General features: G+C 58.8%; 41 protein-coding genes. 19 read left to right on the top strand and 22 right to left on the bottom strand.

Going from position 1 to position 42,154, the window contains the following annotated elements:
* Positions 1 to 181: hypothetical protein (locus tag DT23_RS19875; RefSeq protein WP_205618233.1), on the top strand; the 181-nt coding region annotated here is incomplete at its 5' end.
* A 24-nt stretch (positions 182 to 205) separates the two neighbouring features.
* Here DT23_RS19875 and DT23_RS20185 read toward each other — a convergent pair.
* Genes DT23_RS20185 through DT23_RS09765 form a run of 4 tightly spaced genes read right to left on the bottom strand, consistent with a single transcriptional unit; the run spans position 206 to position 1,449 of the window.
* Positions 206 to 511, bottom strand: a complete 306-nt coding sequence (locus DT23_RS20185) for a substrate-binding domain-containing protein (RefSeq protein WP_162177213.1) — start codon at positions 509 to 511, stop codon at positions 206 to 208.
* Positions 474 to 749, bottom strand: a complete 276-nt coding sequence (locus DT23_RS20180; RefSeq protein WP_051697198.1) for a substrate-binding domain-containing protein — start codon at positions 747 to 749, stop codon at positions 474 to 476. Before DT23_RS20180 ends, DT23_RS20185 begins: the two co-directional genes overlap by 38 nt.
* A complete protein-coding gene (locus DT23_RS19705; RefSeq protein ID WP_051697197.1) occupies positions 746 to 988 on the bottom strand; it encodes a type 1 periplasmic-binding domain-containing protein in 243 nt (80 codons plus the stop codon). The genes DT23_RS20180 and DT23_RS19705 overlap by 4 nt, the downstream gene beginning before the upstream one ends.
* A 14-nt stretch (positions 989 to 1,002) precedes the next feature.
* Complete coding sequence (locus tag DT23_RS09765; RefSeq protein ID WP_038130811.1) at positions 1,003 to 1,449, bottom strand: MgtC/SapB family protein; 447 nt, start codon at positions 1,447 to 1,449, stop codon at positions 1,003 to 1,005.
* 172 nt (positions 1,450 to 1,621) lie between these two features.
* Between DT23_RS09765 and DT23_RS09760 the strand changes: the two genes are divergently transcribed.
* Entirely contained in the window at positions 1,622 to 2,137 is a 516-nt protein-coding gene (locus DT23_RS09760; protein WP_038130810.1) for a DUF421 domain-containing protein, read from the top strand.
* Positions 2,138 to 2,649: 512 nt separating this feature from the next.
* Here the strand turns inward: DT23_RS09760 and gndA are convergent.
* From gndA to DT23_RS19495, 7 genes are all read right to left on the bottom strand, one after another.
* Positions 2,650 to 4,059, bottom strand: coding sequence for an NADP-dependent phosphogluconate dehydrogenase (gndA, locus tag DT23_RS09755; protein ID WP_038130808.1), 1,410 nt, complete (start codon positions 4,057 to 4,059; stop codon positions 2,650 to 2,652).
* Between the two features lie 315 nt (positions 4,060 to 4,374).
* Positions 4,375 to 6,279, bottom strand: coding sequence for an ABC transporter ATP-binding protein (locus DT23_RS09750; protein WP_051697196.1), 1,905 nt, complete (start codon positions 6,277 to 6,279; stop codon positions 4,375 to 4,377).
* Positions 6,279 to 7,244, bottom strand: coding sequence for a phosphoenolpyruvate carboxykinase (ATP) (locus tag DT23_RS09745; RefSeq protein ID WP_051697195.1), 966 nt, complete (start codon positions 7,242 to 7,244; stop codon positions 6,279 to 6,281). The genes DT23_RS09750 and DT23_RS09745 overlap by 1 nt, the downstream gene beginning before the upstream one ends.
* Entirely contained in the window at positions 7,241 to 9,118 is a 1,878-nt protein-coding gene (locus tag DT23_RS09740; RefSeq protein WP_038130807.1) for an asparagine synthase-related protein, read from the bottom strand. The genes DT23_RS09745 and DT23_RS09740 overlap by 4 nt, the downstream gene beginning before the upstream one ends.
* Positions 9,115 to 9,585, bottom strand: coding sequence for a lasso peptide biosynthesis B2 protein (locus DT23_RS09735; protein ID WP_051697194.1), 471 nt, complete (start codon positions 9,583 to 9,585; stop codon positions 9,115 to 9,117). Before DT23_RS09735 ends, DT23_RS09740 begins: the two co-directional genes overlap by 4 nt.
* Entirely contained in the window at positions 9,582 to 9,845 is a 264-nt protein-coding gene (locus DT23_RS09730; protein WP_038130806.1) for a PqqD family protein, read from the bottom strand. Before DT23_RS09730 ends, DT23_RS09735 begins: the two co-directional genes overlap by 4 nt.
* 123 nt (positions 9,846 to 9,968) lie before the next feature.
* Positions 9,969 to 10,109, bottom strand: a complete 141-nt coding sequence (locus DT23_RS19495) for a putative RiPP precursor (protein ID WP_156023913.1) — start codon at positions 10,107 to 10,109, stop codon at positions 9,969 to 9,971.
* A 343-nt stretch (positions 10,110 to 10,452) separates the two neighbouring features.
* Between DT23_RS19495 and DT23_RS09725 the strand changes: the two genes are divergently transcribed.
* Complete coding sequence (locus DT23_RS09725) at positions 10,453 to 11,583, top strand: nucleotidyltransferase family protein (protein ID WP_051697193.1); 1,131 nt, start codon at positions 10,453 to 10,455, stop codon at positions 11,581 to 11,583.
* On the top strand, positions 11,580 to 12,575 hold the full coding sequence (locus DT23_RS09720) for a glycosyltransferase family 2 protein (protein WP_038130804.1): 996 nt from the start codon (positions 11,580 to 11,582) through the stop codon (positions 12,573 to 12,575). Before DT23_RS09725 ends, DT23_RS09720 begins: the two co-directional genes overlap by 4 nt.
* Positions 12,576 to 12,581: 6 nt before the next feature.
* On the opposite strand, the gene DT23_RS09715 is transcribed toward DT23_RS09720, so the two are convergent.
* The 3 genes from DT23_RS09715 to DT23_RS18575 form a co-directional block, all read right to left on the bottom strand.
* Positions 12,582 to 13,790 (bottom strand): polysaccharide biosynthesis/export family protein, encoded by a 1,209-nt coding sequence (locus tag DT23_RS09715; RefSeq protein ID WP_162177211.1) that lies wholly within the window; start codon positions 13,788 to 13,790, stop codon positions 12,582 to 12,584.
* Positions 13,777 to 14,490 carry a sugar transferase gene (locus DT23_RS09710; RefSeq protein WP_081847071.1) on the bottom strand — a complete coding sequence of 238 codons (714 nt, stop codon included), beginning with the start codon at positions 14,488 to 14,490 and terminating at the stop codon, positions 13,777 to 13,779. The genes DT23_RS09715 and DT23_RS09710 overlap by 14 nt, the downstream gene beginning before the upstream one ends.
* A gap of 409 nt (positions 14,491 to 14,899) precedes the next feature.
* The gene (locus tag DT23_RS18575; protein WP_051697192.1) at positions 14,900 to 16,033 is read right to left on the bottom strand and encodes a glycosyltransferase family 2 protein; all 1,134 of its coding nucleotides are present in this window, start codon (positions 16,031 to 16,033) and stop codon (positions 14,900 to 14,902) included.
* A 149-nt stretch (positions 16,034 to 16,182) separates the two neighbouring features.
* Between DT23_RS18575 and DT23_RS09700 the strand changes: the two genes are divergently transcribed.
* The 4 genes from DT23_RS09700 to DT23_RS09685 are packed head-to-tail and all read left to right on the top strand — an operon-like array spanning position 16,183 to position 20,361.
* The gene (locus DT23_RS09700; RefSeq protein ID WP_162177209.1) at positions 16,183 to 17,649 is read left to right on the top strand and encodes a lipopolysaccharide biosynthesis protein; all 1,467 of its coding nucleotides are present in this window, start codon (positions 16,183 to 16,185) and stop codon (positions 17,647 to 17,649) included.
* Positions 17,650 to 17,688: 39 nt separating this feature from the next.
* The gene (locus DT23_RS09695; RefSeq protein ID WP_081847067.1) at positions 17,689 to 18,333 is read left to right on the top strand and encodes a sulfotransferase family 2 domain-containing protein; all 645 of its coding nucleotides are present in this window, start codon (positions 17,689 to 17,691) and stop codon (positions 18,331 to 18,333) included.
* Positions 18,334 to 18,367: 34 nt separating this feature from the next.
* A complete protein-coding gene (locus DT23_RS09690; RefSeq protein ID WP_038130797.1) occupies positions 18,368 to 19,537 on the top strand; it encodes a glycosyltransferase in 1,170 nt (389 codons plus the stop codon).
* Positions 19,534 to 20,361 (top strand): sulfotransferase family protein, encoded by an 828-nt coding sequence (locus DT23_RS09685; RefSeq protein ID WP_051697190.1) that lies wholly within the window; start codon positions 19,534 to 19,536, stop codon positions 20,359 to 20,361. Before DT23_RS09690 ends, DT23_RS09685 begins: the two co-directional genes overlap by 4 nt.
* A 3-nt stretch (positions 20,362 to 20,364) precedes the next feature.
* Here the strand turns inward: DT23_RS09685 and DT23_RS09680 are convergent, their stop codons facing one another.
* Positions 20,365 to 21,594, bottom strand: coding sequence for a glycosyltransferase family 2 protein (locus DT23_RS09680; RefSeq protein WP_162177207.1), 1,230 nt, complete (start codon positions 21,592 to 21,594; stop codon positions 20,365 to 20,367).
* Between the two features lie 254 nt (positions 21,595 to 21,848).
* Between DT23_RS09680 and DT23_RS09675 the strand changes: the two genes are divergently transcribed.
* The 8 genes from DT23_RS09675 (at position 21,849) to DT23_RS09640 (ending at position 30,046) form a co-directional block, all read left to right on the top strand.
* Entirely contained in the window at positions 21,849 to 22,622 is a 774-nt protein-coding gene (locus tag DT23_RS09675) for a family 16 glycosylhydrolase (protein ID WP_162177206.1), read from the top strand.
* On the top strand, positions 22,607 to 23,884 hold the full coding sequence (locus DT23_RS09670; RefSeq protein WP_162177204.1) for an O-antigen ligase family protein: 1,278 nt from the start codon (positions 22,607 to 22,609) through the stop codon (positions 23,882 to 23,884). The genes DT23_RS09675 and DT23_RS09670 overlap by 16 nt, the downstream gene beginning before the upstream one ends.
* The gene (locus DT23_RS09665; protein WP_051697187.1) at positions 23,877 to 25,079 is read left to right on the top strand and encodes a glycosyltransferase; all 1,203 of its coding nucleotides are present in this window, start codon (positions 23,877 to 23,879) and stop codon (positions 25,077 to 25,079) included. The genes DT23_RS09670 and DT23_RS09665 overlap by 8 nt, the downstream gene beginning before the upstream one ends.
* Positions 25,076 to 26,065, top strand: a complete 990-nt coding sequence (locus tag DT23_RS09660; RefSeq protein ID WP_038130793.1) for a glycosyltransferase family 2 protein — start codon at positions 25,076 to 25,078, stop codon at positions 26,063 to 26,065. Before DT23_RS09665 ends, DT23_RS09660 begins: the two co-directional genes overlap by 4 nt.
* The gene (locus tag DT23_RS09655; RefSeq protein WP_205618232.1) at positions 26,062 to 27,018 is read left to right on the top strand and encodes a glycosyltransferase family 2 protein; all 957 of its coding nucleotides are present in this window, start codon (positions 26,062 to 26,064) and stop codon (positions 27,016 to 27,018) included. The genes DT23_RS09660 and DT23_RS09655 overlap by 4 nt, the downstream gene beginning before the upstream one ends.
* Positions 27,019 to 27,023: 5 nt before the next feature.
* The gene (locus DT23_RS09650; RefSeq protein WP_051697186.1) at positions 27,024 to 29,435 is read left to right on the top strand and encodes an AAA family ATPase; all 2,412 of its coding nucleotides are present in this window, start codon (positions 27,024 to 27,026) and stop codon (positions 29,433 to 29,435) included.
* Positions 29,436 to 29,539: 104 nt separating this feature from the next.
* Positions 29,540 to 29,815: a hypothetical protein gene (locus DT23_RS09645; RefSeq protein WP_038130790.1), complete on the top strand. Its 276-nt coding sequence runs from the start codon at positions 29,540 to 29,542 to the stop codon at positions 29,813 to 29,815.
* Positions 29,816 to 29,863: 48 nt separating this feature from the next.
* Positions 29,864 to 30,046, top strand: coding sequence for a hypothetical protein (locus tag DT23_RS09640; RefSeq protein ID WP_038130788.1), 183 nt, complete (start codon positions 29,864 to 29,866; stop codon positions 30,044 to 30,046).
* 122 nt (positions 30,047 to 30,168) lie between these two features.
* Here DT23_RS09640 and dapA read toward each other — a convergent pair whose 3' ends face one another.
* Complete coding sequence (dapA, locus tag DT23_RS09635; RefSeq protein ID WP_038130786.1) at positions 30,169 to 31,041, bottom strand: 4-hydroxy-tetrahydrodipicolinate synthase; 873 nt, start codon at positions 31,039 to 31,041, stop codon at positions 30,169 to 30,171.
* A gap of 172 nt (positions 31,042 to 31,213) precedes the next feature.
* Here dapA and DT23_RS09630 point away from each other — a divergent pair, with 172 nt between their 5' ends.
* Entirely contained in the window at positions 31,214 to 33,154 is a 1,941-nt protein-coding gene (locus tag DT23_RS09630) for a lytic transglycosylase domain-containing protein (RefSeq protein ID WP_051697185.1), read from the top strand.
* Positions 33,155 to 33,161: 7 nt separating this feature from the next.
* Here the strand turns inward: DT23_RS09630 and DT23_RS09625 are convergent, their stop codons facing one another.
* Positions 33,162 to 34,031: a DMT family transporter gene (locus DT23_RS09625; protein WP_038130785.1), complete on the bottom strand. Its 870-nt coding sequence runs from the start codon at positions 34,029 to 34,031 to the stop codon at positions 33,162 to 33,164.
* On the bottom strand, positions 34,024 to 34,698 hold the full coding sequence (gene mnmC2 / locus DT23_RS09620) for a tRNA (5-methylaminomethyl-2-thiouridine)(34)-methyltransferase MnmC2 (protein ID WP_038130783.1): 675 nt from the start codon (positions 34,696 to 34,698) through the stop codon (positions 34,024 to 34,026). The genes DT23_RS09625 and mnmC2 overlap by 8 nt, the downstream gene beginning before the upstream one ends.
* 49 nt (positions 34,699 to 34,747) lie before the next feature.
* On the opposite strand from mnmC2, the gene DT23_RS09615 reads away from it, so the two are divergent.
* On the top strand, positions 34,748 to 35,797 hold the full coding sequence (locus DT23_RS09615; protein ID WP_038130780.1) for an NAD(P)/FAD-dependent oxidoreductase: 1,050 nt from the start codon (positions 34,748 to 34,750) through the stop codon (positions 35,795 to 35,797).
* Positions 35,798 to 35,870: 73 nt separating this feature from the next.
* On the opposite strand, the gene DT23_RS09610 is transcribed toward DT23_RS09615, so the two are convergent.
* From DT23_RS09610 to DT23_RS09595, 4 genes are all read right to left on the bottom strand, one after another.
* Entirely contained in the window at positions 35,871 to 37,442 is a 1,572-nt protein-coding gene (locus DT23_RS09610) for a GMC family oxidoreductase (RefSeq protein ID WP_038130778.1), read from the bottom strand.
* 10 nt (positions 37,443 to 37,452) lie between these two features.
* The gene (locus DT23_RS09605; RefSeq protein ID WP_038130777.1) at positions 37,453 to 37,977 is read right to left on the bottom strand and encodes a twin-arginine translocation pathway signal; all 525 of its coding nucleotides are present in this window, start codon (positions 37,975 to 37,977) and stop codon (positions 37,453 to 37,455) included.
* A gap of 36 nt (positions 37,978 to 38,013) precedes the next feature.
* Positions 38,014 to 38,409 carry a VOC family protein gene (locus tag DT23_RS09600; RefSeq protein ID WP_038130775.1) on the bottom strand — a complete coding sequence of 132 codons (396 nt, stop codon included), beginning with the start codon at positions 38,407 to 38,409 and terminating at the stop codon, positions 38,014 to 38,016.
* Between the two features lie 95 nt (positions 38,410 to 38,504).
* Positions 38,505 to 38,798: a ribbon-helix-helix domain-containing protein gene (locus tag DT23_RS09595; protein ID WP_038130773.1), complete on the bottom strand. Its 294-nt coding sequence runs from the start codon at positions 38,796 to 38,798 to the stop codon at positions 38,505 to 38,507.
* Positions 38,799 to 39,034: 236 nt separating this feature from the next.
* Between DT23_RS09595 and DT23_RS09590 the strand changes: the two genes are divergently transcribed.
* Positions 39,035 to 42,154, top strand: a 3,120-nt coding sequence (locus DT23_RS09590; protein WP_038130812.1) for a valine--tRNA ligase, incomplete at its 3' end; no start/stop codon positions are given.

Below are 42,154 nucleotides of genomic sequence, written 5' to 3'. Positions count from 1 at the left end.
GTTTCTGACGGTCGACGGCCCGGCCCGGCTTATCGGTCCGGAGTGTCCGGTTCTGGCAGACGGCGCGACGGGGTGCTGGCTGCGGCTAAGCGGTGATTGTGGCAGCGTACGTCTGACAGCGCGCCTGCGTGAGCACAGCGCGCAAACGCAAATAGAGATCGTTGCGTCAGTTCAGCAATAGGCGATCAGTGTCCCCAGCAAGGCCCTATCCATCACGCCGGGTCGAGCGTCGCGGCATGATTTCGAAACCGAGATCGACGATCTTGTCCTCTGGGCTCGCGCACCCCGACAATGCGTCAAGAATAAGCTGAACTGCGCCCTCCCCCATTTCGCGGCGAAACGTGCGCACCGATGTCAGCGACGGCTCGGCCGCGCCCATCATCTCCATATCGTTGAACCCGCAGATCCCAAGATCTTGCGGAATACGCAGATTGCGCCGCTGCGCTTCAAACATCGCACCCAGCGCAAGATCGTCATTGATGCAAAATATTGCGTCGGTTTGTGGGGGCAACCTCCAAAAACTCCGCCAGCAAATGCCCGCCCAGCGTGACCGATGAGGGCCGCGTGGTGGTGTGAATGCGCCGCTCCTCGCTTAGCCCGCGCGCGCGCAATTCATCGCGAAACCCCTGCAGGCGGCGTTGCGTGCGCGGATCCATACGCGCGCCGAGGAAACCGGGGTGACGATAGCCCTGAGCGATCAGATGCGCTGTTGCGGCCCGCGCGGCTTGATAGTGCGAAAATCCGATCATCCGATCATCCGGTCGTGGGGCGCGGGACCCGTCTCCATGATCTGGACAACGGGGCAATCGGCCTCTTGCAATGGCGCTTTTGCGGCGTCGGTCTGGTCGATCCCGGTCACAATCAATCCCGCCGGGCGCTGACGTAGAAACAACCGGATCAAATTCTCTTCCGAGAGCGGCGCGTAGCGCGAATAGCCAAGTTGAACCGAATGGCGCGTGCCCTCCACCGCCGAATAAATTCCATCCATCCATGACGGTCCTCCTACTTATTGCCCCGAATGTGAAGCCAGTCGAAAATATTCAAAACCACGAAAATCAGCACCGAAATGAAAGCCGCCTCTTTCAGGAAGCCCAGCCCGCAGGCGATGCCGATCGCCCCGACAGCCCAAATGGCCGCACCGCTGCGGATGCCCTTCAGCCGTCCGTCGTCCCGCGGGGACATGATCGCGCCAGCTCCGAGAAACCCGATACCGCCGACGATCCCTTGGATCAGGCGCGTGGGGTCGATCATTATCGCGTCATCCTCGACCGTGCCACTCAGCGCGAAGTTGAGCGTGACGGTCATCAGGGCGGCAGATCCGATGGCGACCAAGACAAACGCCCCGGCACCCAGAGGCTTTCCCTTGATTTCACGGTCGAGACCGACGACCAGTCCGCACCCGCCCGAGAACAGGACACGCAGGACAAACTCACTGAAATCGACCATCATCCGAAAACCTCATCCTTCAAAATGACTGGGTTAGACCTATCCTTTAGCAGATACTGGCCGATTCCGGTTTAATCTAAATTGAGACGCAGCGTGCCAAGGCCGCCTATGGTGACGCTTCGAACCTTGGAAATGCGGTGCCGTAGGTAAACCATTCGGACATAGGAGAGAGCGCATGTTTTTTGATGAACCTGTCATTGACGCCCTTGCCAAGGGCTCCATCCTGAGTGTGTTCGCACTCTTCTGGATCATATTGCTGGTTCGCATCGTCGGGTTGAGGTCGTTCTCGAAGATGACCAATTTCGATTTCGTGATGACCGTGGCCATGGGGTCGCTGCTGGCCGGGGCATCGCAGTCGCAGCAGTTGACCGGATTTCTTCAGGCGCTGGCAGCGATGGCCAGCCTTTTTGCCGCGCAGTATTGCGTCTCTCGGCTTCGGCAATGGTCGCGACGTCTGGATACGCTGGTTCAGAATACACCAACCCTGCTTATGAAGGATGGTGTCATCCTCCATGATGCCTTGCGCAGGACCCGCGTGGCCGAGGAGGATCTGATAGCGAAGCTGCGCGAAGCAAACGCGCTTGAAATTTCGTCCGTCCGTGCCGTGGTGCTGGAGACGACCGGCAATATTTCGGTTCTTCACGGCGATCATGTGAATGACGCCCTGTTTAAGGGCGTCGCTAAAATCTGATATGAAAACGACACCTGCTTTGCGTTCAGCAGCTTTCATCTGACATTGGCCGTAGTCGGGTGCATCGTGATCGTGTCCCGCTGGTTTGAGCGGCTCGCGCGTTCGTCTATCTTGATCTGATCATCATCGCGCAAGATTTGGCCGCCGGTGAATGGGACCTGCGATGGGCCTGTCGCTGCGGCGTGACGAGGAGAGTACCGTCGCGTAAAGGTTTACCGGTTTCAGGTAGTGCACGCCCCGGAAATCAATAGCCATCTGCGTCAACCCGCCTGCCCTTGTTTTGCCAAGCGTAGGGGGACCCTCTACCGGACTGAAAGGCCAGCCCTCGTTTGCGACAGAGCCCTCTGGGGCGACCATGTCGCCGAGATGGTGGCTTGAAATCCGCCGACATGATCTTGCAAAAATACGCCACAACACCTTGGCAATGCCGCACCGGCCACCTTCAAGTCGCGGACCGGTCAATCGGAAGCAGGTAATGTGACAACATCCTCGGGGGGAGGTAAAACGCGCGCTTACATCGCCCAGGGGCCGTGGAAATCCGTGCCATCGCGATCCGTCCGCTCGAAGCCGTGCGCGCCGAAGAAGTCGCGCTGACCCTGGATCATGTTGGCGGTGCCGCGTTCGGTGCGCATCGTGTCGAAATAGCTCAGCGCCATCGACAGGGCCGGAACGGCGAGGCCATAACGGGCCGCGACGCCCACCACCTTGCGCAGCGCCGCGTGATGGGTCTTGAGCAGGGCCGCGAAATAGGGCGCATACATCAGGTTGCGCTCGGGCGCGTCGGTCAGCGCGCGTGCCATATCATCGAGCATCGCAGAGCGGATGATACAGCCGTCACGCCAGATCAGTGCGATCTCGGGCAGTGGCAGATCCCAATCGAAGGGCGCATTGGCCGAACGCAGCATTTCGAACCCCTGCGCATAGCACAGGATCTTGCCCGCGATCAGTGCGTGTTCAAGGTCATCGGCGCTCAGCGTACCTTCGGGCAACGCTTCGGGGGCGGCCCCGAAAAGATCCTGCCCCTCCTTGCGCGCCTCGAGCCGAGCCGACAGGTTGCGCGCCATTACGGCGGCCTCGATCACCGGAACGGGGGCGGCGAGATGCTGCGCCTCGATCACGGTCCAGCGTCCGGTGCCCTTCTGGCCCGCGCGGTCAAGGATGATGTCGAGCATCGGCTTGCCGCTATCGGGATCGGCGGTGCGGGCGACCTTGCCGGAGATCTCGATCAGGTAGGATTTCAGGGGGCCGTCATCCCACTTGGCAAAGGCGTCGCCGCACGCCTGTGCGCTCATCTTCATCCCATCGCGCATCACGCCATAAATCTCGGCGATCATCTCCATGTCGGCATATTCGATGCCGTTATGCACGGCTTTCACGAAATGACCGGAGCCGCCCTTGCCCATGAAACCCGCGCAAGGGGTGCCGTCGAACTTGGCCGCGATCGCAGTGAGGACGGGCGCCACACGGTCCCAGTCCTGCTGTTCGCCCCCGCCCATGATTGCGGGACCGTTGCGCGCGCCTTCCTCACCGCCCGAGACGCCAATCCCGAGAAAGCGCGGGCCGGCCTTGGCGGCCTCTGCCGCGCGGCGGTCGGTGTCGTGGAAATTCGCGTTACCTGCATCAATGATCAGATCATCGGGATCAAGATAGTCGCGAAGTGCTGCGATCTGCTGGTCCACGGGATCGCCCGCAGGCACCATCAGGATAATCGCGCGTGGCTTGGCGATGGCGTGCACCAGCGCTTCAATCGTCTCGCAGGGCGTGATTTTCGAAGCGAGCGCGCCCGCATTTTCGTGGAAGGTCTTCGTCACGCTCGTGGTGCGGTTGAATACAGCGATGTCAAAGCCCTTTTCGGCGATGTTAAGCGCAAGCATGGCGCCCATGGTGCCAAGACCGATCAGACCGATTTGCGAGTGTGACACGAGGTTTTTCTCCGAAATAGCGGGGCGGACGATAGCCGCCTTCTGGGTCTTAAGGTCAGGCCGCAAGCCAGAACCCGAATGAAGCAGCGAATGCGAGGGCCGTTATAATACCTTGCAGCTATGGGGTGAAAGCAGGACGTGGTCTTTCATGCGGCTTCAGTGAAGAGTTTGTCCAGAAAGTCGACCTCGATGGCAACCCCGATTCATCCGCTCGCGAACTGTTGCTAACAGATGGTGCGGAGTGCCTAGCAACTGTGTCTATTCAGACTACGGACTGGGCGATCATCTTTTTTGCAACAGAATTAAGAACTTATCCTAAGTGTCGGACTGCGTAAGCTCCTTTTGCATCATTGTCCAAAACACACCATTTTTGCGCGACAGCAAGTCTTCCGCTGTTCCCGCCTCGATCAGGCGACCACTTTCCAATGCGTAGACCTGATCGGCAAAAGCCACCATCGACGGGCGATGTGCGATCGTCAAAATGGTCATGCCTGCACGGGCCATTTTCTTGACAGAGGCTGCGATATGCTCTTGGGCCTCCCAGTCAAGCGCGCTCGTTGCCTCATCCAGAACCAGAAAATCGGGAAGGCGCAAAAAGGCGCGCGCCAGTGCGATCCGCTGACGCTCACCGCCCGACAGCTGTACGCCGCGATCGCCAAGCAAAGACTCAAGCCCGTCGGGGAGCCGTCGCACGAACCCGCTTGCATAGGCCAGATCGAGTGCCTGCCAAAGATCATCATCAGCACACTCCCGCTGCGTCAGCGCGGTCAGGTTTTCGCGTAGCGACAGGTTCATCAGAAAATTGTCCTGCGCGACATAGGCGACCCGATCACGCCACCCCCGCAACTCGGACGGCTGCAAAACCCGGTCGTCTAGATACAAAGCTCCCGATTGCGGACGGATCAGGCCGGTCACCAGATCGGCGACCGTGCTTTTGCCCGAGCCGGAGGCGCCGATCAGCGCGGTGACCCTCCCCGCCTCGATGCTCAGTGACAGCGTGTCGAGCGACGGCTGCGCGCCGCCCACATAGTGATACACGACATTTTCAAGCCGGATTTCGTGTTGGAACGTGACCGGAGCACTATGATCCTGCACCGAGGTATCGACCGCCTTAACAAGATCATCGCGCAGTTTGCTCACATGACGCCATGCCGACAAATCCTGTAAAAGCTGCTGGAACTGTGCTTGCAGCCCCAGGAAACGCGGCGCGATCCGCATCGCAACCAGCAACATCACGACCAGCCGTGCAAAGCTGAGGTGCAGCCATGTCACCGCAACCAGAATGAAGGTCGCGGCGCCGAGCGTAATCATAATCTGGAAAATGCCCGAGCCGGTCGCATTCTGGCGCGCGAAGACGCCCGCATCATGCTTGTTGCGATACAGCAGGGTTTCAAACTCACGATAGAATTTCTGCTCGCTATTGGTGGCGCGCACGCTTTTAAGCCCTCCTAGAAAATCAGAGACGGTGCCAAACTGTCGCCGCCGGGATTCTTGCAACAACGTGCCAAAACGGGCGGCGCGGTGGCGAAAGGGCCGCATGATCGTCAGTGCGATCACGCCGAAAATGATCATCACCAAAGTCATCGGAAGCGAGACCAAAGCGCTCATGATCAAATAGATCAACAGCATCACGATGCCCTGCACGATCATCAGCAGGTAATAGCCACAAGTCGAGATGCGTTCGACCTCTCCCGTCAGCGCGTGCTCCAATTCGCTTCCCGACATACGCGTGATCTTGTCCCACCGCGCGCGCGCCAGCGCCGAGAACAGCGACAACCGGCACTGGTTGGTGAAATCAAACAGCAGGTCGCTCATGAAGGCCGTTTTCGAGCGGTTGAACAACACCTGCACCACCACGAGAGACACGAAAGACGCCAGCAAAACCGGCAGGCTGATCGAGACGTCCGGCAGTGAAAACCCTGCGATATGGTGATCGCCCAGATTGAGCCGCCCGGCGCCACTGCCATCGGCCAGAATAACCTTCAACACCGGCAGCAATAGCAAGATCGAAAAGCCTTCGGTCAGCCCGCTCAGGATCATCAAGACCAGCGCGATCCAGAACTTGCCACGTCCTGTCGCACCAAGACCGGCAAAGATTTCACGCAACGACTGCATAACCGAGCCGATGCCCGCCACGCCGGCATCGACGGCCCCCGCAGCTACAGCCCTTTTGGCTGCGGCGCACTCAGTCGTGGAGCGGGTGGCGGGTGCGTCGGTCATTATCGGGGCTCGCTCTGGGCAAGATCGGCGCGGATCACTTCGGCCAGACCATCAAGGCGGGCAAGAGATCCGGGCAATATCAACCGCCGCACGGGAATGGTATTTGCCGCATCCACAGCCGCGCGGAAATGCGCGCCTGCATCCGCGCCGCGCAGCGCCCCCTCACCGAAGCGGGCGGCATAGGCAAAGCGCAACACCGCAGGCAGGGCCTGCGCACCCGGCAGCGGCACAATGCGGGCAACATCGCCGGTTCCACGTTCGAGCAGATACATCCGGCGTGCGGGCGGTTTTTCGCGCACAATCGCCCCGGGCACCAAAACCCGAATTTTATCGATCGCATCATGGACCTGCGGGCGCGCGACCCAATCGCTACCAGCCAGTTGATGCGCCAGATTTTCCGGCGCGATCTTGATTTGGGAAAAGCCTGGAACGATGTGCCCCGCCCCCGGCGTCAAGGCGACCAGATCATCTGCCAGTAGCGACGCGCCTGCGCGCAACAAGGCTGCAACCGACGATGATTTCCCCGTTCCCTTATCAGCCAGAAACGCAACGCCCTGCTCATCGATCAGCGCCGCGCTGGCGTGCAATACGAACATCGAATTACGCCGCAGCACCTCGGAGAGGACCGGGCCTAACAGCGGAAATGCAATCAGGTCATCACTGACGCCCGCCGCCCGCTCAACCTGCACGTCGCACCCGTCATGCGAAACATGAAAGCGCCCCACAGTCTGCCACCAGAATGTTGCGCCGGTTTCATCGAAGGCAAATGCCGTCGCTTGCGCCCGAGTTGTCTCATCCAAACTTATTCGGGCGTTGCGGACGACAACGACGGGGGCGTCCATTTTATGATCGGATGTGTCAGCCGCCAGTTCGGGCAAAACGATATCTGACTGGATGCTGAGGCCGTAGCTGGAATAGCGGTGCATTCCCTTCAAGGCTTTGGCAACATTGGCGGAAGCTGTCATGACGGCACCTCACTTTCGGATCGCCCGATTGGCTGTTGCATCCGCAGCCAGCGATCAAGCCAGTACAAACGCCACAGCGGCTTGAGCGGCTCTGCACCGCTTTCGGGATCATCAAGCGCTGCGCTGAGCGCGCTGGCGGCCTCGGGGGTGATAAAGGCTTGCAAATGCGGCGGCACCATCTTGCACAAACGTGCCAGATCCTGACGAACGTCGCTGCCGACACCGGCCAAAAGATTAGGCGTGAAGTCGATCTTGTCGCGCCGCAAACGCACGGTTTCGGGTAAAATCCCCTTCATCGCGCGGCGCAACAATGCGCGGGGCTGACCGTCTGCAATTTTCTCGCGGCTATGTTGTCCCAAGGTGATCGCAACGACGTGGCGATCGTAAAATGGATAGCGCAGCTCTATGCCGCTGTGGACGCCAGCGCGGTCAAGTATTTCAAACCCGGTTCCGGTCCCGGCATTCTGGATCAGTTGGGCATGTCGACGCTGCGTTTCTGGCAGATGCTCGTGCGTATAGGTTAACGCATCTGGCAGCGCGGGCTCATCGGCCAGACGTTTCGCCCAATGCGCAGACAACAGGTCAAGTTGCGCCCCCCGGTTTGGCGCGTAAGACACCCCGCAAAGCCGAAGCGCCCCCCGTACCGGGCGCGGCCCATGTCTGCGCAACGCCCGTGCCATCAAGGCGCGCGGCCCGAGGGGCAACGGATCAAAGGCGTTGCGCTGGCGCAGCGACGTCCAAAGCGCGCCCCAATGATGTTGCCGCGCCAGTTCTGCGTAATACCACACGCCCGTGCCGATCACCTCGTCACCACCATGCCCCTCAATCACGGCGCGCGCTCCGCTAGCCGCGACAGCACGATACGTCTGATAGGCCGTTGCCTGACCCGGTGCAAAGAACGGATAGCCTTGCTCGCGCAGACGTTGTTCGGGGTCGTCAAACGAAGCGCCGGTTACTGCCTGTTCATCAATCCCCTTGATGTTGCCCAAGGCGCGAACAGCGTCGATATAGACGCCCTCATCAAGTGCAGGCATATCACGGTAACGCATGGAAATTGCGCGGATAGGATCAGGGGAATGACGCGCGGCCAGACAGGTCATTGCGCTGGAATCCAGCCCGCCGCTCAGCAGTGTCGCGCAATCGCCCTGCAGGCGTAGTCTTACAGCGCGATCAAGCGCTTCGGCCAGCGCCTCCGGGGCCTCAGAGGCCGCAACGTCGCGCGCCTCGATCTGCCACCACGACCGCACCTTGACGCCTGCATTTTCGCACACCACCATATGCCCGGCAGGCACGCGGAATATATCACGAAAGGCGGTTCGGCGCGGATCACTTTCATCGCCTGCAAGAAACCGGGCGATCCAACCGTCATCCAGGCTCTCCCCGGAACAAGCAAGCGCCGCCGGCTCGCTGGCAAAGGAAATCTCTTCTGATTTTGCCTTGAAAGCTAATGGCTTGACACCAAACCTGTCACGCACACCGCATAAACGCTGACGCGCGCCATCCCAGATCACAAACGCAAATTCGCCCTCGATCTTAGGGCACATATCGAGCCCCCACCGATCATAGGCGGCCAAAATCGCACAAGCATCGTCTTGATAAGGACAACCCGCGGCCTTCGCCAAATCCGGACCATTGATAATCGCCAGATCACCGCTCAGAACCGGCCCGTCGGGGCGCTGGCGCCACGGTCCGATGCCTCCGTGCGTGGCGACGCCCGTGTCAAGGTAAAGATGCGCCAGAGCCGCCCGGCCATCGCATATTCTGGCGTGACCATGTGCCCCTCGATGACGCAGGCGTCCCGTTATCTCATCAAGCAGTGCTTCAGACCGGGCCGGATCTCCGGTCAGGGTGAGAACTGCGGCCACGCCGCTCATTCGATACCTTCATGCGCCGGCATTTCGACTGGACGTTCAAATCGACGATGACGGGCATAATCAAGCGATGTGCCGCCCAAAACAATCGTCTCCCCGCTCAGGAGCCAGGCATGAGGGCGAAACCCCTTTGACGTGTCCATCGGCAAGCTCAACTCAACCACGGTCTCCCAACCGCGACGTGCCAATAGCCAACGCCCCGCCATCGCTTGCGTCAGGCAACTCGCCCCCGGCACAAGGCGCGCGCTGGCAGCAACTGCCCACGCAACTTCGCGCATATCATGAAGATGCATCTGGGGATCGGGCGCCGCGCGTTTATTGCGAGCATGCGCCTTGTCGATCTGCGCCTGAAGCCGATGGGTTGCGCGCAAGCTAAGTACAAGGCGCGTCGTCACCACGACCAAACCCGACAGGCACAGCACGCGCAAGGAATGCAGCGAGCCGGTTGACCTGTGCCGCTGCTTGATCACGGGAATGTCTCGACCAGGTTTTGTGTGGCCATGTCCGATAGCAGGCTTTCGATATCAGGCTTGCAAACCTCTGCGGTGACATCGAATTCCTCGGTCACTGCCGCAACGATTGTGGCGATATCCGCGCCGGGAACCAGCGCGGCCCAAACGGTCGCACCGACCGGATCAAGACTGTAATATATGTTGGTTTGCAAATTGAGCACGGCGATCCCGTCAGCATAATCGCAAGCAACACAATTCGAAAATGGCCGATAATTCATGCCGGATACCTACTTAAAATTCAACCTGCGCCCATCAAGACATTTTCAACGGCGCTAAAGCCAGGGCGCGCGTCGACGCGCCCTGGGAATTTTTTTTTGCAACGTGATCTCTGGTCAGACAGTTCAGGAAAAGGTCAGATGGCTGAACGGAGTGCCATCCGGGAACATATGATCCAGTTCCGATCCGGTGCTCTGGCCATGTGTCATGTCCTCAAGCTTACCGTGTTGACGCAAAGTCGGCGTAGCGTAAGTTTTCTTTTGCATATAAATACTCCGCTTTTTGAAAATTTAGCACCTTGAAGGGCTAATTTCGTGAGTCTCCGTCGGCACCCCCCTCACGTCAATTAAATATGGCACCAAACGGCGGCCTCCCTCGGCAATGTGAACGCAGATTCAACCTGAGGGCGAAACCAAAAAATCGCCATATATCCTGACGTGTGGAGCAAGATGCAATATGTCGTAACTTTCCAAACGGCACGCCAAGCCGATTCGCAGCTATTTGATCTACGGGGTCTGTCATTTCACTTGATCGAAGATATCAAATCAATACTCTTCGCGAAACAAATGCTGTCAGCGGCATGCCCATCCGCTAAAAGGAGAGTCCGAGTTGCCGTTTTCTCCTGAAGAATTTGAAAAGGTTCGCGGCCACTCTTGCGACACAGAGCTCAATTATATTTTACTTGCAGCTTCAAGCATTTTCGAGCCGGTTAATTTGCGAGAACATGCCCCCCGCTTTGAAACACTCGACCCTGTGCGCCTGTTCGAACTTGCACGCCTTAACAAAATGCTGAACTTCTTGCCCGCAAATGTAGCAGACCTGCCAAGGGTGTGCGCCGCTCTGGCGCCTGCGATCAACGAGATGCGGCTGCGCACCTTGGCGCTCAATCGACGCGGACTATTGGCGGGGGCCGAAATCTCCACCGCCTTAAATAAAGCGGGCATTGCGCATCTACACTTCAAGGGGCCGCTGCAACAAGTGGCGCTGTATGGCACCTATCTGCAAAAACCCAGCTCCGACGTGGACATCCTTGTTCCGCGATCGCAGCGATCTCATGCCGCGCAATGCGTCGTGGATGCAGGCTATGTGCAACTTGATAGCGCCCATGCGATTTGGTGGGCGCATTTTCTCGATGAGATGCATTTCATCAACCATAAAACCGGTGTCGTTATCGACCTGCATCACGGCGTTCAACAACCCGGCTTGCCACGGCCGCTTGATCTGCCGGGACTTTTCGACCGGCGCTCGGAGATGATCTATGAGGATCTGGCATTCGAGACGCCCTGCCCCGTTGATCGAAGCCTTCTTGCAGCGATATCAATCTCGAAAGCCATGTTATCGCATGAGCCCGCGCTGAGCCTGATCGTTGACCTGCGCGCTACGCTGACACAATTGCGCGAAGCCGACCTGGCCGATCTGCTTATCGCTGCCAGAAACAACGGACTGGAGCAGACCTTGGGGCTTGCGGTTCGCGCGCTTGATGCCACTTTCCCCGATTTCGATAGACCCGATCTACCGCTTCCGATGCCGCTATCGGAGATTGAGGGGCCAACCCTGCGCCCAATGATTGCGACGCCCTGGCTCGACGCGCTCCCTTGGCCGCGGCGGCGGCGGTTGCTGCGCGAACTTTGCGGGAACGCTCCACTTCGGTTCATCCAGGAAAGCACCCGGTCCCTCATGTCGGAAGTCTTGCGAAAATCGCTTGAATACAGGACGGCGCGCAAGAGGGCGACGCTATGAATGCCTCTGTTAAACGCCCGATATGCGTTATTATTCCAGCACATAATGCCGCGAAAACTATCGCAAAGGCTGTGCGCTCTGCGTTGCTTCAGCCCGAGGTCGGTGAGGTCGTCGTCATAGATGATGCCTCAAGTGATGCCACGTCCAAATGCGCACAAGACGCGGCAGACGGCGATGCGCGCCTGACGGTTCTGCACCAGGACACCAACATCGGACCGGCCGCCGGGCGCAATGTCGCGATCGCCCATAGCACTGCGCCGCTGATCGCGATACTGGATGCCGATGACTACTTTTTACCCGGTCGGTTTGCCGACATGCTTGCACGAGATGATTGGGACATGATCGCCGACAATATCGTGTTCGTGCCAGACACGCGGCGCGATCCTGTCACACGGTCCGATGTTGAAGAGACGCGTCAAAAACGCGAATTCAGACTTGAGACATCAGACTTCATTCTAGGAAATATCCCTCGTGCCAGTGCCTATCGCGGAGAGCTTGGGTTCCTCAAACCTTTGATATCTCGACACTTCATCGAACGGTTTGGGCTAAAATATGATGAAACCCTTCGGTTGGGTGAAGACTTCAAGTTTTACGTCGAAATGTTGGCGCATGGTGCGCGCTTTCAAGTCAGCACGCATGTCGGATACGTCGCGTTGGTGCGCGCCGAAAGCCTGAGCGGCCGCCACCGTGCCGCAGATCTGAAAAATCTGCTATTTGCATCGCGTGAACTCTCTAAAATGCTTGCTCCCGATCCAGCAAGCCTGAAGGCTCTGCGCGCCTATCTTCGTGAGTTAAAGGCGCGCTACGTCTTGCACGCGTTTCTTGACATCAAACGAGACTCCGGCTCGGCCAAGGCGTTTGCGTATGCGACCCAAGGGCCACATGTTTTCTGGTTGATCGCGCGTGGCGTATTGCGTGACAAAATCGCCGCCGCACTGAAGAAAAACAAAAGGCCCACCGAAGCCAAACGGTATCTGCTGCCGATGGAATAACCCGGATCATCCTTTTGGGGAGACGCTTTTCAGCTTGAACCCCACGACATCTCCCGGCTTGAGCAGGAAATCAAACTTCGCCGCAATCGGTGCCGTTTGACCGCGACGCGTCACCGTCGCCGTGACGGCCTCATCCGGACTTTCAACCGCAGTCAACATTGTGACGATCTGCTGTTGAAGGTCCCGCTTGGAGCGGGTCTCGGCCAGATCAGACGCCACTTGCTGCAACTCTTTCAGCAGCGTCGCCGAACGGCCTTTGACAATCTCAAGACGATCAGCTTCGGACGCCGCAATGTCTTGTTGAGCGCTCAAAATAGCGCTTCGCGTATCAAGGGCTTGTGTATCAATCGCCGCTGCTGTGCGCTGCGCGTCGAGGAGTCTCGAATTCACCGCAAGCCCTTGATTGGCAAGCTTTCCAATCGCTTTCACTTGCTCCGCCGCCAGGCTGCGTTGTGCATCAAGGGACTTTTGTTTCTGGGTAAGCGTCTTGATTTCATTGGTCAGCAGCTTGATCTGGCCATCAACCAAAGATAGGGATCGCGCGCTTTTATCGGCATTCAAAGCTAGTAACCTGCGCTCGCGATCACGCAAAACTTCCCCCGTCGCGCTGTTTAATAGCGGCGGGAAATCAATGTCGGACTTGCCTGCAATCTCCGCCTTGAGACGCGCCGACTTAGCCCCCAATTCGTCTTCTTTCTGGCTGAGTTCGGTCAACAGCGTCTGCGCCTCAAGCCGCGTGCGCAGCGGGTCAGTGCTTTCGGTGCCCGACAGCGGAACGCCCCCGGCCTGCGCGAGCGCGTCGCGAACAGTCATACCAGCCCTATAATCTTGCGGACCGGCAGTGCGCACCAGGCCAAACACCAGAACCGGGGGGCGCGAAACAATGTTGACGGTCACAGCGGGGACCTCAGAAAGCCCGAGCTGCGACATAAGCCCTTTGCTGATCCTGGCTGCGAAATCACCGGGTTTTGACCCGCCGACGTGCTCCGTGCCCAGAAACGGCAACGCAATCGTGCCGTCGTCATCAACGTGATATTGGGTCGTCCAGCCAGTCCAGTTCTTCAGAGTGTTCGTCGTCAGATCCCAACTCATAACGTGAATTTCAAGCGCGTAGCCGGGTTCGATAGCCTCCGCCGAAGCCATATGCGCAAAGGCCACAATCGCGAAGATTGCGGCCAGAAGCATCCTTATGGAAAGCGCCTTAATGCGCGCCACGAGACAGTAAAACTGCTGGAATGGTGCGAAACAAAATCCAGAGATCCAAAAGTGGACGCCACTGTGTGACATAATAGCGGTCCAGTTTAATCCGCTCGAAGTAGCTGGTATCCGAGCGCCCGCTAACTTGCCACAGGCCAGTAACACCGGGGCGCGAACGCAGATAATGTTTGCGCGAACTGGCGTAAATTTCCAGCTCGTCTTCGACAACCGGACGCGGACCGATAAGGCTCATTTCACCGGTCAGAACATTTACGATCTGCGGCAGTTCATCAAGGCTAAGCTTGCGCAGGACAGCTCCGACCGGCGTCACACGAGGATCATTTTTTAGCTTGCGCTCCTGCTGCCATATCAAACGGTCTTCGGGACATTCACGGAAATGTTTTTCCAGAATGGAATCGCCATTCTCGTACATCGACCGAAACTTCCAGCAACGGAATTTCCGACCGTTAAAACCGATGCGCGTATGGCCGTAAAACACAGGCCCTCGACTTGTAAATTTGATCATTAAAATCAAACCGAGAAACAGTGGAAGACACAGCGACGCAAAGCATATTGCAAATGCTATATCGACGCCGCGTTTGACTTTGCCTCCTATAGGCTCACGAGATCGCAAAAGAGGTGAATATTTCTCATGAAACCGTCTTTCCTCGACAACAGCAGCACCTGTCTCAAATACACGAAAAAGATCGAAGGACATATCCCTCTCCCTTTGCTAAAGGACCCGAATTTGTATAGATTATATTTTTTAAAACTGCCCCACTCTCTCACCCACGAGAAAGCCGACCCGTGATTAAACTACACACAGCATCGCAGAAATCTAGGCGTTGATTATGAATGGTAAAGCAAACGTTACCAGACCATCAGACGTGGTAAGGGAACGGTTACCTGACCTTAGGTTTTGACAGGGCAAAAAATATATTTTTTGCGTTTTGCAAGAATAAGTGCTGAAAAATTAGGCAAAGCAGCGCCGAAACTACGACATATTCTTGGAGCCAGGACGTTCCGATACCGTCATTTCCTCGCGAAGGTCATAGTTTTGCCCGAGTCGCTGTTGGCTTTTATTTTGAACTCCGGCCGATGCCAACGCGACACTGTGCCATCGCGGGCTAAGTTCTCAGGAAGAAACGCGTGATGCTAAGAGAGCGCCTTAGATCATGTTGCGCCAGCGCGCGGCGTAGCTGCCAGCGAATGCTTTTGCGCAGGATATTTCGACAAGCGCTCCCGAGCGGGCCGAGGTGCCGCAACCTGCGCACACGGGCGTGAAGCCCCGTATCTGCAATCAGCTCTGGTGTGCCGAGACTGGAGAGTGACGCGCGCCCCAGCAGGGCACGCTCCAGTGCGCTGAGCCCGCCCCCACCAAGGCGCGCCGCCACTTCAATGTCAGACAATGCCTCAGACCACATTCGCTGGCGCGCCTTGATGGTCGCACGCGCAATGCGCGCTAACCGGGGCCGCGCATCAACGGGGGTCGCCGACCATTCAGCGGGCGAGAACAACTCAGCGTCGCTCAGATCTGCCAACAACTCGGAAAAGATCCGCGCGTTGAAGGCCGCCCAGCGATCGGCATTTTGCGCCGCGGAAAAGCGGTTTCCAGCCTGACCACGCGCACCCTCGTGGTCGCGGTGCCAGAAAACAACTTCATCCAGTTGCACGCCCCGATGGTGCCGCGACAGGCGCAAGATCATCTCGTAATCCTGCGAGCGAACCAGATCGTCTCGAAACGGCCCGACAGCGCCATAAACCCGTGACCGAACCATCAGGCCGGGTTGGAAAATATGACACCCTTCCAACAGATCGGGGAAAATACGCCCTGGCGATGAAGAGCGCATGTAGCCGGGCGCGCGTAGCACCTTGGCACCAGCCACAGGGTCATGGGTGAAATCGAGATGCCGACCGGCGCAAAAATCCAGTGTTGGGTCAGCCTCAAGCGCATGGGCAAGATGCGCGCAGGCGTCAGGGACAAGTATGTCATCGTCATCGACGATCCATATCAAATCCCCCCTGACGCTTGCGAGGCCCCGGTTAAGCGAAACTGCCTTGCCAGCGTTGTCATGGCGCAAAACCCGTAAGCTGTCGCCGTAGTTCGCGAGGAGCGCCGCAGTGCCATCGGTGGATCCATCGTCGATAACAAGAATTTCATCCGGGCACCGCGTTTGAGCAAAGAGGCTTTCCAGCGTCTCGCCGATCAGGTCGGCGCGGTTATATGTCGGCAAAATTACACTGATGAAGGCTGCTGTCATTGCGACCACCCAATCTGTTGATTTGAAAGATGCCGCGCTGGCATCATAATCAGCGAATATACGTTTTTACGATTGTTCTATTGTTCTACTGCACAACTGCGAAAATCATAATATCGGCCATACGGGCCATGTCTTACAAGGACAAAAGCATGGGCGAAGCCAGACGTTCTACCCGCGGTGCGGCGATCATCATGAGCGGCTCGCTTATTCGCATTGCGCTGAATATTCTGGTCGTGTTGCCAATTCTGGCACGCATTCTCAGCCCCGATGAATTTGGCATTGCCGCGATGAGCATGACCCTCTTTGCATTCCTCGCGGTGTTTGGGGACTTCGGACTGGCGCCTGCGATGGTGCGAACACCCAACCCGTCAGACGAGATGTGGGCATCCGCGCTTTGGACGACCCTGATGATCGGAGGGGGCCTCGCGTTTGTGGCATGGCTAAGCGCGCCTTTCCTGGGGGCCTATTACGGTCACCCCGAAATCGTTTCGATGGCGCGCGTTCTTGGATTTGCGATGCTGTTGCAGGTTCTCGGATCGATTCCGATTTGCTGGCTACAAAAGCACCAGCAACTTTCGAAAGTCGCGCTGATCGATCTGATTTCCGTCATCGCATCTGCTGGCACAGCCGTTGTCGCAGCCGTAATGGGGGCAGGCGTTTGGGCGTTAATCGTGCAGCAAGTCGTGTTGGCCGGGGTCAAATTTTTATGCGCCATTGCCTTGTCACGCGTCCCGATTCTGGCGCGCTACAGCTGGGGCGAGATCCGGCATTTGACCGGGTTTTCTCTGCGCTTGACCGCATCCGGTTTCGTGACGTTCCTGAACCGGCAATCCGACACACTCTTGATCGGGCGGTTCATGGGCGCTGATGCATTGGGGCTTTATAGCCGCGCCTATCAACTTATGCAGCTTCCCAATCAGGTTGTGGCGCGCGGAATAAGCTTTGCGGCTTATCCGGCAATGGCCAAGGTCAGTTCCGATCCCGTCTGGCTTAGACTGTTGTTTCTCAAGTTGAACGCCGCCGTCGGGTTGATGGTCATTCCGGTAATGCTTGCGCTTGCAGTGATATCCAAGCCGATCATCGGGTTGCTTCTGGGGCCGCAATGGCTCTCGATTGCGCCGACGTTCACAGTGCTTGCGATCGCCGGTGCTGTTCAGTCGTTAAATACCCCATCAACCGATGCGCTCAAGGTTTTAGGGCACACAGACCGGCTCCTCGCCTGGTCGCTGATCCGGCTGGCGCTGTTTTTACCAAGTTTCGCGATTGGCGTCTGGCTGGGCTCCACGTTCTGGCTTGCGGTTTTGTACACTGGCGCAAATTTGCTGCTGTTCTTTCCCTTTCAGGCAGAAGTCGCCAAGAAACTGGGAATCCCTTTAAAACTGGTGCTCGCGCGCTTTGCGCCCAGCCTGATCGGTGCGCTCGTGATGGTCGCTACCTTGCTTGGGGTTCACGCGCTTTCCCCCCCGCTCTGGGGCGGATCGCTGACAAATGTGCTGCTTCTGTGTGGTATGGCCGCGCTCAGTTTTTTGACTGCGAGCTATGTGACCAATCGCGGCTTCCTTATTGAAAACACCGCCCATCTACGTCACTTCATGCGCGAAAAACGCTCAGCATGAGAGGCGTCCAACAGAAACCTCCCTACACCAGGTGTCCTGATGCTGTACTCACAAGAAAAGAACTTCGTTTTCGTCCATGTATGGAAAACGGCAGGAGAGTCGATCGTTGAAAGTTTTCGGCAGTATTGCGGCGTGCTGTTTCGCAGCCGGGTCGCCAATAAACTGCTTCGCGAAAGCCCCGAGTTTGTGGGGCGTTCGATAAGCTGGCGTGCGCATCTTGCGCATGGCCAACACCTGATGGCACGCGACATCCGCAACATCATGCCCGCGGGACTATACGACAGCACCTATTCGTTCGGCTTCGTGCGCAATCCCTGGGACTGGACGGTTTCGGCCTATGAGTATGCGCGCCAGACACCGGCCAATCCTGAACACAAGATCGCTCTCGGATTTGACAGTCTCAAGGAATACGTCGCTTATCGCGAAGACCATTTTCCGCGCCAGCAAAGTTCGTTTCTATTCGATGAGAACGATGTGCAAATGGTGACACGGATCGGTAGATTCGAAAATTTAGGCGATGATTTTCAGGCGATCGCGAGTGATCTTGGCCTACCGGCCGATCTGCCCAAACGGAATGTCTCCAAACGCAGCCGCGATTGGCGCAGCTATTATGATGACGAAACATATGACCGCGTGGCCAAGCTGTATCGCAAGGATATAGAGCTGTTGGGCTATCACGCCTGAGCGGTCGCGACGTGTCATCCGAAAGGCAGCCTGCATGACCGCGAGCGTATGCGACGTAACTCTAGTGACCGACCCCCGCTTTAGCGGCGGCACGGCGCAGGCCTTTGCAAGCGACGTGAGGGCGTTTCTCGGTGCGGGGATGCGTGTAGGCGTGCATTTCCATCATTCGGGACAGTTTTTTCAAGACAGCGACACAGATAACCGCGATTTGATTGCTCTGCTTGCGCTTGATGGCATCGAGATTTCACCAAGCCGCACACAGACGCTGTTCTTACATAACCCTCAGGTCTTTGGTGCGGCCCAGATCGCCGCGTCAGAACGACCGCTGCGCCTGCCAAAGTGTGAACGGCTGTTTATGGTCGCCCATCACCCGCCGTTTCTGGGCAATGGTGCGCTGTGTTACGATCCGGTTTCGACAGGGCGTGCGCTGGGGCGCTGTATCGGTCACGCGCGACGCATGGAATGGCTGCCGGTCTCGGGTTTGGTGCGCGCGCAATTGCGCAGCTTTCAGCCGTTGATTGCGCTGGCTCCCGAGGACTGGCCAAACTGCTTTGATATAACGCGATGGGTTCCGAGCCGGACCCGACTATCAGGCCCAGATATCGTGATCGGACGACACGGCCGGGCGCATCCCGACAAATGGCCCGATACGCCCGCGCAGATCGCCGCAAGCCTGCCCGCCGGGCCGCACACGCAAGTGCAGGTTCTGGGTGCCGATCCAGAGTTTTTCACCGCGCGCGGGATTGATACAAGCGATTGGGTTTTACTGCCGTTCGGGGCGATTGATCCGGTCAAATTCCTTGATCAGCTTGACCTGTTTTCCTATTTCCACTCATCCGGTTTGCGTGAGGCTTTCGGGCGCACGGTCGCCGAGGCGATGATGATGGGGCTGCCTTGCCTGCTGGACCAGCATCTTCGCCCGACCTTCGGGGCCAATGCGACATATGCCCGCCCGGATGAGGTGCCCGCGATGATCGAACGCATCCGGTCCGATCCCGCGCCGCATCTCGACAGGGCCGCGCAAGCCGCCGCGTGGTGCCGCGCGCAGTTTTCTTCGACGCAAGTCGTCGCACGCTACACCCGGTTGATGGCAGCGGCCTCCCTCCGGTTTGAGCGCGGCGATCGTAGCAGCCCCCCCGGCGTAACACTTAAAAAGTGGGTCGGCTTTCACCGGCGGGCAAGATCGACAAGGATCGCAACATGACGAAAAATACCCCCCTGATGATCGTCGGTGCGCCGCGTTCGGGCAACACTTTGGTGAGGCGCGTCCTGATGGCCTCGGGCCAGATCTATATCCCGCCGGAAACCTATGTTTTAGGCGAATTGATCGAAAACTGGCGCCGCGCGGCCCTGCTGTCATGGCGCGACAAGGTCTGGCTGTTTTGCGCCTATTTCGACCGCCATCCGCACCGTAACGACATGGACATCGCAAGCCTGTCGCCCTTTGCAGATACGGCGGCCAGATGGCCCCGCGCGCAGCGGAATTTGCGCGCGCTGCTGGATGGGTTCTATCGGTTCATGGCTGGCGAGCATGGTTACACTCAGGCGCGCTGGGGCGACAAAACGCCGTGGAACACCGTGCATCTAAAGTCGATCACCCGATTTTATCCCGATGCGCAATACCTGCATTTGCTACGCGACGGGCGCGACTCGGTGGCGTCGCAAGTGCGCGCGGATATGCGCGACATCGACGAGGCCGCACGGCGCTGGATCTCGGCCAATGAGATGTGCGAGCGCCACTTGCGCAAAGTCTCCCACCTTCAGATGCGCTACGAAGACATTGTGCGCGATCCCGAGACCAGCTTTGCCAGGGTTTTCGACTGGGCAGGGTTGAGGTTTGAGAGCCGCTTTCTGACCGAGGTGCCTGCGCGGATGGGGGACGTGACGTTGCGCACGCATCACGCCAATGTGCTAGAACCGATCACACCGCGCTCGATAGGTGGCTGGACACGCAGTTTGGACGCGGCACAGGTAAGCGCCCTGCCCGCGCCGTTTCACGCGATGATGACGAAATACGGCTATGGCTGAGCGTCAGATGACTCCGCGGCCATTCGGGCCGATGATATCTGGTCGGGGCAGTTCAGCCCCCGCTCGATCATCTGGGGCCAACTCTACCTGTGCAGACGCCCAGTCCGGTAGCAACCAAAGAGCCCAAAGCCCGACCGCACCGTAGGCGGTTACCTCAAGCGAATGCGCTGCGGCCAGTCGCGATAGCGCGGCGGCAGCGGGTGCGACCGGGCGCGCCCAAGCTGCCCCCGGCAAAGGCGGTGTCGGGAATGACATGGATGCGCGCGGCTCTTTGTCCGCACCAAGGCCAAGCGTCATCCTGCACCGCTCGGGTTGATCGCCCGAGCGGCGCAGGCCCCGCTCTTTAAAGCTACGCAACAAATCGAAAACCAAACGGGGCCGCCTTCCCATTTGCCCGATCGCGCACGCCCAGCGGCGCGCCTTGAGCATCGCAACCAATGCGGCGAAGGCACGCATATGGGTTAATAACGCGGCCCGTCTGGATAGGAGAGGATGCAATGCGCGATCGGCATCACGCGCAAATCTTTCTTGCGCCTCGAGCATTTTTTCAAGGGCGTCCTCCGAAAGCCGATATGAGAGCGAGGCGGAATGCCTGCGGTAAAGATACATCGGATCGGGCAACAAAAACGCCTGCGTTCCACTTTGCAGCAGCCGCAGATAAAAATCAAAATCCTCTGCGATCACAAGGCGTTCGTCATAACGCAACTTGCCAATCGCTGCCCGCAATATCAGCGGCTTGATATAGCCTAGCGGTGGCAACGGCGCATTCGCAAGATCAGAGGAGATAAGGTCCGTAACGTCGAACGCACGCGGCGCGCTCAGATCCATCGGTTGCAACAAAGTGCGCCCCGCAGCGTTTGGGGTATCACTGAAAAACACCATATCATCCGCGACCATCTGCGCATCAAGTGCGCGCGCGGCCTCCAGCATTCGACGCAAGCGGTCGGGGTGCAAAAGGTCGTCGCTATCCATCACGGCGACCCACTCGCCTTGCGCGACGTCCAGGGCGCGATTGCGTGCCGGCGCCGCGCCTTGGTTTTCCGCTGTCTCGATCAAAACGATCCGGGAATCGCGGGCCATCCAGTCCCGGATCACCGACACAGAGCCATCCGTTGATGCGTCGTCAGCGATGATCAGTTCAAAATCAGGCATTGTTTGGCGCAAGACCGAGGCAATTGCGGCACCGACATAGGTCTGTGCGCAATAATTGGCCATGATTATAGAAACCGTCACCTGCGCCGTCATTTTCGCCCAATCTGCCGTTTCAAAATGCGTTTGATGCATTGAGGCTATTAACAAACAGGAAAGCAATGTTTCCCTAATATATTGAAAGCGACTAGATACCGATCGTTAAAAAACGTGATGTTTCCGTGATGTGTTTTCGTGGCAAGGAATAGACTTGTTTGTCGCAGACTCGGTGGGTTGAATTGCGCAGGTATTGGTACAAAAGTAATAAACACGTCATGTTGCACACGATGAATCGTATTTTGGCCCGGACCGTAATTCTGGGCGTTGCGATCGGGCTGGGTGCCACTGCGCTTTGGGCGAAAAATCCCATACCGACCTCAACCCCGTTCGTCGAGCATTTCGCACGTCTGGACCCCAACCTTTGGTACATTTCTGATGGTTGGAGCAACGGGCCGCAACAGAACTGCACATGGTCGAAATCGGCGCTCGCGATCGGCAAGAATGGCGGGCTCGACCTCAAATACATTCCGCCCGGAAAAGCGGGCGACAAGGCTTTGTGCGCAGAGGTGCAGACGAAAAAATGGTTCCGGTACGGGACTTTCGAGGCGCGCATGAAAAGTGCGCCGGGGTCGGGGCTGAACGCGGCCTTTTTCAGCTTTACCGGCGCGATTCACAAGCAGCCCCATGACGAAATCGATTTTGAGCGTCTCACGCGCGCGCCAAATCTTGTTTGGCTTAACCGGTATGTGTCAGGCAATGACTTTGGCGACGGCCAATACTATCACTTCGCCCCGGCGTCAGACGATGGCTATCACAACTATGCATTCATCTGGGCTCCCGACAGCTTGAAATGGTATGTGGATGGTGTGTTGGTGCGCAAAGAAACCGCCCATGTCCCAACCCATCCAATGAAAATCTATTTCAGCCATTGGGGCAGCGACACGCTGAAAAACTGGATGGGTCCGTTCAAGCAGCCCACAGCGCCTGTCGTGATGAACGTGACGCGTTTCGCTTATACGCCCCTCGGTCAACGCTGCGTTTTTCCGGAGTCGGTTACATGCAACTTGCCCTGAGCCGATCAGCCCATGTGCTGACGATCAGGCCGACCGCAGTCCTACTAGGAATTGCGTTTACTGCGCTGAATTTCACACCGCTTTTGGGGAGCAAGGCGGCGCTGGTCTTTTTGCTGATGTGTCTGGCGCTCGTGCTCCGTCGTCCCGGAGATATTGCAAAGGAAAGCGTGGGGGCCGGTGCGCTTTGGTTGCTAGTCGGCTGGTGCATTTTGTCGACGTTCTGGTCAAACGCGCCGGGGCTGACGCTGCGATATTCAATCCAGCTTGCGCTGACCGTTGCGATTGCAGTTTCCGCCGCCTACCGGTTGTCCACGACATCGCTTTTGCGGGTCATACTGATCAGCTGGCTGTTGCCGGCTCTGGCAAGCATCGCGATCTCGCGCTCCAATCCCGGCGGGCATTGGGTCGGTATCTTCAGCTCCAAAAATGCGCTGGCGCAGTTCGCATCAATTTGCGTGCTTTCCGGCTGGGCGGTGCTGATGGACCGCAAAGGTCGTGGAGGCTGGGTATTTCTGGCCTTGCTCAATTTACTGGCCGGGGCGCTGTTGATTTATCGCGCGGATTCCGCCGGAGCCACAATTACCACCGCTCTAGGCTGCATCGGGATGCTGGCGATCGCGCCGATGCGGTTTCTCTCACGCTGGCAACGCGTTTTCCTTGGCCTTGCGATGGGGCTTTTTGCGGTGTTTGCCGTGCTCTTGATCACCGGATTTTTTGTAGAGATCGGGGATTTCGTTCTGCGTGAGACCGGTAAGGATGTGACCCTGACCGGGCGGACCACCCTTTGGAAAATAGCCTTCGGTCAAATCGCGTTGCATCCGCTTTTGGGGCAAGGATTCAAAGGCTTTTGGGTGATTGGAAACCCGATCGCCGAAAGCCTGTGGGCCCAGTTCGGGATCACCACCAAGATCGGCTTCCACTTTCACAACACGCTCATCTCGAACGCGGTCGAAATCGGCCTGATCGGCATCGCGATGCAAGCCGGATTGGTGTTTTTCGCGGCATTCAGCATCTTTCGCTGGGCCATCGCGAGCCCGTCGGCAGAGACACTTTTTCTGGCGGGTTTCGTAATACGTCAACTGATCTTGATGAACAGCGAAGTGGTGTTCTTTACACAGTTCGAGGCAATCACGTTGTTGACGGCGATGGTCATTATTTACGCGCGTCGTGCAAATGCCGAAAGGCGCGAGATCCGCTCCGATATCCCATTGCGGATGCGAAGTGCACCAAGTCAGAAGACCGGGGACGCGCGTTATGGATAGAGCGCCAGACCCAGCGGTTTTTTACCTCGCACATGATCTTGACGACACCGCAATCTGGCGGCGCGTTGCGATGCTCAAAGCGGGTGGGGCGCAGGTTTCGGTCGCGGGGTTCCGACGCGGGACAAACCCGTTGTCGCATTCGGCTCAGGTTCTCGGACATACCCGTGATGGCCGGATGCTGTCGCGCGCGCTTAGCGTGGCCCGCCTGTTGCCAGCCATTGGCAAAAAGATGGCGCGCCAGACGCGATCCGCGCCGGACGTCATCCTGGCGCGCAATCTGGAAATGTTGGTGCTCGCTCATGTCGCGGCCCGCCGTTTTCACCCGCGCCCCAAGGTCGTCTACGAATTGCTCGATATCCATCGCTTGATGCTTGGGCGGGGCCGCGTGTCGCGCCTATTGCGTCGCCTTGAAGGCGCGTTGTTACGCCGTAGCGCAGCGGTGGTGATCTCTTCGCCGGGCTTTCTCGAGCACTATCTCAAGCCTTTTAACCAGCCCCGCATCAAGACGATATTGATTGAAAACAAGCCCTTTATGCCGGGTCAGCCCAGCCAGAAGACCCATCGCGCGGGGCCCGTGGCGCCCGGTCAGGTTACGATCGGATGGTCGGGCATTTTGCGCTGTGCCAGATCGCTTGAGATACTTGACGCTTTGACGCGAAACGCGCCCGGGCGATATCTCGTCATCTTGCGCGGAAAGCCCGCATTGAACGCGATTCCGGATTTTCACGCAACGATCGCGGCCAATCCCGACCTGACCTATCGCGGCCCCTACCGTTGGCCCGAGGACTTGGCCACGATTTACGCTGACTGCGATCTCGCATGGCTTGTTGACCGCTATGATGCAGGTGAAAATTCGGACTGGTTGCTGCCAAACCGGCTATATGAGGGTTGCTTGTTTGGTGCAGTGCCGATCGCGTTGGCGGGTACGCAGGTTGGCGCGCGGTTGCGCGATCTTGACTGCGGCCTGCAAATCGCCAGCGCCCGGATTGCAGATGTCGAGGCCGTGACGGGGACGCTGGATGATCGGCGCATCATGGAGGAACGCGCCAAGATCATCGCCCAGCCCACCGCGTTGTGGCTTGCCAGTCAATCCGATTGCATTGCGCTGCTTGATGCAATGCGCAGCGCTCCCGATCCGGGCGCTGGCCCGCACGGTATTTCCAGTGTCACCCATTTGAACGAGCGAGATTTATGAACACTTTGATTGTGATACCAACTTTGAATGAAGCGCGCCACATAGCGCAAGTGCTCTCGGCCATCGAGCCGTTTGCAGTTTCGCAAGATGCATGTGTCGTCGTAGCCGATGGCGGCTCAACCGATGCGACATGCTCGATTGTGCGCGAGACGGCTGCCGATGCACCGTGGTTGCATCTGGTTGACAACCCGGGCCGCTATCAAAGCGCGGCGGTAAATCTGGCGGTCGAGACATTTGGCGACACGGCAGAGTGGTTGATCCGGATGGATGCACATTCCTCTTATCCCCCGGACTTCTGCGCAACGCTGATCCGTGAGGCCGAGACCACGGACGCGGCCTCGGTCGTGGTCACCATGTATGCCAAGGGCAATTCTACGTTTCAGCAAATCGCAGCAGCGGCGCAGAACTCGCGATTTGGAAATGGCGCCTCTGCGCATCGCAATCGCACCGAGGGCGCTTGGGTCGATCACGGCCATCACGCGTTGATGCGGCTAGATGCTTTTCGCGCTATCGGCGGATATGACCCAAGCTTTACGCATAATGAGGATGCTGAATTTGATTACCGGCTGGCGCTGGCAGGCTATCGCATCTGGCTGAGTGCACGCACCGAAATCGAGTATTTCCCGCGCAATTCCCTGCGCGGCGTGATGCGTCAGTACTTTTTGTTCGGTCGCGGCAGGGCGCGCAACCTGGCCAAGCATCAAGCCCGCCCTGCGCGCCGCCAGAAGATTGTAGCAGCCCTGGCGCCTGCCCTCGCGCTTGCGTTGCTGTCACCACTGAATTGGATATTCGATGTCCCGCTATTGGCGTGGGTGGCGGCCTGTGTTGTCGCAGGGCTGATGATTGCCCGTGATTTGAGGCAACCGCGCTGCGTGTTTGCCGGGCCGGTCGCCGGGCTGATGCAATTGGCGTGGTCGGCCGGGTATTGGGTGCAAACGCTTTGTGCACGGCTTGCAGGTGCGTTTCGGCTAAGGGGTGAAATTTGACCCAGCAGTCCCTTGTTATGATTGGCCTATGTACGTTTCGGCGCGCGGCGGTAAGCGAAGCCTTGGCCTCGCTCGGGGCGCTCATGCCGCCCGAGGGTATCACGATCACCATCGCGGTGGCCGACAATGACACCATGCCAACCGCACGCGAGCGGGTTGAGGCAGCGGCGCGAGACATGCCGTTTGCGCTACAATATCTTCATGCACCGGCACGAAATATCTCACGCGCACGCAACGCCATTCTAGAGGCGGCCCAAGAGGCGCGTGCCGATTATCTGGCCTTCATCGACGATGATGAAACGGTTGATAAAGCATGGCTTGATGTGTTGCTACGGGCGCATCTGAAAAGCGGTGCGGGCGCGATTGTCGGGCCGGTGCGCGCCGCTTACCGTCTCGATGCGCCCGAATGGATGGTGCAAGGTGCGGTGCACGACACAGAGCCCGACATCACCGCAAAAGGGTTCGCACATACCGGTTATACCTGTAACGTTTTGCTGGATTTGCGCGATCCCGACCTGACCGGTTTGCGCTTTGATCTGCATCGCGGCCGCTCTGGTGGTGAAGATACGGCTTACTTCTCGCAATATCAGGCGCGAGGCGGCAAGATCGTTTATACGCCCGACGCGATTGTGCGCGAACTCGTGCCGCCCGAACGCGCCAAGCTGTCCTGGCTGTTGCAGCGCCGCATTCGCATGGGCCAGACGCATGGAAATCTGATCTGTGCCGGACGGGGTTTGGGCGGGCGTATCCAGCACGCCTCACTGGCCACAGCCAAAGCTGCCTTTTGCCTTTTGGCCGCAGTCATCCATAGCTTCACGCCGCTTTCACGCAATCGCGCCTTGATGCGCGGGGCGTTGCACCTTGGTACGCTATCGGGCTGCCTTGGCGGTCAAGCGCTGACAATTTATGGTGCAGCCAACCAACAATCCGAAAACAAGCGGAGTTCAACGTGAAGAATATGGCCTTGCGTTTCAATGACGGCCCTGAAGTGCTTCGCGAGGCCCGCGATACTTCGGATGGCACAATTAATTTGACGCGCCTGCTGGCAGTGCTTCGGCGTAGACGCAGGATCATCATCTGGTCGTTGGGTGTCTGGTGTGTGCTTGGCGTCTTTTATGTGACGACCACGCCCAGCTACTACGATGCAACCGCCAGTGTGCTTCTGGATAGCAATATCGGTCGCACCATCCAGCAGGTTTCCACCACCACCAGCAGCAGCGATCCGACCACTAGCGACACCGAGATGGACAGCGCGCAATTGGTGATTACCTCGGATGCGGTGGCGCAACGCGTGGCAAAGCGTCTCAAGCTTGAACAGAACCCTGCGTTTACGAACCCGCCGGTCTCGATGACGGCTACGCTGATCGCTAAGGTGATTGGCGCCATTCGCGCTCCGATGGTCTGGCTGCGTGACAAGGTCTCTCCTACCCCGCCCAGTGGTTCGGACCCGGATCAAACAACAGCGAACACGACTCCTCCCTCGGCCGAAGATGTCGCGCAACTTCAACAAAAGGAAATTGCGCAATACCTGCAACAACGGGTCAAGGTTTACAGGATCGGACGCAGTTCGGCTTTTGCGATTTCCTATCGGGCCGACGACCCTGCTCTGGCCGCCGATATCGTCAACGCGTTCTCGCAGGTCTATGTATCTGACGTTCTCAATGCGAATTTTACTGCGACAGAACAGATGACGGAGTGGATGCAAGGCAGGCTTGCGACGCTTCAAACCAACGCGCGCAACGCTGCACAAGACGCCGAGAAATTCCGTGCGAAGAATGGGCTCGTAGACGCCGATAGCATTCCGATTTCACAAGGTGCGGTATCCACGCTCAATCAAGATCTATCCAGCGCAATCGCCGATTCTGCGCGCGCGCATGCGCGCGTGAGCGCTTTGAAAGCGGTCGTGCAGCAGGGGCTCGCCAGCCTAGTCAAAAGCGGCATTCCAAGCGGGTTGCCAGCGATTGATGATCCCGACTTCATTCAGCGCCAGCGCGCGCTGACAAATTCCGTTGCAGCGCTGAACAGGCTGCACACGATTGGCGGCGCCAGTGCGCAACAAATCCAATCAAGTGAACAGCGCGTGGAGGATGCGGCAAACCAGTTGTTTATGTCGATCAAGTTGCAGTTCGAACAGGCACGCGGCGCGGCAACCTTGGCAGACGCGCGCGTCAGCGCGTTGCAAAACAGTTTGAACTCGGCTGTTGGACATGACGCCAAAAGCGGCCCCGCACAGGTCAAGCTCAACGCCTTGGAGCAGCGCGCGCAAACACTTTCCACGCTATATCAGACATTTCTGAGCAAGTTTCAGGAGCTCGACCAACAAAAGACCTTCCCGATTTCCAACGTGCGCATTCTGAATCTCGCGGATCCGCCGCAATTCGCCTCGGGTCCAAGCGCCAAGTTAACGCTGGCTTTGTGCATCGTGCTTGGCTTATTCACCGGTTTGGTCCTGGCGGCCATTCGTGAGTGGCGCGACCGGTTTGTCTACACCGCCGATCAAATCAACAATGATCTCGGGTTTCCTTTCCTTGGCTACCTTCAGATGATCAAGCCGGTTGCGCAGACGGGGCCAAGCTATTCCGATCAACCCCATCGCCAGAGGCCTGCCGCCACAACCCGAGATCAGGTTCGCGCCAGCAGCTTGCCTGTCGTCGGGGGGAATGTGTCGCTGTACACGCTGCAAAACATGCGCTCCCAGTTTACGGAAACCTTGCGCAATATTCGGCTCTCGAGCCAACTCACAGGACCGGCCGGAAAGTCGCGCGTGATCGGCCTGAGCTCGGCGCGTCCCGGTGAGGGCAAGACATTTACGTCACTTAACCTTGCGGCGCTAATTGCCGAAGGTAGTGCCTCTGTTATCCTGATTGATGCGGACCCGCATCGCTGCGGGCTTAGCCATCTGTTGGGGGTCACGGACCAGGAGGGGCTACTTGAAGTGCTTAGCGGGGCCCGTGACTGGACCCAGACGCGTTGCCAGGTCGCCAATAGCAAGGTCGATTTTATGCCGAGCCTCGTGCCGGCAGACTTCAGCCATGCCAGCGAGATTCTGGCCGGGGCGGCCTTCAAAGATCTGCTCACGCAGCTTCGGCAGTCCTACGATTTTGTTATTCTCGACCTAGCACCAATGGGAGCTGTGTCCGATGTCCGCGCCGTGATCGGCGACATAGATCAATTGGTGATGCTTGCGGAATGGGGCAAGACAAGTAAACTCCTGCTTCACAAGTTGTTGACAATCGATCCTAAAGTGCACCAAAAACTATTGGGTATTGTTTTGAACAAGGTCGATCTCAAGCGGTTGAAAGTTTATTCGTCCGAAGAGGATAGCGCGAGCTACTTGGGCGATTATTCTGGATATTACTCAAGTGAATGAGAATTCGGTTTTTTTGACTTTCGCAGGTTTATCTTTGCGCCTCAATGCCTAGAGTTGTGCCGAGGGGCAGCTTTCCCCTTTGAGAAGAGCGCGGAGGGATAAATTTGCGGTTCACGTCGTTCTTGGTGGGTCTTGCCGTTTTTGTAACGCTACAGACCGTGGTAACGGTCTTTTCCGGACAGACATTCTGGGTGGTTGTCGGGGGTGATCTGGTCACGATTTTCCTGGCCCAGTTGATTTACCTTATCGTCATCGCTGCAATGACCGCCAAAGAAAGCCGTTCCCGCGCGCCACGCAAACCGACTGCCGATCCGAACGCAGACAACCCGCAATTTGCGAACCGCGCCGCACTTTCCAATCAGAATTCACAATCGAAGTAGCTGCGCACAGTCGCGGTCATCAGCACTTGCATATGGCGTCTCGCTGTCATGGCGCAATGTTCGCCAGAGAACGTCGATCTCTGGGCTGCGAACATCGTCGCAGACAAGCCATTCCGGTTGGCAACAACCGCCATGGCCAACAAGGCCGCTCGGGCCATCTGGGCGATGCTCACGAAGAGCGAAATCGACCCTGCGACCAATATAAAGGGCGACGACATCGGTTCCAAGTGAGGCAGCACACCCCCTCTCAAACACGCTCAAGGGCGCGGAATTACATCCGCGCCCTTTTTTATTGGTCTAACGCCAGCGGGCAGCAATATGACACCTAACGGTCGGGCTAAGCCCCCTGCTCCTCAGATCAGACCAGCATATTCCATCGCCGCATCAATCGCCGCTTTCGTGCCATCCAGCAACTCGGTCAGCGGCAGGCGCACCTCGGGCGAGATCAGCCCCAGTTTCGACATGGCATATTTCGCACCCGCCACGCCGGGCTCAAGGAACAGCGCCATGTGAAGCGGCATCAGCTTGTCCTGATAGCCAAGCGCCTTGGCGTAATCGCCCGCCAGCATAGCCTCTTGGAACTGCGCGCATAGTTTTGGCGCAACGTTCGCGGTGACCGAGATACAGCCCACCCCGCCATGCGCATTAAAGCCCAGCGCGGTCGCATCTTCGCCCGAAAGCTGGATGAAATCGGCACCGCAGGTCAGGCGCTGCATCGATACACGCTCCAGCTTGCCCGTCGCGTCTTTGACGCCGATGATCCGCTCCAGCTTGGCCAGTTCGCCCATCGTTTCGGGGGCCATGTCGATCACCGAACGCCCCGGAATGTTGTAGATGATGATCGGCAGATCGCAGGCATCATGCAAAGCGGTGAAATGCGCGATCATCCCGCGTTGGGTCGGCTTGTTGTAATAGGGCGTAACCACAAGCGCAGCATCCGCACCGGTTTTGGCGGCATGCTGGATCAGGCGCACGCCCTCGGCGGTCGAATTCGACCCGGCCCCTGCAATCACGGGGATACGACCCTTGGCGGCTTTCACGACCTCGGTGATCACGGTCATGTGCTCATCGTGGCTGACGGTCGGGCTTTCGCCCGTCGTACCCACCGGCACCAGCCCGTGGCTGCCCTGTTCGATATGCCATTCGACCAGCTTTTTCAGCGCGTCCAGATCCAGTGCGCCGTTCTTAAACGGCGTGACCAGTGCGGGAAGAGACCCTTTGAACATGACACGCTCCTTGGTTTTAGACTTGGGTTTTCACAAAGCCGGCGCACGCGGCGGCGCGGCGAAATTCGGCGGGGTTATAAGCTTTTGCCACGCCGTTGCCAACTTGTGAATCGTCCCCATCTATGAGAGTTGACGCCAAAGGGGAAAACCCCATGAAAAAAGAGCAGTCCTGATGATCCGACGCCAGTTCCTCGCGGCGCTAGCCGCATCGACCGCCGTTCTCACTCCCGCCATCGTGCGCGCTGCGACCAGCGCGCTGGGGCAGGCATTGGCCGCCGCGAAATCCGGCGATTGGAGCCGCGCCGATGCTTTGGCGCGCCGCGATGGCCCGCTTGGCGCTGATCTTATCCAATGGCAGCGTTTGCGCGCGGGCGACGGTTCTTTCGCGGATTATTTCCCCTTTGCCTCGCGGCGTGCGGATTGGCCGGGCATGGCCCTGTTGCGTAAACAAGGTGAGTCCACGCTTGAGTCGATCCCGCCGACGCAGGTTCTGGATTATTTCAAGCTTGGCGCGCCGCAAACGGGCACGGGGGCGCTGGCACTGATCGGCGCACATCTGGCGCTGGGGCAGAAAACGGCTGCGGCGGCTGTGGCCGAGTCGGCTTGGCGGCATCTATCCCTAAGCACAAGCGAACAAAACGCCTTTCTCGCGCAATACCCCTCTCTGATCGCGCCCCATCATGGCGGGCGTATGCAGAACATGCTTGATAGCGGAGAGTTGACGCAAGCGCGCCGGATGCTGGATTTGGTCGCCCCTGGCACAAAGGCCGTTGCCCGCGCGCGTATCGCCTTGCAGGCGCGCGAAGATGGTGTCGATGATCTGGTCGCGGCGGTGCCCGATTACATGGTCAAACGCTCGGCCGGGTTGGCGCGCGATCGCGCGTGGTGGCGGTGGCGTAAGGGGCTTGAAGATGGCGCGGCAGAGCTGATCCTTGAGCGATCGAATTCGGCCAGCGACCTTGAAGACCCGATCCTTTGGGCCGATCTGCGCGGCGCGCAAGCCCGCTGGGATCTGCGCAATGGCAACACCAAGCGCGCCTATCAACTGGCCGCGCGCCATCGGCTCAAACCGGGCGGCGCGGATTACGCAGATCTGGAATGGGTGGCAGGATATGCCGCGTTGAAACTGGGTGATACGCAAAGCGCGCTGACCCATTTCAAGGCGCTGGAGCAGGCCGTGGATGGCCCGATTTCCTCGGCGCGCGCCTATTATTGGCAGGGCCGTGCGCTTGAGGTGATGGGCAAGGCCGACGCGGCAAAGGCGGCTTGGCAAAAGGGTGCGAGTGAGCAAAGCGCCTATTATGGCTTGCTGTCAGCCGAACGCCTTGGCCTGCCCCTGCCCGCCAGCTTTGCCGCCACCCCAAAACTACCCAATTGGCATGAATACAAGTTTCGCCACAGCGATGTCTTCAAGGCAGCGCAACTGCTGTATCAGGCCGATGAACCGGATCTGGCGGCGCGGTTCGTTCTGCATCTTGAAGAAAACCTCGGCCCCGGCAATTTCGGCGCACTCGCACAATATGCGCTGGAACAGAAAGACACTTATCTGACGCTGATCATCGGCAAACGCGCCGCCGCCAAGGGCGAGATCATTCCCCAAGCGCTCTGGCCGATCCCGCCGTTGACGAGCCACGATCTGGGCGTCCCCGAGGCGCTGGTTCTGGCCGTGGCGCGTCGAGAAAGCCAGTTCGCGGTGGGCGTGGCCAGTGGCGTGGGCGCGCAGGGCTTGATGCAGCTGATGCCGGGCACGGCCAAGATGATGGCGGCCAAGACGGGTTTGAGTTACTCGCTATCGCGCCTGACCAGTGATGCGACCTACAATCTGCGTTTGGGCGGGGCCTATCTGGCGCAGTTGCGCGATGAGTTCGGGGCCTCGACGGTGCTTGTCGCCACTGGCTACAACGCCGGACCGGGCCGCCCGCGCCGCTGGATCAAGGAACAGGGTGACCCGCGCGTGCGCACGGTGGATGTGGTTGATTGGGTCGAGATGATCCCGTTTACCGAGACCCGCAATTACGCGATGCGCGTGGCCGAGGCGATCCCGCCCTACCGCGCGCGGTTGCGCGAGTCCGAGTTGAAATTCACCGATATTTTGCGCGGCACAGCGGGGTAGCCGCGCGTCACGCTGCCGCCACCCGCGCGCGCCACAGCGTGAACAGCCCCGCGCAGACCACGACGCCCGCGCCGATCACCACGTTCATCTCAAGCGGTTCGTGAAACACGATAACGCCAATCGTCGCGGCGAACACCAGTTGCAGATAGGCGAAGGGCTGGATGGCTGACGCCTCGGCTACCTCATAGGCCTTAATCAGCAGGAAATGCCCGGTCGCCGCCGTGACACACAGCACCGCCATCCAGCCCCAATCGGCCAGCGTCATGTTTTCCCAATGCCAGATACCCACGACCGTCACAATCAGCGCCCCGACAACGCCCGTATAAAAGAACGACACCGAGGCCGGATCGACCCGCCCGACATAGCGCGTCATCAGCGAATACAGCGCAAACATGGTCGCCGCCGCTAGCGGGATCAGCGCATAGGGGGAGAACACCCCAAAGCCGGGCTGCAAAATGATCAACACCCCGACAAAGCCGATCGCAATCGCCACCACCCTGCGCCAGCCAACCTTTTCACCCAGAACAGGGCCGGACAGCCCCGCCACCAATAGCGGATAGCAGGCGAACACCGCGTGGCTATGCACCAGCCCCAGATAGACAAAGCCCTGCACCATCACGATCACTTCGACGATTAACACCACCGAGCGAAACAACTGCGCCCAAGGCAGGGCCGACCGGCTGGCGCGCCGCAACCCGCCGGGACTGCGCGCCGCGATCACCAGCACAAAGCCGGCAAAGAACCAGAACCGCACCATCAGCGCCATGTAGACATTGTAAGTCTCGGCGATATGGCGCGAGATCCCGTCCTGCATCGCAAAAATGAAGGTTACCATGACCATCAAAAGGATGCCGCGGCGATTGTCCTGCTCAACCATGAAACACGCCTTTCGACATATGCCGCTTGTGACCGAAACCGGGGCTGCGCGTGACCTCGAACCCGGCTTCCGCCAAGGCGCGGCGCACGAATCCGGCGGCGGTATAGGTCGCGAAAGTGCCGCCCTTGGCCGTATGCGCGCCGACCTGCGCCATCAAATCATCGCCCCAGAGCTCGGGGTTCTTGGCGGGCGAAAACCCGTCGAGAAACCACGCATCCGCGCGCCCCTGCCAATGTGGCAAGCTTTCTCGCGCATCGCCCTCGATCACCTCAACGGCGATCGGGCCAAATTGAAACGCCCGCGTGCCTTGCGCCCAAGCGTCCAGAAACGGCGCAGCAATCGCGCGTGCCTGCGGAAACGCCTCCAGCGCGCGCGCGATCTCATCCGCGTTCATCGGATAGGCCTCAAACGATGTGAACCGGATCGCGCAATCCTCGGGGCAGATCAGGCGCAGCGCCAGCAGGTTCAAGCCGGTGCCAAAGCCCAGTTCGGCCACCTGAAACCCCGCCGCCAAGCGATCCGGCAGATCATTGCCCGACAGAAACACATGGCGCGTTTCATCCAAGCCCCCGCCAAGGCTGAAATACGGATCGTCAAAGCGGCGCGACACGGGCAAAACGCCGTCGCGCCAATCGAGATCGGCTTTGCTCTGGTCAGGCTGGGTCATCAGGGATAGTCCGTTGCTTACATCCGAGCAGTGACGCAAGGGGCGGAAAATGACAAGCGGACAGCCCGATCTGACAGTGCGCGGCGGCGGTATCTTTGGCCTCGCCATCGCGTTTCACGCCACGCGGCGCGGTGCGCGCGTGCGCCTGATTGAGGCCGTGCAGATCGGCGCGGGCAGTTCGGGCGGACATGTCGGCGCGCTGGCTCCGCATGTGCCCGAAAACTGGAACGCCAAGAAACAATTCCAGTTTGAAAGCCTGATGATGGCCGAGGCGTTCTGGGCCGAGGTCGCGCAGATCGGCGGGCGTGATCCGGGCTATGCTCGCATCGGGCGCATCCAGCCGTTGATGGACGCTGCGCAGATTGCTCGCGCGCAGGACCGCGCAGCAATTGCCGCCGATCTATGGCAGGGGCGCGCGATTTGGCAGGTGGTAGAGGCGGCGCAGTTTGCGCCCTTCGCGCCGCCCTCGCCTACAGGTTTGGTGGTGCATGACACGCTGAGCGCGCGCGCCGCACCGCGTGCCGCAAGCGCCGCGCTTGTCGCAGCGCTCAAGGCGATGGGCGCAGAGATCGTGATCGGAGAGGGCGACGAGATCGGCCCCGTGATCCACGCCACTGGCGCGCCCGGTTTGGCTGCGCTAAGTGCCGCGCTCAACACGCCTGTCGGGAATGGTGTCAAAGGCCAATCCGCGCTGTTGCGCTATGACGCGGGGGCTGCACCGCAAATCTACGCCGATAGCCTGCATCTTGTGCCCCATAGCGATGGCACCGTCGCAATCGGGTCAACATCCGAGCGTGAATTTGATGCCCCCGATACGACCGATGGCCAGCTTGATGCGCTGATCGACAAGGCCCGCCGCCTGTGCCCCGCGCTGGCCAACGCGCCAGTGATCGACCGCTGGGCAGGCGTGCGCCCGCGCGCCAAGACGCGCGCGCCGATGCTGGGGGCTTGGCCCGAACAACCGGGGCATTTCATCGCCAATGGCGGGTTCAAGATCGGCTTTGGCATGGCCCCGAAAGTGGCGCAGGTGATGGTGGATCTGGTGCTGGATGGCCAAGATACGATCCCCGAAGGGTTCCGCGTGGAAGATAACCTTTAAGGCGCGCCCCACGAAAAAGGGCCGCCCGAAGGCAGCCCCATCTCATATCCTCGCTGAAAGGCGCAAAGCGGCCTTACATATTGCCCTTCGAAATCTCGCCAGCAATGTGATCGGCCTGACGGATCGCAAGCGCCACGATGGTCAGCGTCGGGTTTTCCGCCGCGCTGGTCGTGAACTGTGAGCCGTCCGAGATGAACAGGTTGGGCACGTCATGCGTACGGCCATGCTTGTTCACAACGCCATCGCGCGGGTTCTCGGACATCCGGTTGGAGCCAAGGTTATGCGTTGACGGATAGGGCGGCGTCGGAAGCGTCCGGGTCGCGCCCACCGCGTCATACACCGCCGCCCCCTGCGCATAAGCGTGCTTGCGCATCGCCACGTCGTTGGGGTGATCGGTATAGTTCACATTCGCGACCGGCAGCCCGTAGGCATCCGTGACCGCGTGGTTAAGCGTGACGCGGTTGGTTTCTTGCGGCATGTCCTCGCCGACAATCCACATTCCGGCCATGTTTTCATAGCTATCAAGCGCCGAGGTGAACTCACGTCCCCAACTGCCCGGATCAAGGAAGGCCGCCATGAAGGGCAGACCAAGGCTGAGCGTCTCGAACTCATAGCCACCCACGAAGCCACGCGACGGGTCATGACGCGATTCATCGCGAATGATGCCCGCCATCGTCGTGCCGCGCCACATTCGCACCGGCTTGTCGAACACACCGTAAACCGAGCCCGTCATGTGGCGCATATAGTTGCGCCCGACCTGACCCGAGGAATTGGCCAGCCCATCGGGGAACATCGCCGAATGCGAGTTCAGCAAAATCCGCGGGCTTTCGATCGAGTTGCCTGCGACGCAGACGATCTTGGCCTTTTGCATCTGCAAATTGCCGTCCTTGTCGAAATATTCGACACCCGAGGCCAGCCCCTTGTCGTCATGCAGGATGCGCGCGGCATGGACGTGATCGCGCACCTCCAGATTTCCCGTCGCCTCGCCGCGCGGGATGTCGGTATAGGCCGAGGACCACTTCGCGCCCCATTTACAGCCTTGGAAACAAAAACCCGTCTGCTGGCAGGCATTGCGCCCGTCATATTCGACCGAATTGATCGCCATGCGGCCCGTGGACACGTCTTTATAGCCCAGCGCCAGCGCGCCCTTTTCGAACACCTTGTAGTTGTTGCTGCCCGGCAGGCCCGGACGATCTCCGGTGCGCGTCACGCCCAGCTTGGCCTCGGCCTTTTCGTAGTAGGGTTCCATTTCCGCGGGGTCGATCGGCCAGTCGAGCAGGTTCGCGCCGTCGACCGCGCCGTAATGGGTCTTGGCTTTCCACTCGTGCTCGTGAAAGCGCAAGCTTGCCCCCGCCCAGTGAATCGACGTGCCCCCGACCGCCTTGACGATCCACGCAGGCAGGCCCGAGAAATCCTTGGCCACGCGCCAATCGCCCGAGGTCGTGCGCGGTTCGGTCCAGGCGAGCTGGCCGAAGCTGTCCCACTCGTCGTTGATGTAATCCTCGGGCAGATAGCGCCCGCCGGCCTCGAGTGCGACCACTTTGACGCCCTTTTGCGCCAGTTCATTTGCAAGCACGCCGCCGCCAGCGCCGGTGCCGATGATAACGACGATGCTGTCGTCGTTCAGATCAAATTTCGCAACCATGTCTGCCTCCTCACAGCCAGTCGATGTCATCAAAACCGCGGTCGATATAACCGCCTTTGGAATAGGACTCGCCCTCATATCCAAAGACCGGCCAGACCGCTTTCTGGTTGTAGAGACCCGTCACAAGGCCGCCCCGCACCTTCTGGAAAAAGGGGCTTTCCTCCATCCCCCGCAGGATCGCCACGCGATCCTTTTCCCAAGCGGTATCAAGATAGCTCGCATTACCCTTGCCGCGCGCGGCGGCATCAAGCGCGGCGATACCAGCCTCGATTTCCTCGGCCATATCGGCGGTGTCATACCCTTTGACGGCCTTGACGTAATATTGGTCGTCAATCTTGTCGTGGGGATAAATGTCGCGCGCCATCTGCACGAGTGTCGCAAATGTTGTGGGTTTCAGCGCCGTAAGTTCGGTCGCCCAAGCGGCATTGCGCGCCGCCATGAACCCCGACCCCACTACGAAACTTGCCCCCGCTACGGTTGCCCGTGAAAGCAGCTGCCGACGGGTCAGCCCTTTCGAGCCTACCTTGGTTGCCATTGTCGTCTCCTCCCTGTTGTCTCCCGTGAAACGGGCCTATTTGTAGCGACCGCCCCGCTGTAGCACCTCGATCTGGTATCCATCGGGATCGGCCACGAAAAAGAACTTCGCGATGACCTCCCCAGCCGGCGCGAATTCCACGAGCTTACGAGGCGCAAGCCCCTGCGCCTCAAAGCGCTGATGTTCAGATTCAATATCATCAACCGACACGGCCAAGTGGCCGTAGCCATTGCCAAGGTCGTAGGGCTCGGTCTGGCCCTTGTTGACGGTCAGTTCCAATTCAAACCCGCTTTCGCCATTACTCAGGTAAAGCAGCGTGAAATCTGGAAAATCGAGACGTTCCGCGACCTTGAGACCGAAAGCCTTGTCGTAAAACGAAACCGAGCGGTCCTCATCAAGGACACGGATCATGGAATGGATGGTTTTTGCCACCGTTTGCTCCCGCTAATAGTGCTATCACTTACCTTTGAAAGCGTAGCAGCGGGGTCAGGTGGGGCAGGTAGTAGGTCTATACTACCCGCCGAATTTTATTCAGCAGCCATCGCCATCGGTTCGGGCTGCGCCGATATTTCGAGGAATTTCAGGCAAGCACAGCGCAGCAGCGAGGTGAAATTCGACGGCTCGCCGCGCCGTTCCAGCACTTCGGCATGCAGCGTCGAAATAAAGGTCGGCGTCGACACCCCGTCGCGCGCGGCGATCTGGTCAAGAATATCCCAGAACGCGTTTTCAAGGCGGATGCTGGTGCTTTGCCCATTCAGCCGCAAGCGGCGCGTTTCACTGCTATACCGTTCCGGCTCTTGGCCGGCGAACACAAGGCACATATCGTCTCCCTCCCTAAGATCCGATTGCCGTGACGCGTTTTGCAACGCGCCGGACAGAAAGGATACCCGCTGGTTTGAATACGTCAACTTGCTTGTTCGGACAGCTTGGGCAGGCGTACGCATCGGCTGAAACCTTGCATGCAGATCACGCAATCCTGCAGTCCTGATGTGGTGAAGGGTTTTCCTTGTTGCGCGCGCGCGTTACATATCGCTCAAGCCAGCAAGGATGCCCTGACATGACAATGGATAAAACCTTCGACGCCGCCGCCGCCGAGCCGCGGATCTATGCGAAATGGGAAGAGATGGGGGCGTTCAAGGCGGGCGCCAATGCCTCACGCGAGGAAACATTCTGCGTGATGATCCCGCCGCCCAATGTCACGGGCGCTTTGCATGTGGGCCATGCGTTCAACAACACCGTGCAGGATATCCTTGTGCGCTGGCACCGGATGCGCGGTTTTGACACGCTTTGGCAGCCGGGTCAGGACCATGCCGGCATCGCCACGCAGTTGATGGTCGAAAAGGAACTCGCCAAGACCGGACAGCCCAAGCGGGTCGAACTGGGGCGCGAGAAGTTCCTTGAGAAGGTCTGGGACTGGAAGGGCGAGTATGGCCAAACCATCGTCAACCAGCTTAAACGGCTTGGTTCCAGCGCGGATTGGTCGCGCAACGCATTCACCATGGCAGGCGCGCCGGGCGATCCGCGCACAGGCCACGAAAACAGCGCCAATTTCCACGATGCCGTCATCAAGGTCTTCGTGGATATGTATGAAAAGGGCCTGATCTATCGCGGCAAGCGGTTGGTCAACTGGGACCCCCATTTCGAAACCGCGATCTCCGATCTTGAGGTCGAGAATATCGAAACCGCCGGCCATATGTGGCACTTCAAATATCCGCTGGCCGGTGGCGAAACCTATACTTATGTCGAGAAAGACGAGGACGGAAATATCGTCGTGCAGGAAGAGCGCGACTATATTTCCATCGCAACCACCCGCCCCGAAACGATGCTGGGCGATGGTGCGGTTGCGGTGCATCCCTCGGATACGCGCTATGCACCGATTGTCGGCAAGCTGTGTGAAATTCCCGTCGGTCCCAAGGAACACCGCCGCCTGATCCCGATTATCACCGATCAATACCCGGACAAGGATTTCGGCTCGGGTGCGGTGAAAATCACTGGCGCGCATGATTTCAACGACTACCAGGTCGCCAAGCGCAACGGCATCCCGATGTATCGCCTGATGGATACCAAAGGCGCGATGCGCGATGACGGGCTTTCCTATGCGGATTGTGCCGTGCGCGCGATGGAGATTTCAAAAGGCGCAGATTTTTCCGAGACCGAAGTCGACGCGCTCAACCTTGTGCCCGACGAGTTGCGCGGTCTCGACCGCTTTCAGGCGCGCAAGGCGGTCGTGCAGCAGATCACCGATGAGGGGCTGGCGGTGATGATCCCCGGCGAGCCGGACGATTCCGATGGCAAGGTGTGCTTTGACGGCGGCATGGTTCCACTGGTCGAATCCAAACCAATCATGCAGCCTTTCGGCGACCGCTCCAAGGTCGTGATCGAGCCGATGCTGACCGATCAGTGGTTCGTGGACGCCGAAAAGATCGTCGGCAAAGCGCTGGAGGCTGTGCGCAATGGCGACACGGTGATCCTGCCCGAGGCGGGTGAGAAGACCTATTACCATTGGCTGGAAAATATCGAGCCGTGGTGCATTTCGCGCCAACTTTGGTGGGGCCACCAGATTCCGGTCTGGTATGGCCTTGACCTTGAGGCCCCCGATTTCCGTGATGATGAGGGCGATGGCTCCCTCGATCTGGTCGAAATGGGCCGGCTTTTGGTGGAAACCAAGATGGTCCATCAGGGCGATGTGCATCACTGCGCGCCCGAATTTGACGGGGTTGTCGCACAGTTCAAGGCGGGCATCGCGGGCCTGCCCACGCCGCTCAACGTCGCGCGGGTGGTAGAGGTCGCAGACCGTCACGCCGCCGTCGAGGCGCTGGCCGCGAGCCTAGCCAATTACGAGATGACCGAGGACCCCACGCAGCTGATCTACCCGGTTTGGCGCGACGCGGATGTGCTTGATACCTGGTTCAGCTCGGGCCTTTGGCCGATCGGCACGCTGGGCTGGCCCGAAGAGACGCCGGAACTGGCGAAATACTTCCCGACCGATGTGTTGGTGACCGGCTTTGATATCCTGTTCTTCTGGGTTGCCCGGATGATGATGATGCAGTTGGCCGTCGTCGATCAGGTGCCGTTCCATACGGTCTATCTGCACCAGCTCGTGCGCGACGAGAAGGGCAAGAAGATGTCCAAAACCACGGGCAACGTGATTGACCCGCTGGAAATCATCGACGAATACGGCGCGGATGCGCTGCGCTTCACCAATACCGCGATGGCGGCGTTGGGCGGCGTTCTGAAACTCAGCGAAGAGCGCATCAAAGGCTATCGCAACTTTGGCACCAAAATCTGGAACGCCACCCGCTTTGCCGAGATGAACGGCGTGTTTGACGGCCCTGTCGTTAGCGCGATCCCGCAGCCCAAGCATACCGTGAACCGCTGGATTATCGGCGAAACCGCGAAAGTGCGCGAGTTGGTCGATGACTCATTCGCCAACTATCGGTTCAACGATGCGGCGCTGGGTCTGTATGGCTTTGTCTGGGGCAAGGTGTGTGATTGGTATGTCGAGTTTGCCAAGCCGCTATTTGATGGCGAACATGCCGAGGAAACGCGCGAAACGATGCGTTGGGTGCTCGATCAGTGCTACATCCTGCTGCATCCGATCATGCCCTTTATCACCGAAGAGCTGTGGGATCTGACCGCGCCGCAAGGCGATCGCGCCAAGATGCTGATCCATGCCGATTGGCCCAGCTACACCACCGCCGATCTGCTTGATCCGGCTGCGGATCGCGAAATGAACTGGGTGATCGACCTGATCGAGGCGATCCGGTCCTCGCGCACGCAGATGGGGGTTCCGGTGGGGCTGAAACTGCCGATGGTTCTGGCGCAGGCAGATGATGCCGCCCGCGCGGCGCTGGCCCATAACGAGTCGCTGATTTTCCGTCTTGCTCGGGTCGATTCGATCACCGAAGGCCCCATTCCGAAAGGCGCGATCTCGATCCCGGCTCAGGGCGCGCTGTTCGGTCTGCCGCTTGAAGGCGTGATCGACATCGGCAAGGAAAAGGCGCGTCTGGAAAAGGCCTTGGGCAAGATGGAGAAAGAGATTGGCGGCATGAAAGGCCGGCTGAACAATCCGAAATTCATCGAAAATGCCGACCCCGAGGTCGTAGTCGAGACCCGCGAAAACCTTGCTCGGGCGGAAGAAGAGGCCGACAAAGTGCGCGGCGCTGTCACCCGCCTT

Source organism: Thioclava indica (genome assembly GCF_000714545.1).
GTDB classification, from domain to species: domain Bacteria; phylum Pseudomonadota; class Alphaproteobacteria; order Rhodobacterales; family Rhodobacteraceae; genus Thioclava; species Thioclava indica.
Note: the sequence above shows the minus strand (reverse complement) of the source record. Positions and strands in the feature narration are given on the sequence as shown.

What these genes read in the sequence shown, in the direction of transcription:
- DT23_RS20180 (WP_051697198.1), bottom strand. Translation starts at nt 749, where the DNA reads ATGATCGGATTTTCGCACTATCAAGCCGCGCGGGCCGCAACAGCGCAT.
- DT23_RS19705 (WP_051697197.1), bottom strand. Translation starts at nt 988, where the DNA reads ATGGATGGAATTTATTCGGCGGTGGAGGGCACGCGCCATTCGGTTCAA.
- DT23_RS09765 (WP_038130811.1), bottom strand. Translation starts at nt 1,449, where the DNA reads ATGATGGTCGATTTCAGTGAGTTTGTCCTGCGTGTCCTGTTCTCGGGC.
- DT23_RS09760 (WP_038130810.1), top strand. Translation starts at nt 1,622, where the DNA reads ATGTTTTTTGATGAACCTGTCATTGACGCCCTTGCCAAGGGCTCCATC.
- DT23_RS09750 (WP_051697196.1), bottom strand. Translation starts at nt 6,279, where the DNA reads ATGACCGACGCACCCGCCACCCGCTCCACGACTGAGTGCGCCGCAGCC.
- DT23_RS09745 (WP_051697195.1), bottom strand. Translation starts at nt 7,244, where the DNA reads ATGACAGCTTCCGCCAATGTTGCCAAAGCCTTGAAGGGAATGCACCGC.
- DT23_RS09740 (WP_038130807.1), bottom strand. Translation starts at nt 9,118, where the DNA reads ATGAGCGGCGTGGCCGCAGTTCTCACCCTGACCGGAGATCCGGCCCGG.
- DT23_RS09730 (WP_038130806.1), bottom strand. Translation starts at nt 9,845, where the DNA reads ATGAATTATCGGCCATTTTCGAATTGTGTTGCTTGCGATTATGCTGAC.
- DT23_RS19495 (WP_156023913.1), bottom strand. Translation starts at nt 10,109, where the DNA reads ATGCAAAAGAAAACTTACGCTACGCCGACTTTGCGTCAACACGGTAAG.
- DT23_RS09720 (WP_038130804.1), top strand. Translation starts at nt 11,580, where the DNA reads ATGAATGCCTCTGTTAAACGCCCGATATGCGTTATTATTCCAGCACAT.
- DT23_RS09710 (WP_081847071.1), bottom strand. Translation starts at nt 14,490, where the DNA reads ATGTCCTTCGATCTTTTTCGTGTATTTGAGACAGGTGCTGCTGTTGTC.
- DT23_RS18575 (WP_051697192.1), bottom strand. Translation starts at nt 16,033, where the DNA reads ATGACAGCAGCCTTCATCAGTGTAATTTTGCCGACATATAACCGCGCC.
- DT23_RS09700 (WP_162177209.1), top strand. Translation starts at nt 16,183, where the DNA reads ATGGGCGAAGCCAGACGTTCTACCCGCGGTGCGGCGATCATCATGAGC.
- DT23_RS09695 (WP_081847067.1), top strand. Translation starts at nt 17,689, where the DNA reads ATGCTGTACTCACAAGAAAAGAACTTCGTTTTCGTCCATGTATGGAAA.
- DT23_RS09690 (WP_038130797.1), top strand. Translation starts at nt 18,368, where the DNA reads ATGACCGCGAGCGTATGCGACGTAACTCTAGTGACCGACCCCCGCTTT.
- DT23_RS09685 (WP_051697190.1), top strand. Translation starts at nt 19,534, where the DNA reads ATGACGAAAAATACCCCCCTGATGATCGTCGGTGCGCCGCGTTCGGGC.
- DT23_RS09670 (WP_162177204.1), top strand. Translation starts at nt 22,607, where the DNA reads ATGCAACTTGCCCTGAGCCGATCAGCCCATGTGCTGACGATCAGGCCG.
- DT23_RS09665 (WP_051697187.1), top strand. Translation starts at nt 23,877, where the DNA reads ATGGATAGAGCGCCAGACCCAGCGGTTTTTTACCTCGCACATGATCTT.
- DT23_RS09660 (WP_038130793.1), top strand. Translation starts at nt 25,076, where the DNA reads ATGAACACTTTGATTGTGATACCAACTTTGAATGAAGCGCGCCACATA.
- DT23_RS09650 (WP_051697186.1), top strand. Translation starts at nt 27,024, where the DNA reads ATGGCCTTGCGTTTCAATGACGGCCCTGAAGTGCTTCGCGAGGCCCGC.
- DT23_RS09640 (WP_038130788.1), top strand. Translation starts at nt 29,864, where the DNA reads ATGGCGCAATGTTCGCCAGAGAACGTCGATCTCTGGGCTGCGAACATC.
- dapA (WP_038130786.1), bottom strand. Translation starts at nt 31,041, where the DNA reads ATGTTCAAAGGGTCTCTTCCCGCACTGGTCACGCCGTTTAAGAACGGC.
- DT23_RS09630 (WP_051697185.1), top strand. Translation starts at nt 31,214, where the DNA reads ATGATCCGACGCCAGTTCCTCGCGGCGCTAGCCGCATCGACCGCCGTT.
- DT23_RS09625 (WP_038130785.1), bottom strand. Translation starts at nt 34,031, where the DNA reads ATGGTTGAGCAGGACAATCGCCGCGGCATCCTTTTGATGGTCATGGTA.
- mnmC2 (WP_038130783.1), bottom strand. Translation starts at nt 34,698, where the DNA reads ATGACCCAGCCTGACCAGAGCAAAGCCGATCTCGATTGGCGCGACGGC.
- DT23_RS09615 (WP_038130780.1), top strand. Translation starts at nt 34,748, where the DNA reads ATGACAAGCGGACAGCCCGATCTGACAGTGCGCGGCGGCGGTATCTTT.
- DT23_RS09610 (WP_038130778.1), bottom strand. Translation starts at nt 37,442, where the DNA reads ATGGTTGCGAAATTTGATCTGAACGACGACAGCATCGTCGTTATCATC.
- DT23_RS09605 (WP_038130777.1), bottom strand. Translation starts at nt 37,977, where the DNA reads ATGGCAACCAAGGTAGGCTCGAAAGGGCTGACCCGTCGGCAGCTGCTT.
- DT23_RS09595 (WP_038130773.1), bottom strand. Translation starts at nt 38,798, where the DNA reads ATGTGCCTTGTGTTCGCCGGCCAAGAGCCGGAACGGTATAGCAGTGAA.